Annotated in this window: 49 protein-coding genes, 2 pseudogenes and 1 riboswitch; of the genes and pseudogenes, 17 read left to right on the forward strand and 34 right to left on the reverse strand. The window is 62.1% G+C overall.

Features of this window, described 5'->3' with window-relative positions; genetic code table 11:
- The first annotated feature begins 153 nt into the window (after positions 1 to 153).
- From I5S59_RS22480 to I5S59_RS22490, 3 genes are all read left to right on the forward strand, one after another.
- Complete coding sequence (locus I5S59_RS22480; RefSeq protein ID WP_197878534.1) at positions 154 to 957, forward strand: transporter substrate-binding domain-containing protein; 804 nt, start codon at positions 154 to 156, stop codon at positions 955 to 957.
- Between the two features lie 76 nt (positions 958 to 1,033).
- Entirely contained in the window at positions 1,034 to 1,996 is a 963-nt protein-coding gene (locus I5S59_RS22485; RefSeq protein ID WP_197878535.1) for an amino acid ABC transporter permease, read from the forward strand.
- On the forward strand, positions 1,989 to 2,723 hold the full coding sequence (locus tag I5S59_RS22490; protein ID WP_038616999.1) for an amino acid ABC transporter ATP-binding protein: 735 nt from the start codon (positions 1,989 to 1,991) through the stop codon (positions 2,721 to 2,723). Before I5S59_RS22485 ends, I5S59_RS22490 begins: the two co-directional genes overlap by 8 nt.
- A 162-nt stretch (positions 2,724 to 2,885) precedes the next feature.
- Here the strand turns inward: I5S59_RS22490 and I5S59_RS26780 are convergent, their stop codons facing one another.
- The 13 genes and pseudogenes from I5S59_RS26780 to ubiE all read right to left on the reverse strand — a co-directional run bounded on the left by I5S59_RS26780 (position 2,886) and on the right by ubiE (position 13,036).
- A complete protein-coding gene (locus I5S59_RS26780; protein ID WP_420066469.1) occupies positions 2,886 to 3,749 on the reverse strand; it encodes a methyl-accepting chemotaxis protein in 864 nt (287 codons plus the stop codon).
- Positions 3,741 to 4,904 (reverse strand): annotated as a pseudogene (locus I5S59_RS26785) (methyl-accepting chemotaxis protein); the annotation flags it as partial. The gene I5S59_RS26780 and the pseudogene I5S59_RS26785, both read right to left, overlap by 9 nt.
- A gap of 172 nt (positions 4,905 to 5,076) precedes the next feature.
- Positions 5,077 to 5,949, reverse strand: a complete 873-nt coding sequence (locus I5S59_RS26790; RefSeq protein ID WP_420066470.1) for a methyl-accepting chemotaxis protein — start codon at positions 5,947 to 5,949, stop codon at positions 5,077 to 5,079.
- Positions 5,932 to 6,993: pseudogene (locus I5S59_RS26795) on the reverse strand (methyl-accepting chemotaxis protein); the annotation flags it as partial. The pseudogene I5S59_RS26795 and the gene I5S59_RS26790, both read right to left, overlap by 18 nt.
- 79 nt (positions 6,994 to 7,072) lie before the next feature.
- Positions 7,073 to 7,780: a 16S rRNA (uracil(1498)-N(3))-methyltransferase gene (locus I5S59_RS22505; protein WP_197878538.1), complete on the reverse strand. Its 708-nt coding sequence runs from the start codon at positions 7,778 to 7,780 to the stop codon at positions 7,073 to 7,075.
- Positions 7,777 to 8,568 (reverse strand): twin-arginine translocase subunit TatC, encoded by a 792-nt coding sequence (gene tatC, locus I5S59_RS22510; protein WP_197878539.1) that lies wholly within the window; start codon positions 8,566 to 8,568, stop codon positions 7,777 to 7,779. Before tatC ends, I5S59_RS22505 begins: the two co-directional genes overlap by 4 nt.
- Entirely contained in the window at positions 8,565 to 8,945 is a 381-nt protein-coding gene (tatB, locus tag I5S59_RS22515) for a Sec-independent protein translocase protein TatB (protein ID WP_197878540.1), read from the reverse strand. Before tatB ends, tatC begins: the two co-directional genes overlap by 4 nt.
- A 3-nt stretch (positions 8,946 to 8,948) precedes the next feature.
- Positions 8,949 to 9,218 carry a twin-arginine translocase TatA/TatE family subunit gene (locus tag I5S59_RS22520; protein WP_197878541.1) on the reverse strand — a complete coding sequence of 90 codons (270 nt, stop codon included), beginning with the start codon at positions 9,216 to 9,218 and terminating at the stop codon, positions 8,949 to 8,951.
- Between the two features lie 25 nt (positions 9,219 to 9,243).
- Positions 9,244 to 9,579: a phosphoribosyl-ATP diphosphatase gene (locus tag I5S59_RS22525; RefSeq protein ID WP_197878542.1), complete on the reverse strand. Its 336-nt coding sequence runs from the start codon at positions 9,577 to 9,579 to the stop codon at positions 9,244 to 9,246.
- Between the two features lies 1 nt (position 9,580).
- Complete coding sequence (gene hisI / locus I5S59_RS22530; RefSeq protein ID WP_197878543.1) at positions 9,581 to 9,973, reverse strand: phosphoribosyl-AMP cyclohydrolase; 393 nt, start codon at positions 9,971 to 9,973, stop codon at positions 9,581 to 9,583.
- A 74-nt stretch (positions 9,974 to 10,047) separates the two neighbouring features.
- The gene (gene ubiB, locus I5S59_RS22535) at positions 10,048 to 11,646 is read right to left on the reverse strand and encodes a ubiquinone biosynthesis regulatory protein kinase UbiB (RefSeq protein WP_197878544.1); all 1,599 of its coding nucleotides are present in this window, start codon (positions 11,644 to 11,646) and stop codon (positions 10,048 to 10,050) included.
- On the reverse strand, positions 11,643 to 12,266 hold the full coding sequence (locus I5S59_RS22540) for a ubiquinone biosynthesis accessory factor UbiJ (protein WP_197878545.1): 624 nt from the start codon (positions 12,264 to 12,266) through the stop codon (positions 11,643 to 11,645). The genes ubiB and I5S59_RS22540 overlap by 4 nt, the downstream gene beginning before the upstream one ends.
- The gene (gene ubiE / locus I5S59_RS22545) at positions 12,266 to 13,036 is read right to left on the reverse strand and encodes a bifunctional demethylmenaquinone methyltransferase/2-methoxy-6-polyprenyl-1,4-benzoquinol methylase UbiE (protein ID WP_197878546.1); all 771 of its coding nucleotides are present in this window, start codon (positions 13,034 to 13,036) and stop codon (positions 12,266 to 12,268) included. The genes I5S59_RS22540 and ubiE overlap by 1 nt, the downstream gene beginning before the upstream one ends.
- A 125-nt stretch (positions 13,037 to 13,161) precedes the next feature.
- Here ubiE and I5S59_RS22550 point away from each other — a divergent pair, with 125 nt between their 5' ends.
- From I5S59_RS22550 to I5S59_RS22560, 3 genes are all read left to right on the forward strand, one after another.
- Positions 13,162 to 13,437 (forward strand): polyhydroxyalkanoic acid system family protein, encoded by a 276-nt coding sequence (locus I5S59_RS22550; protein WP_197878547.1) that lies wholly within the window; start codon positions 13,162 to 13,164, stop codon positions 13,435 to 13,437.
- Positions 13,438 to 13,549: 112 nt separating this feature from the next.
- Positions 13,550 to 13,969, forward strand: coding sequence for a phasin family protein (locus I5S59_RS22555; RefSeq protein ID WP_197878548.1), 420 nt, complete (start codon positions 13,550 to 13,552; stop codon positions 13,967 to 13,969).
- A gap of 10 nt (positions 13,970 to 13,979) precedes the next feature.
- On the forward strand, positions 13,980 to 14,747 hold the full coding sequence (locus tag I5S59_RS22560) for a phasin family protein (RefSeq protein ID WP_197878549.1): 768 nt from the start codon (positions 13,980 to 13,982) through the stop codon (positions 14,745 to 14,747).
- Between the two features lie 72 nt (positions 14,748 to 14,819).
- Here I5S59_RS22560 and I5S59_RS22565 read toward each other — a convergent pair whose 3' ends face one another.
- The 14 genes from I5S59_RS22565 to gshB all read right to left on the reverse strand — a co-directional run bounded on the left by I5S59_RS22565 (position 14,820) and on the right by gshB (position 28,643).
- Positions 14,820 to 15,434, reverse strand: coding sequence for a TetR/AcrR family transcriptional regulator (locus I5S59_RS22565; RefSeq protein WP_128321654.1), 615 nt, complete (start codon positions 15,432 to 15,434; stop codon positions 14,820 to 14,822).
- 13 nt (positions 15,435 to 15,447) lie between these two features.
- Positions 15,448 to 17,130, reverse strand: coding sequence for a class II poly(R)-hydroxyalkanoic acid synthase (gene phaC, locus I5S59_RS22570; RefSeq protein ID WP_197878550.1), 1,683 nt, complete (start codon positions 17,128 to 17,130; stop codon positions 15,448 to 15,450).
- A 116-nt stretch (positions 17,131 to 17,246) separates the two neighbouring features.
- A complete protein-coding gene (phaZ, locus tag I5S59_RS22575; protein ID WP_197878551.1) occupies positions 17,247 to 18,095 on the reverse strand; it encodes a poly(3-hydroxyalkanoate) depolymerase in 849 nt (282 codons plus the stop codon).
- A 61-nt stretch (positions 18,096 to 18,156) separates the two neighbouring features.
- Entirely contained in the window at positions 18,157 to 19,836 is a 1,680-nt protein-coding gene (phaC, locus tag I5S59_RS22580; protein ID WP_197878552.1) for a class II poly(R)-hydroxyalkanoic acid synthase, read from the reverse strand.
- 349 nt (positions 19,837 to 20,185) lie between these two features.
- Positions 20,186 to 20,563, reverse strand: coding sequence for a gamma-butyrobetaine hydroxylase-like domain-containing protein (locus tag I5S59_RS22585; RefSeq protein ID WP_197878553.1), 378 nt, complete (start codon positions 20,561 to 20,563; stop codon positions 20,186 to 20,188).
- A gap of 44 nt (positions 20,564 to 20,607) precedes the next feature.
- Positions 20,608 to 21,945: an ATP-dependent protease ATPase subunit HslU gene (gene hslU, locus I5S59_RS22590; RefSeq protein ID WP_128321649.1), complete on the reverse strand. Its 1,338-nt coding sequence runs from the start codon at positions 21,943 to 21,945 to the stop codon at positions 20,608 to 20,610.
- Between the two features lie 77 nt (positions 21,946 to 22,022).
- A complete protein-coding gene (hslV, locus tag I5S59_RS22595) occupies positions 22,023 to 22,553 on the reverse strand; it encodes an ATP-dependent protease subunit HslV (RefSeq protein WP_028945572.1) in 531 nt (176 codons plus the stop codon).
- 202 nt (positions 22,554 to 22,755) lie between these two features.
- Entirely contained in the window at positions 22,756 to 24,027 is a 1,272-nt protein-coding gene (locus I5S59_RS22600; protein ID WP_197878554.1) for a dihydroorotase, read from the reverse strand.
- Positions 24,024 to 25,028 carry an aspartate carbamoyltransferase catalytic subunit gene (locus I5S59_RS22605; RefSeq protein WP_197878555.1) on the reverse strand — a complete coding sequence of 335 codons (1,005 nt, stop codon included), beginning with the start codon at positions 25,026 to 25,028 and terminating at the stop codon, positions 24,024 to 24,026. Before I5S59_RS22605 ends, I5S59_RS22600 begins: the two co-directional genes overlap by 4 nt.
- Positions 25,029 to 25,040: 12 nt before the next feature.
- Positions 25,041 to 25,559 carry a bifunctional pyr operon transcriptional regulator/uracil phosphoribosyltransferase PyrR gene (gene pyrR / locus I5S59_RS22610; RefSeq protein WP_197878556.1) on the reverse strand — a complete coding sequence of 173 codons (519 nt, stop codon included), beginning with the start codon at positions 25,557 to 25,559 and terminating at the stop codon, positions 25,041 to 25,043.
- 53 nt (positions 25,560 to 25,612) lie between these two features.
- Positions 25,613 to 26,047, reverse strand: coding sequence for a Holliday junction resolvase RuvX (ruvX, locus tag I5S59_RS22615; RefSeq protein ID WP_128321645.1), 435 nt, complete (start codon positions 26,045 to 26,047; stop codon positions 25,613 to 25,615).
- Positions 26,047 to 26,616: a YqgE/AlgH family protein gene (locus I5S59_RS22620; RefSeq protein ID WP_197878557.1), complete on the reverse strand. Its 570-nt coding sequence runs from the start codon at positions 26,614 to 26,616 to the stop codon at positions 26,047 to 26,049. The genes ruvX and I5S59_RS22620 overlap by 1 nt, the downstream gene beginning before the upstream one ends.
- Before the next feature lie 58 nt (positions 26,617 to 26,674).
- Positions 26,675 to 27,580, reverse strand: coding sequence for an energy transducer TonB (locus I5S59_RS22625; RefSeq protein ID WP_197878558.1), 906 nt, complete (start codon positions 27,578 to 27,580; stop codon positions 26,675 to 26,677).
- 109 nt (positions 27,581 to 27,689) lie between these two features.
- Positions 27,690 to 28,643, reverse strand: a complete 954-nt coding sequence (gene gshB, locus I5S59_RS22630; RefSeq protein ID WP_197878559.1) for a glutathione synthase — start codon at positions 28,641 to 28,643, stop codon at positions 27,690 to 27,692.
- Positions 28,644 to 28,859: 216 nt separating this feature from the next.
- Here gshB and pilG point away from each other — a divergent pair, with 216 nt between their 5' ends.
- Genes pilG through trhA form a run of 7 tightly spaced genes read left to right on the forward strand, consistent with a single transcriptional unit; the run spans position 28,860 to position 38,767 of the window.
- A complete protein-coding gene (gene pilG, locus I5S59_RS22635) occupies positions 28,860 to 29,270 on the forward strand; it encodes a twitching motility response regulator PilG (protein ID WP_128321641.1) in 411 nt (136 codons plus the stop codon).
- 45 nt (positions 29,271 to 29,315) lie between these two features.
- Entirely contained in the window at positions 29,316 to 29,681 is a 366-nt protein-coding gene (gene pilH / locus I5S59_RS22640) for a twitching motility response regulator PilH (RefSeq protein ID WP_128321640.1), read from the forward strand.
- A gap of 11 nt (positions 29,682 to 29,692) precedes the next feature.
- On the forward strand, positions 29,693 to 30,232 hold the full coding sequence (locus tag I5S59_RS22645) for a chemotaxis protein CheW (RefSeq protein WP_420066468.1): 540 nt from the start codon (positions 29,693 to 29,695) through the stop codon (positions 30,230 to 30,232).
- A gap of 15 nt (positions 30,233 to 30,247) precedes the next feature.
- Positions 30,248 to 32,293: a methyl-accepting chemotaxis protein gene (locus I5S59_RS22650; RefSeq protein ID WP_197878561.1), complete on the forward strand. Its 2,046-nt coding sequence runs from the start codon at positions 30,248 to 30,250 to the stop codon at positions 32,291 to 32,293.
- A gap of 34 nt (positions 32,294 to 32,327) precedes the next feature.
- Positions 32,328 to 37,634 carry an Hpt domain-containing protein gene (locus I5S59_RS22655; protein WP_197878562.1) on the forward strand — a complete coding sequence of 1,769 codons (5,307 nt, stop codon included), beginning with the start codon at positions 32,328 to 32,330 and terminating at the stop codon, positions 37,632 to 37,634.
- On the forward strand, positions 37,627 to 38,094 hold the full coding sequence (locus tag I5S59_RS22660) for a chemotaxis protein CheW (protein ID WP_197878563.1): 468 nt from the start codon (positions 37,627 to 37,629) through the stop codon (positions 38,092 to 38,094). Before I5S59_RS22655 ends, I5S59_RS22660 begins: the two co-directional genes overlap by 8 nt.
- Positions 38,095 to 38,149: 55 nt before the next feature.
- Positions 38,150 to 38,767, forward strand: a complete 618-nt coding sequence (gene trhA, locus I5S59_RS22665; protein WP_197878564.1) for a PAQR family membrane homeostasis protein TrhA — start codon at positions 38,150 to 38,152, stop codon at positions 38,765 to 38,767.
- On the opposite strand, the gene I5S59_RS22670 is transcribed toward trhA, so the two are convergent.
- Positions 38,764 to 39,483, reverse strand: a complete 720-nt coding sequence (locus tag I5S59_RS22670; RefSeq protein WP_197878565.1) for a 16S rRNA (uracil(1498)-N(3))-methyltransferase — start codon at positions 39,481 to 39,483, stop codon at positions 38,764 to 38,766. The genes trhA and I5S59_RS22670 overlap by 4 nt on opposite strands.
- A gap of 32 nt (positions 39,484 to 39,515) precedes the next feature.
- Positions 39,516 to 40,922 (reverse strand): adenosylmethionine--8-amino-7-oxononanoate transaminase, encoded by a 1,407-nt coding sequence (locus tag I5S59_RS22675; protein WP_197878566.1) that lies wholly within the window; start codon positions 40,920 to 40,922, stop codon positions 39,516 to 39,518.
- Positions 40,923 to 41,110: 188 nt separating this feature from the next.
- Between I5S59_RS22675 and I5S59_RS22680 the strand changes: the two genes are divergently transcribed.
- The 3 genes from I5S59_RS22680 to I5S59_RS22690 all read left to right on the forward strand — a co-directional run bounded on the left by I5S59_RS22680 (position 41,111) and on the right by I5S59_RS22690 (position 44,335).
- Entirely contained in the window at positions 41,111 to 42,955 is a 1,845-nt protein-coding gene (locus tag I5S59_RS22680; protein WP_197878567.1) for a flavin monoamine oxidase family protein, read from the forward strand.
- A gap of 216 nt (positions 42,956 to 43,171) precedes the next feature.
- On the forward strand, positions 43,172 to 43,723 hold the full coding sequence (locus tag I5S59_RS22685) for a cytochrome b (protein WP_197878568.1): 552 nt from the start codon (positions 43,172 to 43,174) through the stop codon (positions 43,721 to 43,723).
- A gap of 33 nt (positions 43,724 to 43,756) precedes the next feature.
- The gene (locus tag I5S59_RS22690; protein ID WP_197878569.1) at positions 43,757 to 44,335 is read left to right on the forward strand and encodes a YceI family protein; all 579 of its coding nucleotides are present in this window, start codon (positions 43,757 to 43,759) and stop codon (positions 44,333 to 44,335) included.
- A 67-nt stretch (positions 44,336 to 44,402) separates the two neighbouring features.
- Here I5S59_RS22690 and I5S59_RS22695 read toward each other — a convergent pair whose 3' ends face one another.
- From I5S59_RS22695 to ahcY, 5 genes are all read right to left on the reverse strand, one after another.
- A complete protein-coding gene (locus tag I5S59_RS22695; RefSeq protein ID WP_197878570.1) occupies positions 44,403 to 46,310 on the reverse strand; it encodes a DEAD/DEAH box helicase in 1,908 nt (635 codons plus the stop codon).
- 224 nt (positions 46,311 to 46,534) lie between these two features.
- Positions 46,535 to 47,320 (reverse strand): substrate-binding periplasmic protein, encoded by a 786-nt coding sequence (locus I5S59_RS22700; protein ID WP_197878571.1) that lies wholly within the window; start codon positions 47,318 to 47,320, stop codon positions 46,535 to 46,537.
- A gap of 65 nt (positions 47,321 to 47,385) precedes the next feature.
- A complete protein-coding gene (locus I5S59_RS22705; protein WP_197878572.1) occupies positions 47,386 to 48,468 on the reverse strand; it encodes a hypothetical protein in 1,083 nt (360 codons plus the stop codon).
- A gap of 104 nt (positions 48,469 to 48,572) precedes the next feature.
- Positions 48,573 to 49,418: a methylenetetrahydrofolate reductase [NAD(P)H] gene (metF, locus tag I5S59_RS22710; RefSeq protein WP_197878573.1), complete on the reverse strand. Its 846-nt coding sequence runs from the start codon at positions 49,416 to 49,418 to the stop codon at positions 48,573 to 48,575.
- A gap of 95 nt (positions 49,419 to 49,513) precedes the next feature.
- Entirely contained in the window at positions 49,514 to 50,923 is a 1,410-nt protein-coding gene (gene ahcY / locus I5S59_RS22715; protein WP_128321625.1) for an adenosylhomocysteinase, read from the reverse strand.
- Positions 50,924 to 50,944: 21 nt separating this feature from the next.
- Positions 50,945 to 51,049, reverse strand: a riboswitch (S-adenosyl-L-homocysteine riboswitch).
- 183 nt (positions 51,050 to 51,232) lie between these two features.
- Between ahcY and I5S59_RS22720 the strand changes: the two genes are divergently transcribed.
- A complete protein-coding gene (locus I5S59_RS22720; protein WP_197878574.1) occupies positions 51,233 to 51,631 on the forward strand; it encodes an acyl-CoA thioesterase in 399 nt (132 codons plus the stop codon).
- The last annotated feature ends 37 nt before the right edge of the window (positions 51,632 to 51,668 follow it).

The following is a 51,668-nucleotide window of genomic DNA, read 5'->3' on the forward strand; positions in this document are numbered from 1 at the left end:
AGTCGACTCGCCCCGCGATGGCTTCCCCCTGCCTTTTTCTGATACCCACAACGCTGTCCATGCGTTAGCATCCCTCCCGAATATTTCGCACCCGTCTGTAGGACGGTTGGTGCCAACAATAAAATTCGAGTCTTCTTGCTGGGGGATCTGGTGATGTTCAAAAAATACCTGTCGATGCTGCTGGTCGGCGTCACCGCACTGGTTGCGGTCAATGCCGCCCAGGCGGCCGGCGCTATCGACGACGCGGTCAAGCGTGGCACCCTGCGTGCGGGCATGGACCCCACCTACATGCCGTTCCAGATGACCAACAAGCGTGGCGAGATCGTCGGTTTCGAAGTCGATATCCTCAAGGCCATGGCCAAGTCCATGGGCGTCAAGCTGGAGATGGTGTCCACCTCCTACGACGGCATCATCCCGGCCCTGATGACCGACAAGTTCGACATCATCAGCAGCGGCATGACCCTGACCCAGGAACGCAACCTGAAGCTGAACTTCAGCGAACCCTTCATTGTTGTCGGTCAGACCCTGCTGATCCGCAAGGAGCTGGCGGGCGAGATCAAGTCGTATAAAGACCTGAACAACGAGAAATACCGCCTGACCTCCAAGCTCGGTACCACCGGTGAACTGGTCGCCAAAAAGTTGATCGGCAAAGCCAAGTACCACGGTTACGACAACGAGCAGGAAGCGGTCATGGACGTGGTCAACGGCAAGGCTGATGCCTTTGTCTATGACGCCCCGTACAACGTGGTTGCGGTGAACAAGGCCGGTGCCGGCAAGCTGCTGTTCCTCGACAAGCCGTTCACCTTCGAACCGCTGGCCTTCGGCCTGAAGAAGGGCGACTACGACAGCCTGAACTACATCAACAATTTCCTGCACCAGATCAAGCACGACGGTACCTACGATCGAATCCACGACAAGTGGTTCAAGGACACCGCTTGGCTGAAGGACATGGAATAAGGCCAGGGCCTACCCTGGTTTGAAACCCGACGCGCAGGCTGGCCCTGCGCGTTCGCTTTTACGGAAGTACCCTGAAGTGATCAAACACAAGAAAGCCCAGTGGCCCTGGCACGGGCTTACCGCGCTGGTCCTGGTGGGCCTGGCGCTGAGCCTGTACTACGCAACCTCGATGATCTCCTATGAGTGGAGCTGGAATCGGGTACCGCAGTACTTTGCCTATCAGGCCGAAGTTGCTCAGCGCGCCGCCGATAACGGCACCGTCGAATCGATCACCAGCAACGGTGGGATGGCAAGTGTCACCGTGCGCGATGAAAGCGGCGGCGAGCACGTATTCGACGTCGAGCAGGGCAGCGTGCAGCTGTCCCGTGGTGACGACGTCGCTGAAGGCGACCTCATCGGTGTGACCCGTCACTGGGCTGCAGGCCCGTTGGCCTGGGGCTTGTGGACCACGGTCTGGATTTCGCTGGCCTCCGGCATTCTGGGCTTGCTGGTCGGGCTGTTTGCCGGACTTTGCCGTCTGTCGAGCAACCCCACGCTGCGCGATCTGTCCACCGTGTATGTCGAGTTGGTGCGCGGCACGCCGCTGCTGGTGCAGATCTTCATTTTCTATTTCTTCATCGGCACGGTGCTCAACCTGTCCCGTGAGTTCGCCGGTGTTGCGGCGCTGGCGCTGTTTACCGGGGCCTACGTGGCCGAAATTGTCCGTGCCGGTGTCCAGTCGATTGCCAAGGGGCAGGGCGAAGCCGCTCGCTCGCTGGGCTTGAGCGCCGGTCAGTCGATGCGCCACGTGGTCCTGCCGCAAGCCTTCAAGCGTGTACTGCCGCCGCTGGCCGGGCAGTTCATCAGCCTGGTCAAGGACACGTCGCTGGTCTCGGTCATCGCCATCACCGAACTGACCAAGAGCGGCCGCGAAGCGATCACCACGTCGTTCTCGACGTTCGAGATCTGGTTCTGTGTCGCCGGCCTGTACCTGTTGATCAACCTGCCGCTGTCGCACATGGCCAGCCGGCTTGAGCGGAGGCTTGCGCAAAGTGATTGAAGTCCGTGACCTGGTAAAAGTCTTCGACACCCGTGGTCAGGTGGTGCGTGCCGTCGATCACGTCAGCACCAACGTGGCCAAGGGTGAAGTACTGGTGGTGCTCGGCCCTTCGGGTTCGGGCAAGTCGACCTTCCTGCGCTGCCTCAACGGCCTGGAGTCCTTCGATGAGGGCACCGTGGCCATCGACGGCCTGCAACTGGCCGACCCGAAGACTGACGTCAATGCCTATCGCCGCGAAGTCGGCATGGTGTTCCAGCATTTCAACCTGTTCCCGCACATGACCGTGCTGGAGAACCTGTGCCTGGCACAGAAGGTCGTGCGCAAGCGCGGCAAGGCCGAGCGTGAGGCCAAGGCCCGGGCATTGCTGGAAAAGGTCGGCATTGGCCAGAAAGCCAACGAATACCCGTCGCGCCTGTCCGGTGGCCAGCAGCAGCGGGTGGCCATTGCCCGTGCCCTGGCGATGGACCCGAAGGTGATGCTGTTCGATGAGCCGACCTCGGCGCTTGACCCGGAAATGGTCGGCGAAGTGCTCGACGTCATGAAGACCCTGGCGCTGGAAGGCATGACCATGGTCTGCGTAACGCATGAAATGGGCTTTGCCCGGGAAGTGGCGGATCGCGTGTTGTTCTTCGACCATGGCAAACTGCTGGAAGACTCGCCGCCCGAGGCGTTCTTCACCTCGCCCAAAGACCTGCGCGCCCAGGCGTTCCTGCGTCAGGTGCTCTAGGGCTGGCAGAACCCCTGTAGGAGCTGGCTTGCCTGCGATCTGGTGCGCAGCACCAGCAATGGCGGCCAACGCGGTGTGTCAGGCAAACCGAGGTCGCCGGTGTTGCGGCCGCTACGCGCCCGATCGCCGGCAAGCCTGGCTCCTACAAAGATCGCGATGGCCTTAAAGCTGGAATTTGCCGACCAGGCCCTGAAGGTGGGTACCCAGGCGCGCCAGCTCGACGCTGGAAGCTGCGGTTTCTTCGCTGGCGGCGGAGGTTTGGTCCGAAACGTCGCGCACGTTCATCACGCTGCGGTTGATCTCTTCGGCCACCGCACTTTGCTCTTCGCTGGCGGTAGCAATCTGCTGGTTCATCCCCTGGATATTCGAGACTGTGCGGGTGATCTGGCCTAGCGCATCCCCGGCCCTGCGGCTCAGTTCGACGCTGTCGTGGGTCAGGCTCTTGCTGTTGTCGAGCAGGCGGGTGACCTGACCGGTGCCGTCATGCAGGTTGCCAATCAGCTGTTCTATCTCTTCGGTGGAGTGCTGGGTGCGCTGGGCCAGGCCGCGCACCTCGTCGGCCACCACGGCAAAGCCGCGTCCGGCTTCCCCGGCCCGTGCCGCCTCAATGGCCGCGTTCAAGGCCAGCAGATTGGTCTGTTCGGAGACGGATTTGATCACATCAAGAATGCTGCCAATGCGCTGGCTCTCGCTGGCCAGTTGGTGCATGGCGCCAATCGAATGATCCACCTGCCGGGCCAGTTGCTCAATCTGCTCTACCGCCTCACCGACAACCTGGTCGCCCAGTTGCGCCTGCTGGTCAGCTATTGTGGCTGCCTGCGATGCCTGCTCGGCACTGCGTGCCACTTCATGCACGGTAGCGCTCATCTGGTTCATCGCGGTGGCCACCTGGTCGGTTTCATCCCGTTGCTGGGTGATTCTCACCTTGGTCTGTTCGCTCACCGCTGCCAGTTGTTCCACTGCCGAAGACAACTGGGTGATGCCTTGATCAATGCCGCCAATCAATTCGCGCAGGCTCAGGGTCATGGCATGCACGCTCTCCTGCAACTGGCCCATTTCATCGCGCCGTTGGGGCCGCTCGTCCAGCCGCAGGTCACCGGTGGCAATGCGTCCGGCTAGGGCCAGCGTCTGCTTGAGCGGGGTGGTGATCTGCACCGTGATCAACCAGGCCGCCAGGCTGCCCAGTAGCAACGCCAGGGCAGCTTCGCCGCTCAGCACGCGCCGGGCTTCAATGGCCTCGACGTCCCGTTGCTCGATCTGGTGGTCACTCAGCTTTCGGCTGGCATCGCGCAGTTGTATGCCCAGTTGTTCCAGTGAGTTCTGTACCGTTTCCACCGCAACGGCGGCACGACGGAACTGATCCACGCTGTCCTGGTAACGGCTCAAGGCGGGGCGCAGGTTGTCCAGCGTGCTGCCTTGCATGTTATGCCTGAGCATCAACTGCGTCAGTTGACCCAGTGTTTGCCCGGCCGCATCCAGTGCCACCTGGCCAACTGTCGAAAAGCTTTCAAGCGGTTCGAACGTGTACGCCGGCACTTCGCTCTGCTGGGTGGCCGCACCGATGTGCCGGGCCAGCGCTTCGGCCAGATCCAGCAGACGGCTCTGACTGCTGAGCAGGCTGTCGTCACGCATTTTCTCCAGCGCCTGGTCGTTTACTTCATCGATCAGTTCCATCAGGCGCTGTTCTGCACCCTGCATGGACTGTCGTTGTTCCTGACGCAAGCTGACGGCCTGCTGCAGCTGTTCTAAGCCTTGGGCAAAGCGCTGCACAGTCTGCAATTTGCCCGCGATCATTTGTCGGTCTTCGGGGGAGTCATAGCGGTCGATCATCGCCGTCAACAGTGTGTTCAAGGCGGTCAGGGATTTCTCGATCTGCGCCTTGCTGTGGGCATCGTTCAGCACCCGGAAGGTAATACGTTCGGCCCTGAGGTCTTTGCCGATGTCGTTCAGGCGGGCTATTTCCTCAAGTTTTTCCGAGCGTTGAACCGCGTCGTCCAGCGCGCGCCAGCCACTGAGGGTGATCAACAGCGTCAGTGACAGGACCAGGGCAAAGCCCAGGGTCAACTTCAGTCTGACGCTCATGTTGCCAAGCATCCGATTCACAGGTCCGAGCATGGGGCTCTCCAGCAGGTAAGGGTGAGCCGGTGTCTGGGCGTGCCCAGGCACCGGCTCACTGCTCATCGGCCGGGAGGCATGGCGCTGGACCTGTGATTAGCGTAGGAAATGTCGTCGAAAAAGCGACGAAATGATGTGCTTTAGAGGGTTTTGTAGGAAGTCGGGTAGGAAGTAAAACGGGTGGAGTCCGCTAAAGCGCCAACCTGTGCTGCAGCTACACAGCACAGGATGTTTGGCGTCAGAGCTGGAATTTTCCGACCAGGCCCTGAAGGTGGGTGCCCAGGCGTGCCAGCTCGACGCTGGAAGCTGCGGTTTCTTCGCTGGCGGCGGAGGTTTGGTCCGAAACGTCGCGCACGTTCATCACGCTGCGGTTGATCTCTTCGGCCACGGCGCTTTGTTGTTCCGCCGCAGCAGCGATTTGCTGGTTCATCGCCTGGATCGAGGACACCGTGCGGGTGATGGGCTCCAGCGATGCGCCAGCGCGACGGGTCAGTTCGACGCTGTTGTCGGTGAGGTTGCGGCTGGCATCCAGGGTGCTGGCCACCTGCTGGGTGCCACTTTGCAAACCGGCAATCAGCGCCTCGATTTCTTCGGTCGACTGCTGGGTGCGCTGCGCCAGGCTGCGCACTTCGTCGGCAACCACGGCAAAGCCACGGCCGGCTTCACCGGCGCGTGCGGCTTCGATGGCCGCGTTCAGGGCCAGCAGGTTGGTTTGTTGTGCCACCGACTTGATCACATCCAGCACACTGCCGATCTTGTCGCTTTCACTTTTGAGGTGACCCATGGCTGCGCTGGAGTGGTTCATTTCACTGGCCAGGCGTTCGATTTGAGTAATGGCTTCGCCTACTACGCGGTCACCTTCACGGGCCTGCTGGTCCGCCGCCAGGGCCGCCTCGGAGGCTTCTTCAGCATTGCGTGCGACTTCCTGCACCGTGGCGGCCATCTCGTTCATGGCGGTAGCCACCTGGTCAGTCTCGACTTTCTGATTGTTGACTCCGGCGCTGGTCTGCTCGGTCACTGCCGACAGCTCTTCCGCGGCGCTGGCAATTTGGGTGACGCCATCGCCGATGCCACCGATCAGCTCACGCAGGCTGACGGTCATGCGCTGCATGCTGCGTTGCAACTGGCCCAGCTCGTCGCGGCGCTCAGCGTTCAGGTCCTGGCGCAGGTCGCCACTGGCAACCCGGTCTGCGGCGCTGAGGGTCTGGCGCAGGGGGATGACGATCTGGCGGGTAATGGCCCAGGCGGACAGCAGGCCGAACAGCAGTGCCAGGGCAGTGGCCAGGGTGAGCATCGACTTGGCATGCTGCGATTCTTCGTCACGCAACTGGGTCAGGGTGAGCGTCAGTTGCTGGCTCTGGTCGATCAGGATCTGCCCCTGGGCCGCCATCAATTGGGTTGCCTGCTCGATGGTCGATTGCGCGGCGGAGAACTGCTCGACAGCGGCGCGGTAGTTATCAAGGGCACGTGCGGCCTGGTGGAAATTGCCGCTGTAGCTCGCTGGCAGCACCTCGGCGAGGGTTTTCAGTTGCGAGGACGCCAGGTCGATCGCTTGCAGGGCCGAGGTGTGGAATTCCGGCTTGCCGCTGTAGGTGTAACCGCGTACCTGGAAGCGCGCCTGCTGCAGCAATTTGCTCGCACCGACCACGCTGTTGAACAGGTTCAGGTCGCCGCCGCTCAACAGCTGTTGCTCGACCTCGGTGATCAGCGCAACGGCTTCGTCGGCACTGCTGCCGAGCACAGCGCGGCTGGCTTCGCGTTGCTGGCTGGCTTTTTCGGCAGTGTCCAGGGCCTGACGGTATTGGCGCAGGGCGTCGATCTGCTGTTCGATGCGCCGATGGTCTTCGGGGCGGCTGATGCGCTGCTTGACCTGTTGCAGCTGGCGGTCCAGCGCCGCCAGGGCATTGTTGAGGTTCTGCTGGGCGCTGTCGTCACCCTTGATCTGGAAGTTCTGCCGGGCGACGCGCAGTTCCAGCGTCGCCTGCAGCACCTGGGAAACACCGCCGAGGGTGTCGCCGCGGGACGTCACGCCGTTAACGCCCTGCCAGCCAGTCAGGGTGATGCTCAAGGTCAGCAGCAGGACCAGGCCGAAGCCGATACCGAGTTTACGATTGACGCTCACGTGACCCAGGTGCAGGGCTAACCATTGGTACATGGTGGAACTCCATTACGATCGGCAGAGGCAGATTGTTGTTCTGATGCCAATGCATCGGCCTTGCGTCGCGAAACTGAAGTCAGAACAGACGGGCGAGCAGGGCGGTGACCGCCGTCTCTACACGCAGGATGCGTTCGCCCAGTTGTACCGGCGCCAGACCGGCTTTACCCAGCAGGTCAATCTCATAGGGAATCCAGCCACCTTCGGGGCCAATCGCCAGGGTGACCGGTTCGTCGAGGCCACGCGGGCAAGGCGGGAACGGTCCTGGGTGGCCGACCAGGCCCAGCGTGCCATGGGCGATGGCGGGCAGGCGGTCCTCGACGAACGGCTTGAAGCGTTTCTCGATGATGACTTCTGGCAGGCGGGTGTCACGGGTTTGCTCAAGGCCCAGGATCAGCTGCTCGCGGATCGCTTCAGGCTCGAGAAAAGGCGTTTGCCAGAAACTTTTTTCGACCCGGTAGCTGTTGACCAGAATCAGCTTCGGCACGCCCATGGTGGCGACGGTCTGGAACACCCGGCGCAGCATTTTCGGACGTGGCAGGGCCAGCACCAGGGTCAGCGGCAGCTTGGCCGGCGGTTCACGGTCGAAGCTGACCGCAAGCTCGGCTTCATGCCCTTCCAGGCGCACGACACGGGCTTCACCCATCAGCCCGCCGATGCGTCCGACGCGCAGGCTGTCGCCCACCGCCACACGGTGGATCTCCTGCATGTGGGTAAAGCGCCGATCGGCAAGAATGACGCGATCGGCCGCGATGAAGTCGGCTTCTTCGAGTAACAGCAGGTTCACGGCTGGGTCGCTGGCGGCTGGTCGTTAGGGTCGTCGGCGGTGTCGTCGCGATGCTCGCTGCGTTTGCGGATCAGCCCGCCAAACAGCACGCCAATCTCGAACAGCAGCCACATGGGCACGGCCAGCAGGGTTTGCGAGAAGATGTCCGGCGGGGTCAGGACCATGCCGACCACAAAACAGCCGATGATCACGTAAGGACGGATCTTCTTCAGGTATTTGACGTCGACGACGCCAATCCATACCAGCAGGACCACCGCCACCGGGATCTCGAAGGCCACGCCGAAGGCGAAGAACAGGGTCATGACGAAATCGAGGTAACTGGCAATGTCCGTCATCATCGACACCCCTTCAGGGGTGGCGCTGGCGAAAAACCCGAATATCAGCGGGAACACCAGGAAGTAGGCGAACGCCATCCCGGCGTAGAACAGGATGATGCTGGAGACCAGCAACGGAATCGCTATGCGCTTCTCGTGGCGGTACAGGCCTGGCGCAATAAAGCCCCAGATCTGCTGGAGAATCAGCGGAATCGCCAGGAACAGCGAAACGATCATGGTCAGCTTGAACGGCGTCAGGAACGGCGAGGCCACGTCGGTGGCGATCATCGTTGCGTTGGCCGGCAAGTGCGCACGCAAGGGTGCGGAAACCAGGGTGTAGATCTGCTGCGCGAATGAAAACAGCCCGGCGAAGATCAGGAAGATGGCCGCGACGCAGCGCAGCAGGCGAGTGCGCAGCTCGGTGAGGTGCGAAACCAGCGGCATCGGCTGGTCGTTTTCCGGAATTTCGCTCATGGGGCTCGCGGCGGCTGTGTCGGTTCGGGGGTTACGCTGGCGGCCGGTGTGGCATCGGTGCTGGCGGCAGGCGGTGTTACCACGGCGTCTTGGCTGGCAACCGGTGTGACAGGTGGCTCAGGCGTCACGCTCTGCGGGTTGAGGATCTTGCGCGCTTCCTGCTCCATGGAGAGGATGTGCTCGTTGTGCAACTGGCGGCGGATGTCGTCGGCGCCGATCTCACGCTCGACTTCCTGCTTGATCGCATTGAAGCTGCGCTTGAGGCGGCCTATCCACAGCCCGGCCGTGCGCGCAGCCCCCGGCAAACGCTCGGGGCCGAGCACCAGCAGGGCCACCAGGCCCACAAGCAACAGTTCGCTGAAGCTGATCCCGAACATTGATCAATCTTTCCTGATGGGCTCTTCGACCTTGTGCGCCTGGCCGTCGATGGTCTGCGCCTGGTTCAGCGGCGAAGTGGCCTGTGGTTGGGCCGTTTGCACCGGCGGCGGGGTTTGTTCGGCCGGCTTGGATTCTTCTTCGTTCATGGCCTTGCGAAAGCCCTTGATCGATTCGCCCAGATCGCTGCCGAAGTTTTTCAACTTCTTGGTACCGAACACCAGTACCACCACGACCAGCAGGACGATCCAGTGTTTCCAGTCAAAAATACCCATGGTGCAATCCCTCGAAATAATTCAGTTAGGCCGACGGTTGACGCGCTGCTTTCTCGGCATGACCAGACAGGCCGAACCGGTGGTCCAGCTCATCGAGCACAGCCTGCGGATGCTGACCCAGCTGGGCGAGCATCACCAGGCTATGGAACCACAGATCGGCGGTTTCGTAGATTACATCGCTGTAATCGCCGCTGTTGGCTGCGTCCTTGGCTGCGATGATGGTTTCGATCGACTCTTCGCCGAGCTTTTCCAGAATCTTGTTCAGGCCCTTGTGATACAGACTAGCTACATAGGAACTGTCAGGCTCGGCGCCTTTGCGCGCTTCCAGCACTTCGGCCAGGCGGGTCAGGGTGTCGCTCATGTCAGTGTCCTGCGTTGTAGATGGTGTTGGGGTCTTTGAGGACCGGGTCGACAGTCTTCCACTCGGCGCTTTCATAGACGCGGTAGAAGCAGCTCTCGCGACCGGTATGGCAGGCGATATGGCCCAGTTGCTCGACCATCAGGATGATCACGTCGGCATCGCAGTCCAGGCGCATTTCGTGCAGTTTTTGCACGTGCCCGGATTCTTCGCCTTTACGCCACAGTTTGCCACGCGAACGCGACCAGTAGATGGCCCGCTGCTCGGCGGCGGTCAGTGCCAGCGCTTCGCGGTTCATCCAGGCCATCATCAGCACGCGCCCGGTCTTGTGGTCCTGGGCAATGGCCGGTACCAGGCCATCGCTGTTCCAGTTGATCTCGTCCAGCCAGTCTTTCATGCACAACTCCAAAACTCGTGGCCCGATCCTCTGCCGACCCATGGCGCTAGTGTGCCAGCGCGCGGCGCTGCTGGCTATCGACGCACGATCAGGTAAAGGCCGGCGGCGAGCATCAGCCAGGCCGGCCAGGCGGCCGGAGCGCTAAGGCTGACAGCACCGGCGGCCAACGTCGCCCCGCCGCCCAGCAGGCCGGCGCCGAGCAGACGCAGGGCCCAGCCATCACGCTGCGGCTGGTTGGCAGGCGCTTCGGCGGGGTGGGTCATGCGCTCAAGCAGGTCACGGGTCATGCCAGCGAGGTGCGGAATCTGTTCAACCTGGCCGTGCAGGTTCTGCAGCAGGGTCTTGGGGCTGACCCGTTCACGCATCCAGCGCTCGAGGAACGGCTGGGCGGTGCTCCACAGATCGAGTTCAGGGTACAGCTGACGGCCCAGGCCTTCGATGTTGAGCAAGGTCTTTTGCAACAGCACCAGTTGCGGCTGGACTTCCATGTTGAAGCGCCGGGCGGTCTGGAACAGGCGCATCAGCACCTGGCCAAAGGAGATGTCTTTCAACGGCTTTTCAAAGATAGGTTCGCACACCGTACGGATCGCCGCTTCGAACTCGTTGAGCTTGGTGTGTGCCGGTACCCAGCCAGAGTCGATGTGCAACTGGGCCACGCGGCGGTAGTCGCGCTTGAAGAAGGCGAACAGGTTGCGTGCCAGGTAGTCCTGGTCTTCAGGCGTCAGGCTGCCGACGATGCCGCAGTCGATCGCAATGTATTGCGGGCTCCACGGTTTGATCGTGCTGACGAAGATGTTGCCCGGGTGCATGTCGGCGTGAAAGAAGCTGTCACGAAATACCTGGGTGAAGAAGATCTCCACGCCGCGCTCGGCGAGCATTTTCATATCGGTACGCTGGTCGGCCAGGGTTGCAAGGTCGGTGACCTGGATGCCATAGATGCGCTCCATCACCAGGACCTTGGGGCGGCACCAGTCCCAGTACACCTGGGGCACATACATCATTTCCGAGCCTTCGAAGTTGCGCTTGAGCTGGCTGGCATTGGCCGCCTCGCGCAACAGGTCGAGCTCGTCATAAATGGTCTTTTCGTAGTCGCTGACCACTTCCACCGGGTGCAGCAGGCGGGCGTCGGCAGACACCCGTTCAGCACCGCGGGCGATCAGGAACAGCCAGGCCAGGTCCTGGGCGATGATGGGCTTGAGGCCCGGGCGCACCACCTTGACCACCACTTCTTCGCCGCTTTTGAGCTTGGCCGCATGCACCTGGGCCACCGAGGCCGAAGCCAGTGGCTCGACATCAAAGCGGCTGAACACTTCGCTGATCTTCGCGCCCAGTTGCTCTTCGATCAGGGCCACGGCCTTTTGCGGGTCGAAGGGTGGTACCCGGTCTTGCAGCTTCATCAGTTCATCGGCGATGTCTTCGGGCAGCAGATCGCGACGCGTTGACAGGAGCTGGCCAAACTTGATGAAAATCGGCCCGAGGTCCTGCAAGGCGAGGCGCAGGCGCGCTCCACGGCTGAGATCCAGGGGCTTGCGGGGCAGCCAGCGCCAGGGCATCACGTGCCGCAGGGCCATCAGCCACCACGGGAGCGGCAGGTCAAACAGCAGGTCATCGAGGCGGTAGCGAATGACTACGCGCTGGATGCGCAACAGACGGCGGACGGCAAGCAGCTTCATGCGTTATCGCTGGTATCAAGGGATCGGGCAAGGCGCTCAATGCGCGCCTCAAGGCGTTCGATGTCGACTTTGAGGGTGTCGAGCTCACTGAAGCGGGCTTCGGCTTCGCGTTGGCCAACCAGGGTGCGGGCTTCTTCGGCCAGGTACTCGGAGAGATTCTGGTTAAGTGCGGCAAAGCCCTGGCGGGTCCAGTTGGCGCGGCTGCGCAGGTGGCCACTGAGCAACTGGGTAGCCACAGGGCCAAGCCAGCGCGAGACTTCGTATTCCCAGTCCAGCTCCAGGTCCTGCAGCACCTTGACCAGGTCGAGCAGTACCGCGCTGTCGCCTTCGAGCTCGACGTGCGGGCTGTGCAGCACGGCCGTCTTGTCCTGGCTCAGGGCCAGGCGCACCAGGCTGCTGGCCGGGGCGCGCAGGGTGCAGTCGGCATCATTGGCCCAGTGGCTGGCGAGCATCAGGCCCTCGTCGCTGGGCAAAATGTACAGCTGCAGCGCCGGCTGACGGCAATCGATGGCAATGACCTTGCCATCGAGGGGGCGCAATCGCGGCAATGCCGTGCTGTCCAGGCGCAGAACACGGTTCAGGCCGTGTTCGACACTGGCAAGAAGGCCGGCCAGGAGCATCAGGGCTTGATGCCCCGGTGCAGGGCAACGATACCGCTGGTCATGTTGTGGTAGGTCACGCGATCAAAGCCGGCCTCGACCATCATCGACTTCAGGGTTTCCTGGTCGGGGTGCATGCGGATCGACTCGGCGAGGTAACGGTAGCTTTCCGAGTCGTTGGTGATCAGCTTGCCGGCCAGTGGCATGAAGGCAAACGAGTACGCGTCGTAGACCTTGGACATCAGCTTGTTGGTTGGCTTGGAGAACTCCAGCACCAGCAGACGGCCACCGGGCTTGAGTACGCGCAGCATCGAGCGGATGGCGTCTTCCTTGTGGGTGACGTTGCGCAGGCCGAAGGCGATCGTCACGCAATCGAAGTGGTTGTCCGGGAACGGCAGCTTTTCAGCGTCGGCCTGGACGAACTCGATGTTGCCGGCCACACCGCGGTCGAGCAGGCGGTCACGACCGACCTTGAGCATCGACGCGTTGATGTCGGCCAGTACTACCTGGCCGGTCGGGCCGACCAGTTGCGAGAACTTGGCGGCCAGGTCACCGGTGCCGCCGGCGATATCCAGTACGCGGTTGCCGCTGCGCACACCGGAGAGTTCGATGGTGAAGCGCTTCCACAAGCGGTGCATGCCAGCGGACAGTACGTCGTTCATCAAATCGTATTTGGCGGCTACCGAATGGAAAACCTCAGCGACTTTCTCTGCTTTCTGGCTTTCCGGTACGTTTTGGTAGCCGAAATGGGTGGTGGGTTCGGCGTGGTCGCCTTTGCGCTGGTCGTTCATATCGCTTCACCGAAAAAAATTACTGGCCATTCTAGGGCGTACGGTCGGATTTGTCTTGGCGGGGTGTGTCGCAGGTCGGGGTGCGGGCATAATAGAAGTATGCCTTTGAACCCAGGATTGAATGAATGACCCAGATCAGCGTTGAGCGCAAACACAGCCTGGGCCGCGAAGCGGCTCGGGAAAAGGCCCAAACCCTGGTCGACAAGCTGGCCCGCGAGTACGACCTCAGCGCCCGCTGGAATGGCGACCGGGTCGAGGTCAAGCGCAGCGGTGCCACGGGCAGTGTGCAGATCGGTGAAGACACCATCAGGGTCGAGCTGAAACTGGGCATGATGCTGTCGATGATGAGCACAACCATCAAGAGCGAGATCGAGCGGGCGCTGGACAAAGCGCTGGCTTGAATCCGGCTTCTGCAGCTTAGGGTGAGGATTCTAATTTTTCACCCTACCTTATGCTCAAGCCCAGTTTCCATGGGCAGTTCCTCCATATCTATTCGAGCGTGAGGTGCAGAGCATGGTTAAAGTGACCCTGAAGAAAAAAGACGACGACCAGCACACGCTGGGCGAAGTGCGCGGCTACGCGCGCAAGATCTGGCTGGCAGGCCTCGGGGCTTATGCCCGGGTTGGCCAGGAAGGTGCCGACTACCTGAAAGAGCTGGTCAAAGCTGGCGAAACCGTCGAGAAACGTGGCAAGAAACGTATCGACAAAGAACTTGATGCTGCCAATAGCCAGATCGATTCGGTCAAGGGCGAGATCACCAGCGTCAAGGGCAAGGTCGAAGTGCAACTCGACAAAATCGAAAAGGCTTTCGACACACGGGTCGCCAGCGCCTTGAATCGCATCGGCATTCCGTCTAAACATGACGTGGAGGCACTCTCTGCCAAGCTCGAAGAGCTGACGGCATTGCTCGAACGTGTCGCGCGCAAACAATAAGGAGAGCAGGATGGCTGGCAAGAAGAATAGCGAGAAAGAAGGCAGCTCCTGGGTCGGGGGGATCGAGAAATATTCCCGCAAGATCTGGCTGGCTGGTTTGGGTATCTACTCCAAGATCGACCAGGACGGCAACAAGCTGTTCGAGTCCTTGGTCAAGGATGGCGAGAAGGCAGAGAAGCAGGCCAAGGATTCGGTAGATTCCGCCAAGGCTTCGGCCAAGTCGGCCACCTCGCGAGTAGGCGATGTGAAGGACCGTGCACTGGGCAAATGGAGCGAGCTCGAAGAGGCTTTCGACAAGCGCCTGAACAGCGCCATCTCGCGTCTGGGCGTCCCTAGCCGTAATGAAGTCAAGGCACTGCACCAGCAGGTCGACACCTTGACCAAGCAGATCGAGAAACTGACCGGGGCATCGGTCAAGCCGGTTGCCAGCAAACCGGCAGCCAGCAAGGCGGCGGCCAAGCCATTGGCCAAGGCTGCGCCGAAAGCTGCTGCCAAGCCTGCGGCGAAAACTGCAGCGGCCAAGCCTGCAGCCAAGCCTGCAGCGGCAAAAACGGTGGCGGCCAAGCCTGCAGCCAAACCTGCAGTCAAGGCAGCAGCCAAACCTGCAGCGGCGAAAAAGCCGGCAGTGAAGAAAGCCCCGGCCAAGCCTGCAGCCAAGCCCGCAGCACCTGCGGCCAGTGCAGCACCGGCACCGAGTGCAGCGCCAGCAGCAACCGCAACCGTAGCACCGGCAACGCCGACGCCATCGGCACCGCTGAACGCGATCAGCCAGTCCTGATTCCAGGCGGTTGTCTGCAAACGCCCGGCCTCAGTGCCGGGCGTTTTCATTTGCAGCCCGGGGCTGCCGACATCAGCCGCTCAGGTACCTCAGCGCGATCTGCTCGGCGGCATGCCGGGAGCCCGCTTCCAGATGCGGTGCCACCAGCATCATGACCTGATACACCACCACCCCGACTTCGCCCTCGCGCGCCAATACCCGCTGATAATCCAGCGAGAACAGCAACGTCAGGGTGATCTGCTCCACCAGTTGCCCCAGAGCCCGGGTGTCGCTGACCACCTGGCCCTGGGCCTTGAGGCTGGCGAGCAAGGCGGCCAGGGTGCGCTTGAGGGCGTTGAGCAAGTTGCGCATGCCCCGGGCCAGCTTGGGTAAACGCCCGGTGAGGTTCGACAGGTCCTGGAAGAGGAAGCGGTATTGGGCCATGCGCTCGACGATCAGGTGCAGGAACAGCCAGTAGTCCTCGGCATCCAGGCGCACCTCCAGAGGTGGGTCGAGCAGGGGCGTCAGTTCCTCTTCGAAGCGTTCGAACAGGCCGAGCACCAACGGCTCCTTGCCGTGGAAGTGGTAGTAGAGGTTGCCCGGGCTGATCCCCATTTCATTGGCAATCTCCAGGGTCGAGACATTGGGTTCGCCCTGCTGGTTGAACAGCTGCAGGGCACACTCAAGAATACGGTCGCGGGTTTTCATCCGTTCTACTTGTTCAGCGCGCCAGGACGTAAGTGCCGGGTGCGGGGTCCATGGGAGGGTAATTCTGGTTGCCCAGGGTCATCAGGGTTTCACGCTGCTCACCGGAGCGTACCTGAATCCATTCCAGCCACTGCGGCCACCAACTGCCTTCCACCTGTTTGGCGTCATAGAACCAGGCCCGCGGATCGCTGCTCAGGCGCGGGTTGTCGACATAGTGCGCCTTGGGATTGCCGGGTGGGTTGAGGATGCTTTGCACGTGGCCGCTGTTGGCCAGGATGAAACGTTTGTCGCCGCCCAGCAGCAAGGTCGAACGGTACACCGCATCCCAGGGTGTGATGTGGTCGTTGCTGCCGGCAACACTGAAACTGTCGACGTTGACCTTCTGCAGGTCGATCGGCGTACCGCAGACTTCGAGCCCGGCAGCATGGGCCAGCGGATTGTGTTTGAAGAAGTCCAGCAGATCGCCGTGCAGGGCCGCCGGCAGGCGGGTGTTGTCGTTGTTCCAGTAAAGGATGTCGAATGCCGGCGGTGCCTTGCCCAGCAGGTAGTTGTTGACGAAGTAGTTCCAGATCAGGTCGTTGGGGCGCATCCAGGCGAAGACCTTGGCGATCTCTTTGCCGTCGAGCACGCCTTGCTGGTAGGAACGGCGCTTGGCAGCTTCCAGGGTCTGCTCATCGGCGAACAGGCTGGCGGGGCTGTCGATCTCACTGTCGAGCAGACTGACCAGGTAAGTGGCGCTGCCGACCCTGCGCAGTTGCCGCTTGGCCTGTAAATGGCCTTGCAGCGCGGCCATGGTCAGGCCGCCGGCACACGCGCCCATCAGGTTGACTTCGCGACTGCCGGTTATCGCCCGGCAGACATTCATGGCTTCTTCGAGCGCTTCGACATAGCTCGTCAGGCCCCACTCGCGATGACGCGGGTCGGGATTGCGCCAGCTGACCATGAACGTCTGCAGGCCGCTCTTGAGCATATACTGGACGAAGCTGTTGCTCGGGCTCAGGTCGAAAATATAGAACTTGTTGATCTGTGGCGGCACCACCAGCATGGGCCGGGCGTACTGCTTTTCGCTCATCGGCTTGTACTGGATCAGCTCCAGCAGTTCGTTGCGAAACACTACCGAGCCTGGTGTGGTCGCCAGGTTGCGACCCACTTCGAACGCTTGCGGGTTGACCTGACGTGGCAAGCCGTCGTTATGGCGCAGGTCATCAAGCAAGTGGCTGGCGCCGCGCACCAGGCTCAATCCGCCGGAGTTGAACAGCTCCTTGACGGCGGCAGGGTTGAGCAAGGAATTGCTTGGCGCCATGGCATCGTTGAGCAAAGCGAAGAGAAAATGCGCCCGTGCCCGGTCATCGGCATCCAGCTGGCTTTCATCGATCCACTGGCGGGTCTGTTTCTGCCAGGCCAGATACGCTTGCAAGCCGCGACTATAGAAGGGGTTGAGGCTCCAGGCCGGATCCTTGAAGCGATTGTCCCGAGGGTGTGGCTGGTGGGGCGTATCGCCGAGTAGCACGCGTCCCAGCTGATTGCCCAGCGAGAGCATGTGCTTGGCCGTGTGCAGCGGGTGGCGAAGGCTGTGGCGGCTGACATTGCGCAATGTGGACAGCAGGTCGCGGCCGCGCAGGCCAGTGATTGCACTCTGCACGTTCATGTAGGAGGCGGGGACCGGTAGCGACCCCTTCGCGGGCTTGTCTTTCATCAGGCAACACTCCGTCGTCAGGCCATCAACAAACAATTCAATGCAAGAGCGACACCAACCTCGTGCCGCCGGTCAAGCTACAAGGCATCCTGCCTCACGCGTGATCGCGTTTCATCTCAACTGGCAGCAGGCCGGGGGTGCATGACGGCGCGTTGGCGCTCTTGCTGGAGAAACTTCATGATGATCGGGGCGACGGCTTCGGCCCGGGTGATCAGGAACAAGTGGCCGTCGTCGATTATGTGTAGCTGGGCATTGGGAATCCGCCAGGCGAGCAGACGCATATTGATCAATGGAATCAAGGGGTCATCGTCGCCTGCCAGCACCAGGGTCGGCTGCTGGATCTTGTGCAGCCAGTGAATGCTGGTCCAGCCAAGCCCTGCGAACAGTTGCCAGTAGTAGCCGAGCTTGCCCGAGGAACGCACCTTGGCGGCGTGGTTCATGGCCAGGTCCGGGTCGCGGCGAAAGGCGCCCCCGTAGATCTGCGGTGCAATGCGGATCACATGGGAAGGCTGGATGTAGCGCCGCGGGCTGGCCATCAACCACAACACCTTGGGCTTGCCCGGCACCATCACCGCACCGGCAGCGGTCGCCGCGAGCACGAGCTTTTTGCAGCGTTCCGGGTAGTCATGGGCGAACTGCTGGGCCAGCGCGCCACCCCACGACACGCCGATGACATTGACCTGCCCGTAATCGAGGTAATCGAGCATGCGCGCAGTGAGCCTGGCCAGGCCCGGAAAGCGATAGGGGTGCCTGGGAGTTGATGAGCCGCCGACTCCGGGCACGTCGAAGGCAATGACCTCCAGGTCCGGGTCCAGTGCCTGGATAAAGGGGAATACCAGTTCCAGGTTGGCGCCGATGCCGTTGAAAATCAGCAAGGGCGTCAAGTGGGGCTTGCCGGGGCGAACCGCTGTGCGGATGGTCTGGCCATCCAGTTCAACGGTTCTGAAGATATACGGTTGCGGCATGCGCGAAGCCCTGTGCTGGATGAGGCGCCGTGACCTGCAGTGGCCACGGCGGACGCTGCAATCAACGCTCGTGAACGTAGGTCCCCGGTGCCGCTTCAGCGGCGGCATAGGCCTTGTTGCCCAACCTTGTCGGTGCTTTTTTCAGTTCGCCCGAGCGTTGGCTGAGCCAGTTTTGCCAATGCAGCCACCAGGAGTCGGTGTGCTTGCTGGCGTTTTCCTGCCAATCACTGGCCTGCGCCGGCAGCTCGCTACTGGTCATGTAGCGCGCCTTGGGGTTGCCGGGCGGGTTGAGAATGCTCTGAATGTGGCCACTGTTGGACAGCACGAATTCGACATTGCCGCCAAACAGCTGGGCCGAGCGGTAGCAGGCCTGCCACGGTGTGATGTGGTCGGTGGTGCCGGCCAGGCTGTAAATGTCGGTCGTGACTTTTTTCAGGTCGATCGGTGTGCCGCACACTTCCAGTGCATCGGCACGGATCAGTGGATTACTTTTGAACATTTCGATCAGGTCGCCGTGGAAGGCGGCCGGCAGGCGGGTGGTGTCGTTGTTCCAGAACAGGATGTCGAACACCGGCGGCTCGTTACCCAGCAGGTAGTTGTTGACCCAGTAGTTCCAGATCAGGTCGTTGGGGCGCATCCAGGCAAATACCTTGGCCATGTCGCGGCCTTCGAGCACGCCGGCCTGATAGGACTGGCGCTTGGCCGACTCAAGGGTCTGCTCGTCGACAAACAGCGCGACCTGGGTGTCGAGGGTGGTGTCCAGCACGCTGACCAGCAGGGTCAGGGCGTTGACCTTGGTCTCGCCCAGGGCGGCGTAGTGTCCCAGCAGCGCGGTGCAGGTAATGCCGCCCGAGCAGGCACCGAGCATGTTCAGGTCTTTGCTGCCTGTGATCGCCAGGACGACGTCGACGGCTTCTTTGAGCGCATCGATATAGGTCGACAGGCCCCACTCGCGCTGGGCCTTGGTCGGGTTGCGCCAGCTGACGATGAAGGTCTGCACATTGGAGCGCAGGCAGAAGCGCGCCAGGCTCTTTTCCGGGCTGAGGTCGAAGACGTAGAACTTGTTGATTTGCGGTGGTACCACCAGCAACGGGCGGGCGTGTACCTGTTCGGTGATCGGCTGGTACTGAATCAGCTCCAGGACATCGTTGCGAAACACCACGGCGCCTTCGCTGGTGCCCAGGTTCTTGCCGACCTCGAAGGCCGCCATGTTCACCTGGCTGGGCATGCCGCCGTTGTTGACCATGTCTTTGGCCAGGTTCGACAGGCCGTCGAGCAGGCTTTTACCGCCGGTTTCAAAGAAGCGTTTGACCGCCGCCGGGTTGGCTGCCGAGTTGGTCGGGGCCATGGCTTCGGTCATCAGGTTGATAACGAAGTGACCGCGGCTGGCGTCCTGTTCCGACAGGTTGCTGTTGTCGATCCAGTCGTGCAGTTCTTTGCGCCACGCCAGGTAGGTTTGCAGGTAGCGGCGATAGAGCGGGTTCTGGCTCCAGGCCGGATCGTTGAAACGGCGGTCGTCGCTCTCCGGTTGCAGAGCCGATTTGCCGAAGATCACATTCTTCAGTTCCAGGCCGAAATGAGCGACATGCTTGGCGCTGTGCAGCGGTTGACGAATGGCCTGGCCCAGCACCATTCGAGCAGAAGTCAGCAAATCCTTGCGGCGCACGCCGATTACCGGGTTCAGGCCCAGTGTGTTTTCCGAGGCTTGGCGCTGCAGGTCATCGTTGTTCTTGTTACTCATCTACGACGCTCCGTTGTCCTGAGACGAGTACCGGCCTGTTGTGCACTTACACAGACGAGTGCCCGGTACTGCTGCTCGGGTGACCAGTGATAACGAACTGCGGTCCTGCGGCCGGATGCAAACGACGATGAGCCATGCGGGTTTTTCTGCGTGTGAAGACAGCCTGCTTTCGCTCGCGACCTCTACATCCCGGCCTGACCCTGCGCAAAAAAATCAATGCAGGGAACTTGCCAGATCCATTGGTTACCCGACTTTCGAGTGTTTCGCAATACGGCCACTCATTGGCCGTTGTGCAGGCATTCAAGCAAATAGAATTAGAAAATGCGCTCTAAATCCTGGGAGGCTTGAACTAGAGCATCAGCTTGACGATCGACTCGGAAGGGTCGCGAGATTTTCCGGCTTTTGCCAGGTCATCAAGGTACTCGGCCCAGAGCTGTTCCTGACGCAGGCACAGTTGTTCCAGGTACTCCCAGGTGAACAGGCCGCTGTCGTGGCCGTCGTCGAAGGTCAGTTTCAGTGCGTACTGGCCTGCCGGTTCGATCTGCTTGAGACCGACGCCCAGTTTGCCGAATTGCAGGATGGGATTGCCGTGGCCTTGAACCTCGGCGGAGGGGGAATGCACGCGCAGGAATTCGGCGGGCAGGTGGTACACCTCTTCGGGCCCGTAAGTCAGGCTCAGGGTCTTGGAGGCTTTGTGCAGGTTGATGCCGGTGGGGAGTCTGGCCATGTGGTTCAGGGCCGCAAGCGGCCCTGCCTGTAAGAGAGTGAGGCTTACAGAATATAACGAGAAAGGTCTTCGTTCTGCGCCAATTCGCCGAGGTGGCTGTTGACGTACTCGGCGTCGATGCGGATCGGCGCCTCATCGTGGGCGCTGGCCAGGTCACCGGCGCTGAACGACACTTCTTCGAGCAGACGCTCAAGCAGTGTGTGCAGGCGGCGGGCACCGATGTTCTCGGTCTTTTCGTTGACCTGCCAGGCGATCTCGGCCAGGCGCTTGATGCCCTCGGCGGCGAATTCGATGTTCAGGCCTTCGGTCTTGAGCAGTTCGCGGTACTGTTCCGTGAGCGAGGCATGCGGTTCGCTGAGGATGCGCTCGAAGTCTTCCGGGCTCAGCGCCTTGAGCTCAACGCGAATCGGCAGACGGCCTTGCAGCTCGGGCACCAGGTCGCTTGGCTTGCTCAGGTGGAAGGCACCGGAGGCGATGAACAGGATGTGGTCGGTCTTGACCATGCCCAGCTTGGTGTTCACCGTGCAGCCTTCGATCAGTGGCAGCAGGTCGCGCTGTACACCTTCACGGGACACATCGGCGCCGCCGACGTTGCCGCGCTTGGCAACCTTGTCGATTTCGTCAATGAACACGATGCCATGCTGCTCGACGGCTTCCAGAGCCTTGGCCTTGAGCTCGTCTTCGTTGACCAGGCGGCTGGCTTCTTCGTCGCGTACCAGCTTGAGCGCTTCCTTGACCTTGAGCTTGCGGCTCTTGCGCTTGCCCTTGCCCATGTTGGCGAACAGGTTCTGCAGCTGGTTGGTCATCTCTTCCATGCCCGGTGGCGCGGAAATGTCGACGCCCATGGCTTCGGCCACTTCGATCTCGATTTCCTTGTCATCCAGCTGGCCTTCGCGCAGACGCTTGCGGAACAGCTGGCGGGTGTTGGAGTCGGTGCTGGTGGTCTGGTCTTCGTTGAAGCCGGTGCGTGCCGGTGGCAGCAGGGCATCAAGGATGCGCTCTTCGGCGGCGTCTTCGGCACGGTGGCCGACGCGGACGATTTCCTGCTCGCGGAGCATCTTGATCGCGGCATCGGCCAGGTCACGAATGATCGACTCGACGTCACGACCAACGTAGCCGACTTCGGTGAACTTGGTCGCTTCGACCTTGATGAACGGGGCATTGGCCAGTTTGGCCAGGCGCCGGGCGATTTCGGTCTTGCCGACGCCGGTCGGGCCGATCATCAGAATGTTCTTGGGGGTCACTTCAACGCGCAGCTCGGCAGGCAGCTGCATGCGCCGCCAGCGGTTGCGCAGGGCGATGGCGACAGCGCGCTTGGCGTCGTCCTGGCCGATGATGTGGCGGTTGAGTTCGTGGACGATCTCGCGGGGGGTCATGGACATGGTAATGATGGTCCTTGGGCTCGATAAGTCAGCGTGGAAAAGCCCGGCCGTCGGGGCCGGGCGCCAGAACAGCTGAATTACTCGGCCAGGTCCTGCTCCTCGATGGTCAGGTTGTGGTTGGTGAACACACAGATGTCACCGGCGATATTCAGGGCGGTCTCGGCGATTTCACGTGCCGAGAGGTCGGTCTTTTGCAGCAGGGCGCGGGCTGCGGCCTGGGCGTAGGCGCCACCGGAGCCCATGGCGATCAGGCCGTCCTCGGGTTCGACGACGTCACCGTTGCCGGTGATGATCAGCGAGGCGTCTTTGTTGGCAACGGCCAGCATGGCCTCCAGACGGCTCAGGGAGCGGTCGGTACGCCATTCCTTGGCCAGCTCGACGGCGGCGCGGATCAAATGGCCCTGGTGCTTTTCCAGCTGGCCTTCAAAGCGTTCGAACAGGGTGAATGCGTCGGCGGTGGCGCCAGCGAAGCCGGCGATGACCTGGCCGTGGTACAGGCGGCGGACTTTCTTGGCGTTGCCTTTCATCACGGTATTACCGAGAGAAACCTGGCCGTCGCCGCCCATGACGACTTTGCCGTGGCGACGAACTGAAACGATGGTGGTCAAGGGAGAGTCTCCACGCAGCGGGGCGAAAATGCCTGATGCAGACTCATATGGGGGTGCAGGGAAGGATTTCAACCTGCAAGGACGAGCGGTCAGCCTTCTGGGCTTCATCGCCGCAAAGACCGGCCCCACAAGGGCCGGTGTATGCAGACCCTGTGGGAGCCGGCCTAGCGGGCGATCGGGCCGTAATGCGGCCCCGACAACATCACGCTTCGTGGCTGATATGCCCATCGACCAAGGTATAACGCACCGCGCCCGGCAGGCAGTGGCCGATAAACGGGCAGTTGTCGCCCTTGGAGCGCCACTGCTCACCGGCAACGGTCGAGGCCTTGGCGTCGAACAGTACCAGGTCGGCGGCGCCGCCAACTTTCAGATGGCCAGCCGGCAGGCGCAGGGCATCGGCCGGGCCGGCTGACAAACGTTGCAACAAAGTTGGCAGGTCGAGCAGGCCGTCCTCCACCAGGGTCATGGCCAGCGGCAGCAGCAGTTCGACACTGCTGATACCCGGCTCGGTGGCGCCGAACGGCGCCAGCTTGGCATCGCGCTCGTGCGGTTGGTGATGGCTGGATATCGCCTGGATCACACCGGACTTCACTGCCTCACGCAGCCCGTCACGGTCGGCGCGGGTGCGCAGCGGAGGTTGCACGTGATAGAGGCTGGAGAAGTCGCGCAGCGCCTCGTCGGTGAGGATCAGCTGGTACAGGGCAACGTCGGCGGTAACCGGCAGCCCGAGTTCCTGGGCCTGGGCGATCAGGCGTGCACCGCGGGCGCTGGTCAGCTGGCTGAAGTGCGCGCGCACGCCGGTCTGTTCGACCAGCAGCAGGTTGCGCGCCAGGGCCACGGTTTCAGCGGTTTCCGGGATGCCCGGCAGGCCGAGGAAGCTGGCCATCGCGCCTTCGTGGGCGAGGCCGCCCTGCGCCAGGTCGCGATCCTGCGAGTGGAACACCACGGTCAGGTCGAAGGTGGCTGCGTACTCCAGGGCACGGGCCAGGGTGCGGTTGTTGGCGAAGGCGTTCAAGCCGTTGCCGAAGGCCACGCAACCGGCATCACGCAGGGCAATCAGCTCGGCCAGCTGTTCGCCTTCCAGGCCCTTGCTCAGGGCACCGATCGGGAACACTTTGCTGTGCCCGGCTTCGCGGGCGCGGTCGAGGATCAGCTCGGCCACGGCGGAGGTGTCGAGCACCGGCTTGGTCTGCGGTGGGCAGCACAGGCTGGTGACGCCGCCGGCCGCTGCCGCGCGGGTTTCGCTGGCGATGCTGCCCTTGCGGCTGTAGCCGGGTTCGCGCAGCGCTACGTTGAGGTCGACCAGGCCGGGTGCGGCGACCAGGCCGTGAGCGTCGATGCTGCGTGCCGGGGAGAAACCGGCAGGTGCCGCGCCCATGGCGACGATCTTGCCGGCATCGATATGCAGGTCGGTGATCTGGTCCAGGCCGCTGGTGGGATCAATGACCCGGGCGCCAAGAATACTGAGGGTCACTGGGCGTTCTCCTGCTCGAATTGACGTTGGGCGTTCTGCCCGCTCATGGCCATGGACAGTACGGCCATGCGCACCGCGATACCGTAGGTGACCTGGTTGAGGATCACTGAGTGGGCGCCATCGGCCACGGCGGACTCGATTTCCACGCCGCGGTTGATCGGCCCCGGGTGCATGACGATGGCATCGGGCTTGGCCCCGGCCAGGCGTGCGGTGGTCAGGCCGAACAGGCGGTAGAACTCGCCTTCGCTGGGCAGCAGACCGCCGGCCATGCGCTCACGCTGCAGGCGCAGCATGATGACTACGTCGACATCCTTCAGGCCCTGTTCGAGGTCGGTGTAGACCTTCACGCCATATTGTTCGATGCCGATCGGCAGCAGGGTTTTCGGGCCGATCACGCGGATGTCCTGGCAGCCCAGGGTTTTCAGCGCGAGCATGTTCGAACGGGCCACCCGCGAATGCAGGATATCGCCGACGATGGCCACCGAGAGGTTCTCGAAGCTGCCTTTGTGCCGACGAATGGTGAGCATGTCGAGCATGCCCTGGGTCGGGTGGGCGTGACGGCCGTCGCCGCCGTTGATGATCGCCACTTCCGGGCACACGTGCTCGGCGATGAAGTGCGCGGCACCCGAGTCGGCGTGGCGCACGACGAACATGTCGGCAGCCATCGCTTCAAGGTTGCGCAGGGTGTCGAACAGGGTTTCACCCTTGCTGGTCGAGGAAGTCGACACGTTCAGGGTGATCACGTCCGCCGACAGCCGCTGGGCGGCCAGTTCGAAGGTGGTGCGGGTACGCGTGGAGTTCTCGAAGAACACGTTGCACACGGTCTTGCCGCGCAGCAACGGGACTTTTTTAACGGCCCGGGCACCGACTTCAAGGAAAGAGTCGGCGGTGTCGAGGATTTCGGTCAGCAGTTCGCGGGGCAAACCGTCGAGCGAAAGAAAGTGGCGCAGCTGGCCCTGATCATTGAGCTGCAGCGGGCGCTTGGCGTCGATTGGCGTCATCGCGATGGACTCTTAAAGGGCGGAAGCGGAAGCGAGGTCCTGGCGCTCGAGAGCGAGCGGCGCGGGTCCGGTCAATTTTACCCGTTCATGGGCGGCCAGCGACAGCGTCGCACCGACCACATTCGGCCGGATCGGCAACTCGCCGGCATCCAGGTCGAGCAGGCAGACCAGGGTTACGCTGGCCGGACGGCCATAATCGAACAGTTCGTTGAGGGCGGCGCGGATGGTACGGCCGCTCATCAGCACGTCGTCCACCAGGATCAGGTGCTGGCCTTCAATCTCGAATGGCAGGTCGGAAGGGCGCACTTGCGGGTGCAGGCCGTTCTGGCTGAAGTCGTCGCGATAGAACGAGACGTCGAGGGTGCCTAGCGCACTGTCGCTGCCCAGTTCTTCGAGCAGGGCCTGGGCCACCCAGATACCCCCGGTGCGGATGCCGATGAAACGGGGTTCGGTGATGTTGCGTCGGGCCAGATGGGCACGAAGGTCGACAGCCATCTGCCGGATCAGTTCGGCGGGATTGGGTAGGCTCATGCTTGCTCCTCAATAGACCGGGGGCGTAGCGCTGCCCGGCTTGAATCCGATGGTCAGGATTGCCCGGTATTGGCCTCCAGCCAGCCTTGCAGCAGCAGGGCCGCGGCGATGGCATCCACCGGGTTGTCGCGGTAACTGCCACGCTGGCCGCCGCGGGCCATGCGTTCGCCCTTGGCTTCGAAGGTGGTCAGGCGTTCGTCGTGAGTATGCACGGGCAGGTTGAAGCGGCCGTTCAGGCGCCGGGCGAACTTCTCGGCGCGGGCACTCATTTCGCTGGGCGTGCCGTCCATGTTCAGCGGCAGGCCAACGACGATGGCATCGGGTTGCCATTCCTTTATCAGTTTTTCCACCTGGGCCCAGTCCGGCGCGCCGTTCTGGGCTTTCAGGGTGCACAGCTCGCGGGCCTGGCCGGTAACGACCTGACCAACCGCGACGCCGATCTGTTTGGTGCCGTAGTCAAAGCCCAGCAGCAGGCGCAATTCGGCCATCAGGCGTGCCCCGCCTGGCTGGTGAGCAGGCTGAGGTTGATGCCCAGGCTCGCCGCGGCGGCTTCAAGGCGCTGCTCGCAGGCCATGCCAAAGATTATTTCAGGGTCGAACGGGCAGTTCAGCCAGGCATTGTCAGCCAGTTCCGCTTCCAGTTGGCCCGCTTCCCAGCCGGCGTAGCCGAGGGTGATCAGGCTTTGCTTTGGCCCGGCGCCATCGGCGATGGCAAACAGGATGTCCTGGGAGGTGGACAGCGACAGGCCATCGAGCTGGACGGTGGCCTGGAAGGTCTTGTCGTTGGTGTGCAGGACAAACCCGCGGTCAGTCTGTACCGGGCCGCCCAGGTAGATGGGCACGTGGATGCAACTGGCCGGCGCTTCGACCTCAGGCCGCAATTGCTCGAGGATATCCGCCAGGTTCAGCTCTTGCGGGCGGTTGACCACCAGCCCCATGGCGCCATTGGCGTTGTGCTCGACGATGTAGGTCAAGGTATGCGCGAAGTTCGGGTCGGCCATGTGCGGCATGGCAATCAGGAACTGGTGCTTGAGGTAACTCGGGCTGAGGTTTTTCATGGTTGATAGTGTGGCGTTGGGACGCCTCACTGACAAGCCTGTTGTAGGTGCGTCAGAGTCAGTTGCTGGACAACCGGTCGCCGCGTGCAAAGCGCCAGGTGCGAATGATCTCCAGGCGGTCGAACTCGGCCAGATCGCCGGTAAACGGTGCAAAGGGCGCGGCCAGGCGCACGATGCGCTGGGCGGCCTGGTCGAGCAGCGGCTGGCCGGAGGATTCCAGTACCAGGACTTCGTAGAGCGAGCCGTCGCGGTTGATCGAGACCATTAGCCGCAGGCTGCCGTAGATCTGCTGGCGGCGCGCTTCGTCGGGGTAGTTGAGATTGCCGATACGCTCGACCTTTTTGCGCCATTCGTCTTTGTACCAGGCGCCCTTGTCGCGCATCGTCGAGGCCGCATTGAGGCGATGGATGCGCGGGCGTTTGGCGTACAGCTGCTGTTCGGGGGACAGCTCGGCTTCGAGGCTGGCTATCTGGCTGGACAGCTGCGAGCTGTCGAATTCGGGAGTGGCAGCCTTGGGTTTTGGCTGCGGCTTGGCTTCTTTGGGCCGGGTTTCGACTTTTTGCGGCTTGGGTGCCTGGGTGGTCACCACGGCCTTGGGCGGGGCCGGTTGTGGTTGCACCTCGGGCTTGGCTGCCGGCGGGGGCGTGACCTTGTTGATCTTGCTGTCCTGGAACGGCGCGATTTCGGTGGTTTTCGGCACCGCCTTCTTGTCCAGCGTGCCGCTGCCCTGCTGGTTGTCCTGGGCGAGGTAGTCAGCCTTTTCCGGCGCTTTCTCGCTCTTGAAGGTGGACAGTGTGATTTCCATCGTGCGGCGAATTTCTTCGGGTTTGGCGAAGGTAAAGCCCACACCGAGGATCAGCGCCAGGTGCAGCAGAGCTGCCAGAAACAGGGTAAAGCCGAGCCGGTCCGCCGGGCGAACGCGGGGCGGGGAGAAGTCGGCAGGGATGTCAGCAGGCAGCGTCATCGGGTATCCAGCAACCACAAGGCCGGCGAAAAACCGGCAGAGCGAGTGCACAGGTCAAAAAAACGACCCGCATGATACCCCACTCTGCGCAGTAGCTTCGCGTCGGCGGTCAGCGCGCCTTGAGCTTGCGATCAATGGCATCCATCAACTGTGCGCCGATAGCGGTACCAAAGGCGTTGTCGATCTCGCGAATGCAGGTCGGGCTGGTCACGTTGATTTCGGTCAGGTGCTCACCGATCACGTCCAGGCCGACGAACAGCAGGCCTTTCTCACGCAGGGTCGGGCCGACCTGTGCAGCGATCCAGCGGTCGCGGTCAGTCAGCGGACGGGCTTCGCCGCGGCCACCGGCGGCCAGGTTGCCACGGGTTTCACCGCTGGCAGGAATGCGCGCCAGGCAGTACGGCACAGGCTCGCCATCGATCATCAGGATGCGCTTGTCGCCCTCGACGATCGCCGGCAGGTAGGCCTGGGCCATGATCTGCGAGGCGCCGTTGAGGGTCAGGGTCTCGAGGATCACCGAGAGGTTCGGGTCGCCCGCGCGGTGACGGAAGATCCCGGTACCGCCCATGCCGTCCAGCGGCTTGAGGATCACGTCGCCATGTTCGGCGGCGAACTGGCGGATGATGTCGGGGCGACGGCTGACCAGGGTCGGCGGCGTGCATTGCGGAAACAGGGTGGCGAACAGCTTTTCGTTGCAGTCACGCAGGCTCTGCGGGCGGTTGACCACCAGCACGCCGGCGGTTTCGGCCTGTTCCAGCAGGTAGGTGCTGTAGACGAACTCCATGTCGAACGGCGGATCCTTGCGCATCAGGATCACGTCGAGGTCGCTCAGGGCGTTGTCCTGCTCGGCGTCCAGCTCGAACCAGTGCTGCGGGTCGGCAAACACTTTCAGCGGGCGCATCCGCGCACGGGCCTGGCCCTGGCCTTGGTACAGATCCTGTTGCTCCATGTAGAACAACGACCAGCCGCGCTCCTGGGCGGCGAGCAGCATGGCCAGCGAGCTGTCCTTTTTGTAGGAGATGGACGCAATGGGGTCCATGACAATCCCGAGGCGAACGCTCATGGGGTAGTTCCTCTCGGCGGCGCTATGCCGCAGTAGCTCGAATGAAAAGTGGCATCAGGGTGGCGCCCGCAGCGCCGGCGGTCAAGGGAAAAACGCATCCTGGGCGGGCCGTGGCGCGGGCCGATGGAATGCACCCCCAGAGTGTGCTAAAAAGGCCTGGCACGTGGCCTGCACGGCCCTTCCAGGCGACGCCTGAGCAGCGATGGTAGAGCGATTATGGAACAGCCCGGCACGGCACTGAAAGTGATGGTGATCGATGACTCCAAAACGATCCGTCGAACCGCACAAATGTTGCTCAGTGAAGCAGGCTGCGAGGTCATCACGGCCACCGACGGCTTTGATGCCCTGGCCAAGATAGTCGACCAGCACCCGCAGATCATATTTGTCGACGTGCTGATGCCGCGTCTGGATGGTTACCAGACCTGCGCCCTGATCAAGCACAACAGCGCTTTCAAGGACACACCGGTGATTCTCCTGTCGTCCCGCGATGGCCTGTTCGACAAAGCCCGGGGCCGTGTGGTCGGCTCTGATCAATTTTTGACCAAGCCTTTCAGCAAGGAAGAGCTGCTGGACGCAATCAGGGCGCATGTGCCCGGGTTCGCCGCAGAAGAACAACACGCACCCTGACGCCGCGCCAGCGCCGCGGCGTTCATTCCTTTGATGGGGAACAGCATGGCCCGAGTTCTGATCGTCGACGATTCGCCGACCGAAATGTACAAACTGACCGGAATGCTCGAAAAACACGGGCATCAGGTACTCAAGGCCGAGAACGGCGCCGATGGCGTGGCCCTGGCTACTCAGGAGAAGCCCGACGCGGTGCTGATGGATATTGTCATGCCCGGCGTAAACGGTTTCCAGGCCACCCGCCAGTTGAGCAAAAACCCGGAAACTGCATCCATTCCCGTGATTATCGTCACCACTAAAGATCAGGAAACCGACAAGGTCTGGGGCAAGCGCCAGGGCGCCAGCGACTACCTGACCAAACCTGTGGATGAAGACACGCTGATCAAGGTGCTCAACGGCGTTCTCAAAGGTTGATCAAGCAGCCCATGGGCGAGTCACTGACGGCGTTCGAACTGCTGCTCGACATCGACCGGCGCTGCCGCCTGCTGGCGGCGGACCTGCCGCTGCAGGAGGCGCGGCTGCAGAGCTGGAGCGGCATCGGCTTTCGTATCGCTGACCAGTGGTTCGTCGCGCCCATGGGCGAGGTGGCTGAAGTCCTGCACGAGCCGCGCTTGAGTCGGATCCCGGGGGTAAAACCCTGGGTCAGTGGCGTGGCCAACCTGCGCGGACGTTTGCTGCCGGTGATGGACCTGTGCGGTTTTTTCGGCTTGGGCCTGTCGGCAGCGCGCAAGCAGCGGCGGGTACTGGTGCTCGATCACGAAGAGCTGTTTGCCGGGTTACTGGTCGACGAGGTTGTAGGCTTGCAGCATTTTCCGCTGCACAGCCTTGACCTGTCACCACCCAAACCCCTGCTGGACGGCGCGGCACCCTTCGTTCAGGGCCATTTCCAGCAGCAACGTTGCTGGGCCATTTTCAGTCCGTTGGCCCTGGCCCAGGCGCCGGGTTTTCTTGATGTGGCGTTGTAAAGGAATGCCAGAGTCGTGACCAATACCAAGACGGCTACTTTGACCCAAGGCTCGCGCAGCAGCGCCCGGATCGCGGCGTTGTTCGTCGTGCTGATCCTGTCGATCGTGCTGTTGTTCGCCAACTTCGCCTACCTGAACACCCAGGCCAACTACGACAAGCAGTACATCGGTCACGCCGGCGAACTGCGGGTGCTGTCCCAGCGCATTGCCAAGAACGCCACCGAGGCGGCGGCGGGCAAGGCGCGGGCGTTCCGCTTGCTCAGTGAGGCGCGCAACGATTTCGAGCAGCGCTGGGATTACCTGAAAAAGGGTGATGCAAGCACGGGCCTGCCTGCGGCGCCACCGGCGGTGCGCAACGAAATGGACGCCGTGCTGCGCGACTGGGAAGGCCTGCGCAAGAATACCGACACGATCCTGGCCAGCGAACAGACGGTGTTGTCGTTGCATCAGGTCGCGGCCACCTTGGCCGAGACCGTGCCGCAGCTGCAGGTTGAATACGAACAGGTTGTCGATATTCTGCTCAAGAGCGGTGCACCGGCCAATCAGGTGGCGGTGGCCCAGCGCCAGTCGCTGTTGGCCGAACGTATTCTCGGTTCGGTGAATACAGTGCTCGCCGGTGATGACACCTCGGTGCAGGCGGCGGATGCCTTCGGTCGTGATGCCAGCCGTTTCGGCCAGGTGCTCGAGGGCATGCTTGCAGGCAACCCGAGCATCCAGGTCACGCGGGTTCAGGACCCCGATGCCCGGGCGCGGCTGGGCGAGATCGCCGAGCTGTTCCAGTTTGTCGCCGGCTCCGTGGATGAAATTCTTGAAACCTCGCCGGAGTTGTTCCGCGTGCGCGAGGCGGCCGGGAACATCTTCAACCAGTCGCAGACCCTGCTCGACGAAGCTTCGCGTCTGGCCAACGGCTTCGAAAACCTGGCCAGTGGCCGCACCCTGGATACCGTCGGGGGCTATGTATTGGGCCTGCTGGCCCTGGCGTCGATCATCCTGATCGGTCTGGTGATGGTGCGTGAGTCCAACCGGCGACTGCGTGAAACCGCGGAAAAGAACGAGCGCAACCAGCAGGCGATCATGCGCCTGCTCGACGAAATAGAAGACCTGGCCGACGGCGACCTGACCGTGATGGTCTCGGTGACGGAAGACTTTACCGGCGCCATTGCCGACTCGATCAATTACTCCATCGACCAGCTGCGCGATCTGGTGGCCACCATCAACCTCAGTGCCGAGGAGGTGGCCAGCGCCGTGCAGGACACCCAGACCACGGCCCGTCAGCTGGCCAAGGCCTCGGAGCACCAGGCCGAACAGATCACCGAAGCGTCGGTGGCGGTGGGCGACATGGTCGAGTCCATCGACCGGGTGTCCACCCATGCCTACGAGTCGGCCAAGGTGGCCGAGCGCTCGGTGGCCATTGCCAACAAGGGCAACGAGGTGGTGCACAACACCATCCATGGCATGGACAACATTCGCGAGCAGATCCAGGACACCGCCAAGCGCATCAAGCGCCTGGGCGAGTCTTCCCAGGAAATTGGCGATATCGTCAGTCTGATCGACGACATTGCCGACCAGACCAACATTCTGGCGCTCAATGCGGCGATCCAGGCGTCGCTGGCCGGCGAGGCTGGGCGTGGCTTCGCGGTGGTTGCCGACGAAGTCCAGCGCCTGGCGGAGCGTTCATCGTCTGCCACCCGGCAGATCGAGGCACTGGTACGCACCATTCAGGCTGATACCAACGAAGCGGTGATCTCCATGGAGCAGACCACCGCAGAAGTGGTACGCGGTGCGCGCCTGGCCCAGGATGCCGGCGTCGCCCTGGAAGAAATCGAAGGCGTGTCGCAAACCCTCGCCGAGCTGATCCACAGCATCTCCGATGCCGCTCAGCTGCAGACCTCTTCGGCCGGGCAGATCTCGCATACCATGGCGGTGATCCAGCAGATCACCTCACAAACCTCGGCAGGCTCCAGTGCGACGGCCGACAGCATCGGCAACCTGGCGCGCATGGCGAGTGAAATGCGTCGTTCGGTGTCCGGTTTTACCTTGCCACCGACATCGCCGCGATGAGCGTGCGTCCGTGAGCATGGCATCGGGAGCAGATATGGCTGAGCGGCACGACACAGTGGCCCTGGCCTGGGTCAAGGGCGCCATCACCGAGTGCCTCGGACAGGCACGCCTGGCGCTGGAGCAGTTCTCAGCAGAGCCTGGCGATGAGCAGGTGCTGGCCGGGTTTACCGACAACCTCCATCAGGTGCGCGGTTGCCTGGTGATGCTCGAGCTCAGCGGCGCGGCCCTGTTGGCCGAAGAGCTGGAGCAACTGGGCCTGGCCTTACGCGTAAAGCGTGTCGCTCAGCGTGGCGAAGCCCTGGGCGCGCTGTTTCGCGGTCTTGAGCAGTTGCCGTTGTACCTTGAGCGGCTGCGCAGTGCCCGGCGTGATCTGCCGCTGGTGGTGTTGCCGGTGCTCAATCAACTGCGTGCCGAACGTGGCGTCGAGCCGCTGGGGCAGAGCAGTGTGTCGGGCGCCGCGCCGGTGGCTGCCGACGAGCTGGCCAACCTCGACCTTTCGTTGGGGTCGTTGCGCGAGCGCCTGCACGCCGGTACCGATCGCGATGCCTTGCGTTCGGTGGTGGCGGCGTTGTGCGACGACTTGATGCGGGTCAAGGAGCGTCTTGACCTGTTCGTGCGCGGTGACCGTCAGCGTCTTGATGACTTGCAACCCTTGCTCTCGCCCCTGCGGCAGATTGCCGATACCTTGGCGGTGCTTGGCTTTGGCCAACCCAGGCGGGTGATTATTGACCAGGTATGGGTGCTGCAGAGCCTGGCCCAGGGCCAGCGCGCGGTGGACGACGCAGTGTTGATGGATGTTGCGGGTGCGCTGCTGTATGTCGAGGCGACCCTGGCCGGCATGGTCGGCCCGCTGGAGCAGCACCCGAGCCAGAGCTCGCTGCCGGGTACCGACCTGGCCGAGATCCGTCAGCTGGTGCTGGAGGAAGCCCATGCCGTGTTGCAGCAGGTCAAGGACCAGATAGGCGATTGCCTTGAGGCCGGCTGGCAGCCCCACCGGTTGCAGTCGTTGCCGGGATTGCTGCAGCAGATCCGTGGCGCCCTGGCCATGCTGATGTTGCCCCGTGCAGCAACCCTGATCGGCCAGTGCGGTGATTACGTCCAGGCCAGCATGCTCGGCAGCGCCCCGCCGGATGACGCTGCACTGGCGCACCTGGCGGATGCACTGAGCGCCTGTGAGTGCTATTTGCAGTGGCTGAACGCCGACCCTCAGGCAAACCCCTGGTCGTTCCTGGAGCAGGCGCAGTCCAGCCTGGCAGCCCTGGGCTTTGCCCCGGCGCCGGAACCTGCGGTGGAGATCAAGGCGGCGGTGGTTGAAGAACCCGTCGTCGATGAAGAACTTCGCGAGGTGTTCCTCGAAGAAGCCCAGGAACTGTTGCCCGAACTCAATCGCCAGTGGGCACGCTGGCAGGCCAATACCGGCGACCGTGATGCACTTATCGAGCTGCGCCGTGGCCTGCACACCCTCAAGGGCAGCGGGCGCATGGTGCGGGCACAAGGTCTGGCAGAGTTGGCATGGTCCGCCGAGCACCTGCTCAACCGCGTGCTTGAAGGACGCGTGGAAATCGGCGCTGCGCCGCTGGCCAGTCTGCAGCAGGCCCTGGACATGTTTCCCGGGTTGCTGGTGGCGCTTGCCAACGGGAACCTGCAGATCGGCAAGGACCTCGAGCAGTTGTCGCTGCGCCTGCACGCCCTGGCCATGAACGACGCGCCGCATGAGGCGGACAGTCAGGAGGCCATTGACCCACAACTGGTGGAAATTTTCCGAAACGAGGCGTTGGGACACCTGGCCAGCCTCGAGCGCTTCCTGGCGGCGGCCGACCAGCATTTGCCGCAACCGGTCAGCGACAGTTTGCAGCGCGCCTTTCATACCCTCAAGGGCAGCGCGGCCATGGCCGGTGTGAAGCCCATTGCCGAGCTGGCCACGGCGCTCGACCTGCTGGCAAGGGAATTCAAGGCCCACCAGCTGGCGTTCGACATTGAAGAGATTTACCTGCTGGAGAGCGCCGAGCCGCTGTTGCGCCGCGGCCTGGAGCAACTGGGCAGCGCGCCTCAGGCACCGATCAATGGCGCCTCGACGCTGATCGAGGATATTCAGCAGGTGGTCGATGCCCGCCTGCAGGCCTTGCAGCAGGCACCGCGCCAGGGCGGCAGGATCAAACGCGATCCGCAATTGATCGCCAGCTTTCTTGCCCAGGGCATGGATATTCTGCTCGATGCCGAATCGCTGTTGCTGCGTTGGCAGGAGCATCCCGGCGAGCGCCAGGAGCTCAATGCGTTGCTCGACGAGCTGACCACCCTGGGCCAGAGCGCGCACCTGGCTGACTTGTGGCAGGTGGATGAATTGTGTGAGGCCTTGCTGGACCTTTACGGGGCGGTCGAAGAAAGCAGCCTGGCAGTCAGTGCGCATTTTTTCGAACAGGCCCAGCAGGCCCATGAGGCACTGATCGACATGCTCGATCAGTTGGCCGCAGGTCAGGAGGTGAGCCCGCGTCCGGAACGCCTTGAGGCCTTGAGCAAACTGCTCGACGAAGCGCTGGCGCCCGACGCCACAGGCCTGATCCGCCATCAGGGTGGCCAGGCACAGATCGCCGATCTGGGTGCTGCCACGGCGGCCCTGGCCGTCGATCCGGCGGTGGTGGAGCTGTTTCTCGAAGAAGCCAACGATGTGCTGCAAAGCGCCGATCAGACGCTGGAACGCTGGCTGGCTGACCCGGACAATGGCTCGGCGCTGTCATCGTTGCAACGCGATCTGCAGACCCTCAAGGGTGGGGCGCAGATGGCCGAATTTGGCACGGTCGAGGTGCTGGCCCAGGAACTTGAGCTGGTGTACGAAGGCCTGGTTGATCGACGCTTTGCGCCGACTCCAGAACTGGTCGCCTTGCTCAAGCGCAGCCACGCTCAGTTGGCCCGGGTGCTTGAGCAGTTGCAGGCCGGTGCTGCGCCCGCTTCGATGGTGGAGTTGCTGGCAGCACTGCGTGAGTATCGTCATAGCGCACCGCCTGCCGTTGTGCTGGAAAAGGTCGCAGACCCGGTTGAAGACGCCGGCGACAAAGAGCTGCTGGAAATCTTCCTTGAGGAGAGCTTCGATATCGTCGAAAGCTCAGGCGCTGCCTTGCTGCGCTGGCAGGCCGAGCCGCGCAACAGCGTCGAGATCGAGAACCTGTTGCGCGACCTGCACACCCTCAAGGGCGGCGCGCGCATGGTGCAGATTGCGCCGATCGGCGACCTGGCCCATGAGCTGGAGTTTCTTTACGAGTTGCTGGCCGCCGGGCAGTTGCAAGCCAGTGCCGCTCTGTTCAGCCTGCTGCAAAACTGCCATGACCGCCTGGCACACATGCTCGACGCGGTGCGCCTGCAGCAGCCGTTGCATGCTGCCACGGCACTGATCGACTACATCCGCAACTTCAGCAGTGCCGCACTGGCCGATACGGCGGCCCAGCAGTCGCAACCTGAAGCAGCACCCGTGGACGTGCCGGCAGCGGCACCTGAGCGTGGCCCGGTGGACATGGTCAAGGTGGCCTCGGAGCTGCTCGATGACCTGGGCAACCTCGCAGGCGAGCACTCGATCCTGCGCGGGCGCATCGAACAGCAGGTCAACGACGCCCAGGTGGCACTCAACGAGATGGAAACCACGCTGGAGCGTATGCGCGATCAGTTGCGCAGGCTGGACACCGAAACCCAGGGACGGATTCTCAGCCGTCAACAGGCCGATGCCGGTGGCCAGCTCTACGATGACTTTGACCCGCTGGAAATGGACCGCCATTCGCAGCTGCAGCAACTCTCCCGGGCCCTGTTCGAGTCCGCTTCCGACCTGCTGGATCTCAAGGAGACCCTCGCCGTACGCGCCCAGGACGCACAGAGCCTGTTGCAACAGCAGGGGCGGGTGAACACCGACCTGCAGGAAGGCCTGATGCGCACACGCATGGTGCCGTTCGAACGCCTGGTGCCACGTTTGCAGCGGGTGGTTCGGCAAGTGGCCAGCGAACTGGGCAAGCAGGTCGAACTGGTCGTTGGCAATGCCGAGGGCGAGATGGACCGCAGTGTGCTCGAGCGCATGGTGGCACCGCTGGAGCACATGCTGCGCAACGCCGTCGACCACGGCCTGGAATCCAGTGAAATACGCCAGGCCGCCGGTAAGCCTGCGCAAGGGTTGATTTCGTTGAACCTGCTGCATGAAGGCGCCGATATCGTCATCGAAATGAGCGACGACGGCGCGGGTGTGCCGTTGCAGGCGGTCCGCAACAAGGCCATCAAGCGGGGCCTGCTGGACCCGGCGGCGGTGCTGAGCGATCACGAGATCATGCAGTTCATTCTGCAACCGGGCTTCTCTACCGCCGAAAAAATCACCCAGATTTCCGGGCGCGGCCTGGGCATGGACGTGGTCCATGAAGAGGTCAAGCAACTGGGCGGCTCGATGGTGATCGAGTCCCGGGCGGGCAAAGGCGCGCGCTTCCTGATTCGCTTGCCGTTCACCGTCTCGGTCAACCGGGCGTTGATGGTGCAGTACGGTGAAGAGCAATACGCCGTACCGCTCAATACCATCGAAGGTATCGTGCGGGTGCCACCGGTTGAACTGGAAGCCTGCTACCAGCTTGAATCGCCGTATTACGAATACGCCGGGCATCGCTACGAATTGCACTACCTGGGCGGGCTGCTGCAAGGTGCCGTGCAGCCACGCCTGCTCGGCCAAAGCCTGCCGTTGCCGGTGCTGCTGGTGCATTCTCACGAGCAGCAGTTTGCGATTCAGGTCGATAGCCTGGCGGCCAGCCGCGAGATTGTGGTCAAGAGCCTGGGGCCGCAGTTCGCCAGTGTTCAGGGGCTGTCCGGGGCGACCCTGCTGGGTGACGGTCGGGTGGTGCTGATCCTTGATCTGCTGGGGCAACTGCGCGGCTTGCACCATCGACATGCCCAGCGCATTGGGGCCCTTGCCGGTGTCCAGTTGCAAGCTATCGAACAGGCCCCGACGCGACCGCTGCTGGTGATGGTGGTCGATGACTCGGTGACAGTGCGCAAGGTCACCAGCCGCTTGCTCGAACGCCATGGCATGAACGTACTGACGGCCAAGGACGGGGTCGATGCCATGGCCCTGTTGCTGGAGCACCGCCCGGATATCCTCCTGGTGGACATCGAGATGCCGCGCATGGACGGCTTCGAGGTGGCGACGCAGGTACGCAACGACCCCGACCTCAAGGATTTGCCGATTATCATGATCACCTCGCGAACCGGACAGAAGCACCGCGACCGGGCGATGTCCATCGGCGTCAACGACTACCTGGGCAAGCCCTATCAGGAGTCGGTATTGCTGCAGAGCATTGCCCGCTGGAGCCCTCGCCATGCTTGAACAATCTGCCCGCAACGGGCGTCGCAGCAGCCTGACCGGGCTGTTGCTGGCAATGTCCGATCGCTGCCTGGTGTTGCCCAACGTCGCCGTAGCCGAGCTGATCGGCTACCAGGTGGGGACGCCGGCGACGGACCAGCCGCCGTGGATGCTGGGCTGGATCGAGTGGCGCAACCAGCGCTTGCCACTGCTCAGCTTCGAAGCGGCGTGCGGGGGACAAGTGCGGATTGGCGAACGGGCGCGGATCGTCGTGCTCAATGCCCTGGGTGGCAGTCGCCTGCGCTTCATTGCCTTGCTGGTGCAGGGCATCCCGCGTTCGTGCAAGCTCGACAGCCAGCTCAACTACGTGGATGTGCCGTTGGCGGCGCTGGAGCTGGCGGCGGTGCAAGTGGGGGATCAGGTTGCCAGAGTGCCTGACCTGCCGGCGCTTGAGCAGTTGCTGGAGGAAGCAGGGCTGGTTTGAAACATTTGCCTGTGTAGGATGGGAACCCTGTCCGTAGTCTGGAGGACCCTGTCGCATGTATCACGGTGAACGTTTCAACGCCTGGACCCATCTGGTCGGCGCAGTGCTCGCCTGTATCGGCGCCATCTGGCTATTGGTGGTGGCGAGTCTGCAAGGCGACCCCTGGAAGATCGTCAGTCTGGCGATCTACGGCTTTACCCTGCTGTTGCTCTACAGCATCTCGACGATCTATCACAGCGTGCGCGGCAAGGCCAAAGTGGTGATGCGCAAGCTCGATCACTTGTCGATCTACCTGCTGATTGCCGGCAGCTATACACCGTTCTGCCTGGTCAGTCTGCGCGGCCCCTGGGGCTGGAGCCTGTTCGGCGTGGTCTGGGGGCTGGCGCTGATCGGCATGCTGCAGGAGATCAAACCGCGCTCCGAAGCACGGGTGTTGTCGATCATCATCTATGCTGTGATGGGCTGGATTGTGCTGGTGGCGGTCAAGCCGTTGCTAGCCAGCCTCGGCACGGCGGGCTTTGCCTGGCTGGCTGCCGGTGGTGCGTTCTACACCATCGGCATCATTTTCTTTGCCTTCGACAGCCGCTTTCGCCACTGGCATGGCATCTGGCACCTGTTCGTCATCGCTGGCAGTTTGCTGCACTTCATCGCAGTGTTTTTCTACGTGCTTTAGAAGTCGCCCCACAACTGCTGAGCCACGGCCAGGGCCACCACCGGTGCGGTTTCCGTGCGCAGTACGCGCGGGCCGAGGCGGGCGGCATGGAAGCCGGCGGCCTTGGCCTGCTCGACTTCGGCTTCGCTCAAACCACCTTCCGGGCCGATCAGAAAGGCCAGGCTGGCGGGTTGCTGATGGCTGGTGAGCGGCTCGGCAACCGGGTGCAAAACCAGCTTGAGCTGTTCGTCACAGGCCTTGAGCCAATCAGCCAGCAACACCGGCGAGTTGATCAGTGGCACGCTGGAGCGGCCGCACTGTTCACAGGCGCTAATGGCGACCTGGCGCCAGTGGGCCAGCCGTTTGTCGGCGCGCTCATCCTTCAGGCGAACTTCGCAGCGCTCGCTGACGATCGGAGTGATGACCGTGGCCCCCAGTTCCGTGGCTTTCTGGATGGCCCAGTCCATCCGCTCGCCACGGGACAGGCCCTGGCCGAGGTGAACCTTGAGGCTGGAATCGGGTTGACCGGCAAACGACTCGTTCAGTTGCACCCGCACGGTCTTCTTGCCGACTTCAAGTAGCTGGCCGAGGAATTCCATGCCGCTGCCGTCGAACAGTTGCACGGCGTCACCAACGGCCATGCGCAGGACCCGGCCGATGTAATGGGCCTGGGCCTCAGGCAAGTCATGCTCACCAAGGCTCAGGGGGGCGTCAATGAAGAAGCGGGACAGTCTCATCTCATAACTCTGGGTAGGTGTTGGCGATGCGGTTAGCCCGGATCGCGGAAGTCGGGGTGGAAATCTGCCGGAACTGCGACGCTGACACTGTCGCGTGTGGCGATATCAATGCCTTCGCTGGCCACTTCGGCAAGGAAGTCGATTTGCTCCGGGGTAATGACGTAGGGCGGCAGGAAGTACACCACGCTGCCCAGTGGACGCAGCAGGGCGCCGCGGGTCAGGGCGTGCTCGAAGACTTTCAGGCCGCGCCGCTCCTGCCAGGGGTAGGCGGTCTTGCTGGCCTTGTCCTGAACCATCTCAATGGCCAGGGCCATGCCGGTCTGGCGCACTTCGGCGACATGGGGGTGATCGACCAGGTGCGCCGTGGCACTCGCCATGCGTGCAGACAAACCCTTGTTGCGTTCGATGACGTTGTCTTGCTCGAAGATGTCCAGGGTCGCCAGTGCCGCAGCACAGGCCAGCGGGTTGCCGGTGTAGCTGTGCGAGTGGAGGAAGGCGCGCAGGGTCGGGTAGTCGTCGTAGAAGGCGCTGTACACCTCATTGGTGGTCAGGCACGCGGCGAGGGGCAGGTAGCCGCCGGTCAGGGCCTTGGACAGGCAGAGGAAGTCCGGGCGGATGCCGGCCTGTTCGCAGGCGAACATTGTGCCGGTGCGGCCGAAGCCCACGGCGATTTCGTCATGTATCAGGTGCACGCCGTAGCGGTCGCACGCTTCACGCAGCAGTTTGAGGTAGACCGGGTGGTACATGCGCATGCCGCCCGCACCCTGGATCAGCGGCTCGACAATGACGGCGGCGACGCTGGCGTGGTGTTCTGCCAGGGTGTGCTCCATGGCGGCAAACATGTTGCGCGAGTGTTCTTCCCAGCTCATGCCCTCTGGGCGCAGGTAGCAGTCCGGGCTTGGTACCTTGAGGGTGTCGAGCAGCAGGGCCTTGTAGGTTTCGGTGAACAGCGGCACATCGCCGACCGACATCGCGGCGATGGTTTCGCCGTGGTAGCTGTTGCTCAGGGTGATGAAGCGCTTTTTTTCTGGCTGGCCTTTGTTCAGCCAGTAGTGAAAGCTCATCTTCAGCGCAACTTCGATGCACGACGAGCCGTTATCGGCGTAGAAGCATCGATCCAGGCCATCAGGTGTCAGCTTGACCAGGCGCTCGGACAACTCGATGACCGGCTGGTGGCTGAAACCGGCGAGGATCACGTGTTCGAGCTGGTCGACCTGGTCCTTGATGCGCTGGTTGATCTGTGGATTGGCGTGGCCGAAGACATTGACCCACCAGGAGCTGACTGCGTCGAGATAGCGCTTGCCCTCGAAATCTTCCAGCCACACGCCTTCACCGCGTTTGATCGGGATCAGGGGCAGGTGTTCGTGGTCTTTCATCTGGGTGCAGGGGTGCCACAAGACCTTGAGGTCGCGTTCCATCCACTGTTGGTTGAGGCCCATTTCGATTCTCCTGGCGACGACAGCGCGCACGTGCGGCGCAAGCCTATGCAATGCGTCGACGAAGGACAACCCGTGGCATGCAATCAGCTACCTGGCATTGCTGGCGAGCGGGCTTGGCGTGACGTATCCTTCGGCTATTCTTTCCGGGGGCTTCCCCCACATTCTGCTTTGATCCGGAGTTCGCCAAAATGTCTGCTGCTTGGCTGCGCGCCTGTGCGCTCGTAATGATAGGACTGTTCAGCGGTGCTGCGCTGGCCAAGACCCCGACGGCAATCGTCGTGGGTGGCGGTCTGGCGGGCCTGACCGCTGCATATGAACTGCAGGGCAAGGGCTGGCAGGTCACCCTGCTGGAGGCCAAGTCCGGCATGGGCGGGCGCTCGGGCCTGGCCACCAGCGAGTGGATCGGCAACAGCAAGGCGCAGCCGACCCTCAATCAGTACCTCGATACCTTCAAGATCAGCACCCAGCCGGCACCGGAGTTCGTGCGTACGCCGGGCTACCTGATCGACGGCGAGTACTTCAGCTCGACGGACCTGGCCACCAAGCAGCCGGCCACCGCCGAGGCGCTCAAGCGCTATGAAAAGACCCTCGACGACCTGGCGCGCTCGATCGACGATCCGCAGAACCCGGCCGCCAACAGCACTTTGTTCGCCCTCGACCAGCTGAACGTGTCCACCTGGCTGGACAAGCTGCAACTGCCGACCACCGCTCGTCAGTTGGTCAACCAGCAGATTCGTACCCGCTACGACGAGCCATCGCGTCTGTCGCTGCTGTATTTTGCCCAGCAGACCCGTGTCTACCGTGGCGTCAGCGACCGCGACCTGCGTGCAGCCCGCTTGCCTGGTGGCAGCCCGGTACTGGCCCAGGCGTTCGTCAAAGAGCTGAAGACCATCAAGACCAGCTCGCCGGTCAGCGCCATCACCCAGGACAAGGACGGCGTCACTGTTAAAGTCGGTAGCGTGGGTTACCAGGCCGACTACGTAGTGCTGGCCGTGCCGCTGCGTGCACTGGCGAAGATCCAGATGATCCCGGGCCTGGACAACCAGCACCTGGCAGCCCTCAAAGGCACCAACTACGGTTGGCGCGACCAGTTGTTGCTGAAGTTCAAGAGCCCGGTGTGGGAAAGCCGTGCGCGCATGTCCGGTGAAATCTACAGCAACACCGGCCTGGGCATGCTCTGGATCGAACCGGCGCTCAAGGGTGGTGCCAATGTCGTCATCAACCTCTCGGGTGACAATGCCCGCCTGCTGCAGGCCTTTGGCGACAAGCAGATGGTCGACCAGGTGCTGATCCGCCTGCATGCGTTCTACCCGCAAGCCCGTGGTGCGTTCACCGGTTATGAAGTACGCCGTTACAGCACCGATGCCAACATGGGCGGCGCTTACCTGGCCTACGGCCCGGGGCAGATCAGCAAATTCTGGCGCCTGTGGGAGCGTCCGGTTCAGCGCGTCATCTTTGCCGGTGAGCACACTGATGCCCTGTACCCTGGCACCCTCGAAGGCGCGCTGCGCAGCGGTCAGCGTGCGGCAGGCCAGGTGCAAGACCTCGCCGCAGGCAAGTCCTTCGATCCCGCCAAGGCAGCCACTGTTGCCGGTGCGGCCGCCACGGCGGCAGCCGCCAGCAAAGGTAATTTCTTCTCCAACATGTTCGGTGGATCGTCCGATAAGCCGGCGAAAGCGGTAGACACTTCGAAACAGGAAGAAAGCAAGCCGGGCTTGTTCAAGCGGATGTTTGGCAGCGATGACAAGCCAGCCGCGCAACCGGAAGCGAAAGCTGCCGACGCCGCTCCGGCACCCGTAGCCGCGTCAGCGCCGGTATCCACGCCAGCAGTGGCCCCGGTCGCCAAGGAAGAAGCCGTCAAGCCTGCACCTGCCAAAGCGCCAGCCAAACAGGCCCCAGTGAAAAAGCCTGTGGCCAAGGCCGACCAGGCGAAGAAAACTGCAGCCAAGGCGACCGCGCCAGTGAATAAAGCCACGGTCAAGGCTGAACCAGCCAAAAAGCCGGTGGCCAACATTCAGGCCAAGGCGCAGTAATGCGCTGAAACCCCAGACAAGCCCGTCCCCGCCGTCACCTAAAGGGTGAGCGGGCTTGTCCCTTGATGCATTCCTTCCCCCGTAGTTAATGTTTCCTTAATGGCGCTGTAAAACACTAACAATCGTCTTTCTCGATATTTCAAAGCAAAATTTTCGGCTTTAATTCGATAGATAACTCGTTAGTCTTGGGCACAGTTCTTTCAGGGAAGCACGGCAATGCAACTGCGCAATTCATCCTCTCGTTACGGCCTTGTCAGCATCGTCATCCACTGGGGTGTGGCGCTGGTTGTTTTCGGGCTGTTCGCGTTGGGCTTGTGGATGGTCGGTCTGGACTACTACAGCGCATGGCGCAAAGACGCTCCGGACCTGCACAAGAGCATCGGCCTGGTGTTGCTGGGCGTGATGCTGCTCCGGGTGCTCTGGCGTTTCATCAGCCCGCCACCGCCGGCACTGCCGAGCTACAGCAAGTTAACCCGCGTGGGTGCCACGTTCGGCCACGCGCTGCTCTATGTCGGTCTGTTTGCAGTGATGATAGCGGGTTATCTGATTTCCACTGCCGACGGTGTAGGCATTCCGGTGTTCGGCCTTTTCGAGGTGCCGGCGCTGGTCAGCAACCTGCCTGATCAAGCGGATATTGCCGGTGAGATCCATCTGTATCTGGCGTGGGGCCTGGTGATTTTTTCCGGTCTACATGGCCTGGCAGCCCTGAAGCACCACTTTATCGACCGTGACGCGACCCTCAAGCGCATGCTGGGCCGCAAAGCTTGATGTTCAACCTCAACTCCAAAGGGATATAGACGCATGTTGAAAAAGACTTTTGCCGCTTTGGCGCTCGGTACTGCTCTGCTGTCGGCTGGTCAGGCCATGGCTGCCGATTACAAGATCGACAAGGAAGGTCAGCACGCTTTCGTTGACTGGAAGATCGGTCACCTGGGCTTCAGTTTCATCCACGGTACGTTCAAGGACTTCGATGGCACCTTCTCGTGGGATGCCGCCAAGCCTGAAGCGAGTAAGATTGCAGTCGACCTGAAAACTGCCAGCGTCTGGTCCAACCACGCTGAGCGTGACAAGCACATCGCCAGCGCAGATTTCCTCGATGTGAAGAAGTTCCCGGAGGCCAAGTTCGTCTCCACCGCAGTCAAATCGACCGGCGAGAAAACTGCTGACGTGACCGGTGACCTGACCCTGCACGGTGTGACCAAGCCGGTAGTGTTCAAAGCGACCTTCGTCGGTGAAGGCAAAGACCCATGGGGCGGCGAGCGCGCTGGCTTCAACGCCACTACCACCCTGAACCTGGTCGACTTCGGCATCAAAGGCCCAGGCCCGGCTTCGCAGACCCTGGACCTGGATATCTCGGTCGAAGGTGTGAAGCAGAAGTAACATTGCAACCCGCACCAACAAAAACGCCGCCCCTAGGGGCGGCGTTTTTTTTTGGTGCGTCACTGAATCAGCGGTTACGCGTCAGTAGTGCCGGCTTCTCGCCACGCGGACGGCTTGGCAGTTGCTCAAGCTGTTCGGCTGTCGGGAAGCGGTCGATTTTCGACTCTTTGTGCATGATCTTCGGTTGCGGCTGACCTTCTCGCGGGTTGCGCACGGCAGGCTCGCTCGACGGAGTGTCGCTGCCTGGGCGGCGATTGCGGGCACCACCGCCATCACGACGCTGCTGGCCACCGCCGCCGTTGCGCGAACCACCGCGCTTCTCACCGTTGGCCGAGCCACCTGCGCCGCTGCGCGGGCCGTTGTTGCGGCCCTGGTTTGCACCGCCGCCTGTGCCGGTACGTGGCTGGCCGCCTGTGCCGGTACCGCTTTGAGCCGGAGCACCCGGGCGACGGTTGCGACCCTGATTACCTTTGTTCTGGTAAGGGCTGACGTAGTCGGCACGGTTGCCGAAGTTGTCTACTTCATCATCCAGGAACTCTTCCGGGTCACGATCCGCCGGGATCGACGGTGCGCCTGCCTGGGTTGACTGCGCCTGGCGAGGCTTTTTGTTGTCGCGTGGCTTGCGCTCCTGACGACCACCGGTACCAGCAGATTTCTCTGCGGTTTTTTCCTTGTCCTTGTCGCGACCTTTGTCCTTGCCCTGATCCTTGCCTTTGTCCTTGCGGCCACCGTTGCTGCTGTTGGTGCCGTCAGCGCGTTGGCCACGGCCACCGCGAGGATTGTTTTGCGGCCGTTCACGGGTTTCCGGCTTCTCGGCTTCTACCTTGGAGGCGTCAAAGCCCATCAGGTCGCCATCCGCAATCTTCTGCCGGGTAACGCGTTCAATGCTCTTGAGCAGCTTCTCTTCGTCGGGAGCGACCAGCGAGATGGCCTCACCGGAGCGACCAGCGCGGCCAGTACGGCCGATACGGTGCACGTAGTCTTCTTCAACGTTGGGCAGCTCGAAGTTGACGACGTGTGGCAGCTGGTCGATGTCCAGGCCCCGGGCGGCAATATCGGTGGCAACCATGATGCGCACGGTGCCGGCCTTGAAGTCGGCCAAGGCTTTGGTGCGGGCATTCTGGCTCTTGTTGCCGTGGATGGCAGCAGCGGTCAGGCCGTGCTTTTCCAGGTACTCGGCCAGGCGGTTGGCGCCATGCTTGGTGCGGGTGAACACCAGTACTTGCTCCCAGGCCCCGGTGGTAATCAGGTGAGCCAGGAGTGCGCGCTTGTGGCTGGCCGGCAGGCGGTAAACACGCTGCTCGATACGCTCGACCGTGGTGTTGGGCGGCGTTACCTCGATGCGCTCGGGGTTGTGCAGCAGCTTGTCGGCCAGCTCGGTGATGTCCTTGGAGAAGGTCGCCGAGAACAGCAGGTTCTGACGCTTGGCAGGCAAGCGCGCAAGGACCTTTTTCACGTCATGGATAAAGCCCATGTCGAGCATACGGTCGGCTTCGTCCAGCACCAGGGTTTCGACGTGGGAGAGGTCGACGCTGCCTTGGCCGGCCAGGTCGAGCAGGCGGCCAGGGCAGGCCACCAGCACATCGACGCCACGGGCCATGGCTTGAACCTGTGGGTTCATGCCAACACCACCGAAGATGCAGGCGCTGACGAATTTGAGGTCGCGGGCATAGACCTTGAAGCTGTCGTGTACCTGGGCGGCCAGTTCACGTGTAGGGGTCAGCACCAGAACCCGCGGCTGGCGAGGGCCATGGCGCTGGGATTTGTCGGGGTGACCGCCCGGGAACAGGCGTTCAAGGATCGGCAGTGCGAAACCGCCAGTTTTACCAGTACCTGTCTGGGCGGCAACCATCAGGTCGCGACCTTGCAACACGGCGGGGATGGCCCGCTGTTGCACCGGAGTGGGCTGGGTATAGCCTGCGGCCTCGATGGCGCGGACTAGAGCCTCGGAGAGACCGAGGGAAGCAAAGGACATGAGTAATCCTGTTCTTAGTGGGGGCTAAGCCCGATGGGATAATCTTGCCTGGCGCGACGGGCATCGGGTGATGCTATCGCGTCCGGTCCAGCAGGGCCTTCAATGCGCATCCGGAATGTGGCGGGCGGGCTCTTGGCCGCGCTGTCCTGCCGGTCGGGATGCCTTTTGCAAGGCCAAGCGTCCGGGCGTAAGCCTGGCGGGAAGGCCCGAGTATAACAGAGCAATCACGGCGTGCCGCTTTCCTGCTGCTCAACGGTGGGTGGAAATTTATCACCCATGCTGGCGTAGCGGGCATTCAGGGCTGCATAGGCGGGTTCACGTTTGAACCGGCGCAGTTCTTCGGCGAAACGATGGGCCAGTGCATCCATCCCGGTGTTGCGGCGTATGGCCAGGTACTGCTGCTGGCTGTTGACGACCAGTGGCAGTTCGCTGACCTCCTGCGCCAGGCCCAGTTCGTTGGCTACAAATCGACCAACGCGGCGGTCCGTAATGAGCAGATCGATACGACCCCGCTGCAGTTTGCCAAAATTGGCTTCATGGGTCGGTGCCGGCTCGCGCTTGAACCGCGGTGACTCATTGAAGGCGGTCGAGTAGGTGTAGCCAGGCGAGGTGCCAATGGTTAACCCGTCCAGGTCTTCCAGGCGCTTTACCGAATGAGGGCGGGCGTTGGCATAGAACAGCACGAAGGCCACTTCCGACAAAGGCTCGTCGGGGTAGTGCAGGTAGTGGTCGCGCTCTTCGGTCTGGAATATATCCAGAATGCCATCGGCCAGGCCCTGGTCGATCATCGCCAGGCAGCGCTTCCAGGGCAGGAACTGCCAGTCCACCTCCACGCCCAGGCGCTTGAACACCTCGACGGTCACTTCGTAGTCGATGCCTTTGGCCTGACCGTTTTCCAGGTACACATAAGGCGCCCAGGGCTCGGTGACGATGCGCAGTTTCTCGCCATGGGCAAACGTACTCAGGCAAGTGAGCAACAGGACGGTAAACAGGCGGGTGAAATCGGGCATGGCGGGAGATTACGACGTGCGCACGGCTATGGCTAGTAGACGTGCGCACAGCGTTGGCAAGGCGTTCAGTGGTGTGAGCGCTTTAACAGGGAGTCACGCACTGCCCGACGTTTACTGCCAAGGCTCAGGCGCATGCCAGGGTGGTCGAACCACTGCTTCAGCTTGTTCTGACACACGGGTTGTGGGTGGCGCGCGTTGAGGTTGGCCAGCGCCTTGTCCCACCAGGCGGGGGCGCTGGCGCGGTCGAATTCGTTGGGGTATTCGTAGCAGCCATACATCAACTCGCGCAGGAACTGGCGCTGCTCGGTCGGCAGGGTCAGGCTCAAGGCTTTGTAACCCAGACGCTGCAAGGCGGGCGGCTTGGGCAGTTGCGCGTTGACCTTGGTGACATCTTCCAGGGCTTCGCGGCTTAGCGGTGCGTGCTGGTGCTTGGCCAGCCAGGCCTGAACCTTGGCGCGGAACAGCTGCTTGCGGCTCCAGTAGTGATGGATCAGGTCGGTGCACTGATTGACCTGCATGCTGCGGTAGGCGGCAACGGACAGGCAGAACTCTTCCAGCGTGTAGGCGCCATTGGCGTGCGGGTAGTACTCGTCCATCAGGGCGACGGAGCGATCAAGCAACGGCGCATCCTGTTGTGTCAGCCCGATCACTCCGGAATTGAGCAGGGGCATGTGCTGATCGGCCAGGCCGCGTGTTTCAAGCATCGACGCCAGGCGCTGGAACAGCGGGCACTGTTTGTCCGCGCCATAGGTGCTGCCGATGGCATTGCACAGCAATGTACCGGGTGCAACGCGACGGAACAGTTCGATGGGCGACTGATGGAAGAAGGTGTCAGTATCGATCAGCACGGCCATCGGTGCCTGGGCCAGTACCTGGCGCAGGACGACATGCTTGCTGCGAAAATGATAGCCGTAGGGCTGGTTCCAGGCTTCACGGGTAGCGGCGTCGAGCGGGTGGACGGTTACCGGAAGTTGTTGGTAGGGCTCAGGGTCGTCGCTGTAGACCTGGATGTCCAGGGCCTCACCGGGTGTCTTGCGCAGGTTGGCCAACGCGCTGACGATGCTGAACTGTGCTTCTTGATGATAGGTTTTGGCCCCGAATACCAGGTAAACAAGTTGCGGGTGAGTAGAGGTATGTCCTTGGGGCATGGTGGCGCAATAATCCGTTAGTTGTAAATTGCAGAAAGGCCTTAGCGTAAGCCAAGGCCCGTCCAAAATCTGCATCAATTGTTACTAACGGTAAATTGCGTCGATCAGCGGGGCAACTTGAGGTTGTTCCAGATCGCCAGGCTCGGATCTGCCTGGTTCAGGGTGTAGAAATGCAGCCCTGGCGCACCGCCTTGCAGCAGTTGTTCGCTCATGCGGGTAATGACGTCTTCACCAAAGGCCTGGATGCTCTGGACGTCGTCGCCGTAGGCTTCCAGTTGCTTGCGGATCCAGCGCGGGATCTCGGCGCCGCAGGCGTCAGAGAAGCGCGCCAGCTTGCTGTAGTTGGTGATCGGCATGATCCCCGGTACGACAGGAATGTCTACGCCCAGCTTGCGTACGCGCTCGACGAAGTAGAAGTAGCTGTCGGCGTTGAAGAAGTACTGGGTGATGGCGCTGTCGGCACCGGCTTTGGCCTTGCGCACGAAGTTGTTCAGGTCATCTTCGAAGTTGCGCGCCTGCGGGTGCATCTCTGGGTAAGCGGCAATTTCGATATGGAAGTGGTCGCCGCTTTCCTGGCGGATGAACTCGACCAGTTCATTGGCATAGCGCAGCTCACCGCTGGCCATGCCCATGCCCGAAGGCAGGTCGCCACGCAGGGCAACGATGCGCTTGATGCCGGCGGCCTTATATTGGGCCAGCAGGCTGCGCAGGTCGTCTTTGCTGTCGCCGACACACGACAGGTGAGGTGCGGCCGGGATCTTCACTTCGCTTTCCAGCTGCAGCACAGTGTTCAGCGTGCGATCACGGGTCGAACCACCGGCACCGTAGGTGCAGGAAAAGAAATCCGGGTTGTAGCTGGCCAGCTGACGGGCAGTGGCGAGCAGTTTTTCATGTCCAGCATCGGTCTTGGTCGGGAAGAACTCGAAGCTGTAACGACGTTCCTGAGACATGGCGAAATCCTGGTAAACCGATCAAGCAGGCCAGCGCTGTGGCTGGCTTACAGAAAAAAGCCGGTGACGCTTGAGGCGTCACCGGCTTTGGCCCATCAGTAGCGGTAGGCGTGCGGCTTGAACGGCCCTTCAACAGTCACGCCGATGTAGTCGGCTTGCTGCTGAGTCAGCTGGGTCACTACGCCGCCGAAGCCGCGGACCATTTCCAGGGCCACTTCTTCGTCGAGTTTTTTCGGCAGCACTTCAACGGTCAGGCGCTCGGCCTTCTGCGCAGGCGACAGGTCGGCGTATTTCTGGCCGAACAGGAAGATCTGCGCCAGTACCTGGTTGGCGAATGAGCCGTCCATGATGCGGCTTGGGTGACCGGTGGCGTTACCCAGGTTGACCAGGCGGCCTTCGGCCAGCAGGATCAGGTAGTCGTCGTTTTGTGGGTCGAATTCGCCAGCGCCGGTACGGTGGATCTTGTGTACTTGCGGTTTGACTTCTTCCCAGGCCCAGTTCTTGCGCATGAAAGCGGTATCGATTTCATTGTCGAAGTGGCCGATGTTGCACACCACAGCGCGCTTTTTCAGGGCTTTGAGCATGTTCGCGTCGCAAACATTGACGTTGCCGGTGGTGGTCACGATCAGGTCGATCTTGCCCAGCAGTGCCTTGTCGATGCTTGCTTCGGTACCGGTGTTGATACCGTCGATGAACGGCGAAACCAGCTCGAAGCCGTCCATGCAGGCTTGCATGGCGCAGATCGGGTCGACTTCGGTGACCTTGACGATCATGCCTTCCTGACGCAGCGACTGGGCGGAGCCCTTGCCCACGTCACCGTAACCGATGACCAGCGCTTGCTTGCCGGACAGCAGGTGGTCGGTACCGCGCTTGATGGCGTCGTTCAGGCTGTGACGGCAGCCGTACTTGTTGTCGTTCTTGCTCTTGGTGACCGAGTCGTTGACGTTGATGGCCGGGATTTTCAGCTCGCCCTTGGCCAGCATGTCCAGCAGGCGGTGAACGCCGGTGGTGGTTTCTTCGGTCACGCCGTGAACGCGATCCAGAACGGCCGGGTATTTCTTGTGCAGCAGTTCGGTCAGGTCACCGCCATCGTCGAGGATCATGTTGGCGTCCCATGGGGCGCCGTCCTTGAGGATGGTTTGTTCCAGGCACCACTCGTACTCTTCCTCGGTTTCACCTTTCCAGGCGAATACCGGGATACCGGCAGCGGCGATGGAAGCAGCGGCCTGGTCTTGAGTGGAGAAGATGTTGCAGGACGACCAGCGTACTTCGGCACCCAGGGCAACCAGGGTTTCGATCAGCACGGCAGTCTGAATGGTCATGTGGATGCAGCCGAGGATCTTCGCACCCTTGAGCGGTTGCTCTTGCAGGTACTTGCGGCGCAGGCCCATCAGTGCAGGCATTTCCGATTCGGCGATGATGGTCTCGCGACGGCCCCATGCAGCCAGGGAGATGTCAGCGACTTTGAAATCGGTAAAACCGGCAGGCGTGTTTACAGCGCTCATGAAGAGCCTCCATTCGTAATGTGCGAATGGGCGCCGTTGTGCGTTTAGTGTCGGCAGGCAGGCCTGGCCAGACAACGCCCCATCCGAGCCTGACAGGTAGAACCTGCTGCAGCGCCCCTCGGACAGGTGGCGGGAACGGTATCAAGTGCAGATGACCGTTTTTCAAGCGATGGCGATTATAGCCGTGCCTGCGCATCTGCCCAAGGCTTTCTGTCGATTAATCGAGACCATAGTCGATGTTAAATGGAGGCGGGGGGCGAGCTCTGCCATCATTAGCGTCATCAATTGGCAAGATGGTCAGGAGCAGTTATGAATTTTCACACCCGCAAATGGGTAAAACCTGAAGACCTCAACCCCAATGGCACCCTGTTCGGCGGCAGCCTGCTGCGCTGGATCGACGAAGAGGCGGCGATTTATGCCATCGTCCAGCTGGGTAACCAGCGTGTGGTCACCAAGTACATCTCGGAGATCAACTTCGTCAGTGCGTCGCGTCAGGGCGACATTATCGAGCTGGGTATCACCGCCACCGAATTCGGCCGCACCTCTATCACCCTCAAGTGTGAAGTGCGCAACAAGATCACCCGCAAGAGCATCCTGACGGTAGACAAGATGGTCTTCGTCAACCTGGGCGAAGATGGTTTGCCGGCAGCGCACGGGCGCACCGAGATCAAATACATAAAGGACCAGTTCGACACCACGGTCGAGTAAGCAATTGCATCGCCAGAAAGCCGGCTCCTTGTAGGAG

Origin of the sequence: Pseudomonas alkylphenolica, assembly GCF_016009175.1 — a bacterium.
Lineage (GTDB): Bacteria > Pseudomonadota > Gammaproteobacteria > Pseudomonadales > Pseudomonadaceae > Aquipseudomonas > Aquipseudomonas alkylphenolica_B.

What these genes read in the sequence shown, in the direction of transcription:
- I5S59_RS22655 (WP_197878562.1), top strand. Translation starts at nt 32,328, where the DNA reads ATGGCTGAGCGGCACGACACAGTGGCCCTGGCCTGGGTCAAGGGCGCC.
- I5S59_RS22555 (WP_197878548.1), top strand. Translation starts at nt 13,550, where the DNA reads ATGGTTAAAGTGACCCTGAAGAAAAAAGACGACGACCAGCACACGCTG.
- I5S59_RS22690 (WP_197878569.1), top strand. Translation starts at nt 43,757, where the DNA reads ATGTTGAAAAAGACTTTTGCCGCTTTGGCGCTCGGTACTGCTCTGCTG.
- I5S59_RS22670 (WP_197878565.1), bottom strand. Translation starts at nt 39,483, where the DNA reads ATGAGACTGTCCCGCTTCTTCATTGACGCCCCCCTGAGCCTTGGTGAG.
- trhA (WP_197878564.1), top strand. Translation starts at nt 38,150, where the DNA reads ATGTATCACGGTGAACGTTTCAACGCCTGGACCCATCTGGTCGGCGCA.
- I5S59_RS22540 (WP_197878545.1), bottom strand. Translation starts at nt 12,266, where the DNA reads ATGCTCCTGGCCGGCCTTCTTGCCAGTGTCGAACACGGCCTGAACCGT.
- I5S59_RS22520 (WP_197878541.1), bottom strand. Translation starts at nt 9,218, where the DNA reads ATGGGTATTTTTGACTGGAAACACTGGATCGTCCTGCTGGTCGTGGTG.
- I5S59_RS22680 (WP_197878567.1), top strand. Translation starts at nt 41,111, where the DNA reads ATGTCTGCTGCTTGGCTGCGCGCCTGTGCGCTCGTAATGATAGGACTG.
- phaZ (WP_197878551.1), bottom strand. Translation starts at nt 18,095, where the DNA reads ATGCCGCAACCGTATATCTTCAGAACCGTTGAACTGGATGGCCAGACC.
- I5S59_RS22675 (WP_197878566.1), bottom strand. Translation starts at nt 40,922, where the DNA reads ATGGGCCTCAACCAACAGTGGATGGAACGCGACCTCAAGGTCTTGTGG.
- I5S59_RS22660 (WP_197878563.1), top strand. Translation starts at nt 37,627, where the DNA reads ATGCTTGAACAATCTGCCCGCAACGGGCGTCGCAGCAGCCTGACCGGG.
- tatB (WP_197878540.1), bottom strand. Translation starts at nt 8,945, where the DNA reads ATGTTCGGGATCAGCTTCAGCGAACTGTTGCTTGTGGGCCTGGTGGCC.
- I5S59_RS22565 (WP_128321654.1), bottom strand. Translation starts at nt 15,434, where the DNA reads ATGAAAACCCGCGACCGTATTCTTGAGTGTGCCCTGCAGCTGTTCAAC.
- hslU (WP_128321649.1), bottom strand. Translation starts at nt 21,945, where the DNA reads ATGTCCATGACCCCCCGCGAGATCGTCCACGAACTCAACCGCCACATC.
- I5S59_RS22705 (WP_197878572.1), bottom strand. Translation starts at nt 48,468, where the DNA reads ATGCCCCAAGGACATACCTCTACTCACCCGCAACTTGTTTACCTGGTA.
- metF (WP_197878573.1), bottom strand. Translation starts at nt 49,418, where the DNA reads ATGTCTCAGGAACGTCGTTACAGCTTCGAGTTCTTCCCGACCAAGACC.
- pilG (WP_128321641.1), top strand. Translation starts at nt 28,860, where the DNA reads ATGGAACAGCCCGGCACGGCACTGAAAGTGATGGTGATCGATGACTCC.
- I5S59_RS22625 (WP_197878558.1), bottom strand. Translation starts at nt 27,580, where the DNA reads ATGACGCTGCCTGCTGACATCCCTGCCGACTTCTCCCCGCCCCGCGTT.
- I5S59_RS22605 (WP_197878555.1), bottom strand. Translation starts at nt 25,028, where the DNA reads ATGACGCCAATCGACGCCAAGCGCCCGCTGCAGCTCAATGATCAGGGC.
- phaC (WP_197878550.1), bottom strand. Translation starts at nt 17,130, where the DNA reads ATGAAAGACAAGCCCGCGAAGGGGTCGCTACCGGTCCCCGCCTCCTAC.
- phaC (WP_197878552.1), bottom strand. Translation starts at nt 19,836, where the DNA reads ATGAGTAACAAGAACAACGATGACCTGCAGCGCCAAGCCTCGGAAAAC.
- I5S59_RS22695 (WP_197878570.1), bottom strand. Translation starts at nt 46,310, where the DNA reads ATGTCCTTTGCTTCCCTCGGTCTCTCCGAGGCTCTAGTCCGCGCCATC.
- I5S59_RS22685 (WP_197878568.1), top strand. Translation starts at nt 43,172, where the DNA reads ATGCAACTGCGCAATTCATCCTCTCGTTACGGCCTTGTCAGCATCGTC.
- hisI (WP_197878543.1), bottom strand. Translation starts at nt 9,973, where the DNA reads ATGAAAGACTGGCTGGACGAGATCAACTGGAACAGCGATGGCCTGGTA.
- I5S59_RS22645 (WP_420066468.1), top strand. Translation starts at nt 29,693, where the DNA reads ATGGGCGAGTCACTGACGGCGTTCGAACTGCTGCTCGACATCGACCGG.
- I5S59_RS22620 (WP_197878557.1), bottom strand. Translation starts at nt 26,616, where the DNA reads ATGAAAAACCTCAGCCCGAGTTACCTCAAGCACCAGTTCCTGATTGCC.
- I5S59_RS22720 (WP_197878574.1), top strand. Translation starts at nt 51,233, where the DNA reads ATGAATTTTCACACCCGCAAATGGGTAAAACCTGAAGACCTCAACCCC.
- ahcY (WP_128321625.1), bottom strand. Translation starts at nt 50,923, where the DNA reads ATGAGCGCTGTAAACACGCCTGCCGGTTTTACCGATTTCAAAGTCGCT.
- ubiB (WP_197878544.1), bottom strand. Translation starts at nt 11,646, where the DNA reads ATGAAGCTGCTTGCCGTCCGCCGTCTGTTGCGCATCCAGCGCGTAGTC.
- gshB (WP_197878559.1), bottom strand. Translation starts at nt 28,643, where the DNA reads ATGAGCGTTCGCCTCGGGATTGTCATGGACCCCATTGCGTCCATCTCC.
- I5S59_RS26780 (WP_420066469.1), bottom strand. Translation starts at nt 3,749, where the DNA reads ATGACCCTGAGCCTGCGCGAATTGATTGGCGGCATTGATCAAGGCATC.
- I5S59_RS26790 (WP_420066470.1), bottom strand. Translation starts at nt 5,949, where the DNA reads ATGCAGCGCATGACCGTCAGCCTGCGTGAGCTGATCGGTGGCATCGGC.
- I5S59_RS22585 (WP_197878553.1), bottom strand. Translation starts at nt 20,563, where the DNA reads ATGGCCAGACTCCCCACCGGCATCAACCTGCACAAAGCCTCCAAGACC.
- I5S59_RS22525 (WP_197878542.1), bottom strand. Translation starts at nt 9,579, where the DNA reads ATGAGCGACACCCTGACCCGCCTGGCCGAAGTGCTGGAAGCGCGCAAA.
- ruvX (WP_128321645.1), bottom strand. Translation starts at nt 26,047, where the DNA reads ATGGCCGAATTGCGCCTGCTGCTGGGCTTTGACTACGGCACCAAACAG.
- I5S59_RS22480 (WP_197878534.1), top strand. Translation starts at nt 154, where the DNA reads ATGTTCAAAAAATACCTGTCGATGCTGCTGGTCGGCGTCACCGCACTG.
- pyrR (WP_197878556.1), bottom strand. Translation starts at nt 25,559, where the DNA reads ATGAGCCTACCCAATCCCGCCGAACTGATCCGGCAGATGGCTGTCGAC.
- I5S59_RS22560 (WP_197878549.1), top strand. Translation starts at nt 13,980, where the DNA reads ATGGCTGGCAAGAAGAATAGCGAGAAAGAAGGCAGCTCCTGGGTCGGG.
- pilH (WP_128321640.1), top strand. Translation starts at nt 29,316, where the DNA reads ATGGCCCGAGTTCTGATCGTCGACGATTCGCCGACCGAAATGTACAAA.
- I5S59_RS22700 (WP_197878571.1), bottom strand. Translation starts at nt 47,320, where the DNA reads ATGCCCGATTTCACCCGCCTGTTTACCGTCCTGTTGCTCACTTGCCTG.
- tatC (WP_197878539.1), bottom strand. Translation starts at nt 8,568, where the DNA reads ATGAGCGAAATTCCGGAAAACGACCAGCCGATGCCGCTGGTTTCGCAC.
- ubiE (WP_197878546.1), bottom strand. Translation starts at nt 13,036, where the DNA reads ATGAACGACCAGCGCAAAGGCGACCACGCCGAACCCACCACCCATTTC.
- I5S59_RS22550 (WP_197878547.1), top strand. Translation starts at nt 13,162, where the DNA reads ATGACCCAGATCAGCGTTGAGCGCAAACACAGCCTGGGCCGCGAAGCG.